Source organism: Exiguobacterium oxidotolerans JCM 12280 (genome assembly GCF_000702625.1).
In the GTDB taxonomy this organism is placed as follows: Bacteria; Bacillota; Bacilli; order Exiguobacteriales; family Exiguobacteriaceae; genus Exiguobacterium_A; species Exiguobacterium_A oxidotolerans.
Genome location: NZ_JNIS01000001.1, coordinates 226,639 through 284,309 on the forward strand (window position 1 = coordinate 226,639; position 57,671 = coordinate 284,309).

Annotated in this window: 55 protein-coding genes, 1 tRNA gene and 2 pseudogenes (2 of these 58 only partly in view); 15 read left to right on the forward strand and 43 right to left on the reverse strand. The window is 44.3% G+C overall.

Translation table 11 applies throughout. From position 1 onward, the window contains the following. The 10 genes from adh to gltB all read right to left on the reverse strand — a co-directional run. Positions 1-132 carry the start of an aldehyde dehydrogenase gene (gene adh, locus P403_RS0101275; protein ID WP_029330467.1) on the reverse strand. The gene continues 1,389 nt to the left of window position 1, outside the view, so the window shows 132 of its 1,521 coding nt (coding positions 1-132); its start codon is at positions 130-132; the stop codon falls past the left edge of the window. Between the two features lie 201 nt (positions 133-333). Continuing rightward, the gene (locus P403_RS0101280; RefSeq protein WP_029330472.1) at positions 334-858 is read right to left on the reverse strand and encodes a TraR/DksA C4-type zinc finger protein; all 525 of its coding nucleotides are present in this window, start codon (positions 856-858) and stop codon (positions 334-336) included. A 355-nt stretch (positions 859-1,213) separates the two neighbouring features. Further along, positions 1,214-2,011: a hypothetical protein gene (locus tag P403_RS0101285; protein WP_029330473.1), complete on the reverse strand. Its 798-nt coding sequence runs from the start codon at positions 2,009-2,011 to the stop codon at positions 1,214-1,216. 211 nt (positions 2,012-2,222) lie between these two features. Beyond that, the gene (locus P403_RS0101290) at positions 2,223-3,368 is read right to left on the reverse strand and encodes a mannitol-1-phosphate 5-dehydrogenase (protein ID WP_029330474.1); all 1,146 of its coding nucleotides are present in this window, start codon (positions 3,366-3,368) and stop codon (positions 2,223-2,225) included. 2 nt (positions 3,369-3,370) lie between these two features. After that, positions 3,371-3,808 carry a PTS mannitol transporter subunit IIA gene (locus tag P403_RS0101295; RefSeq protein ID WP_152638909.1) on the reverse strand — a complete coding sequence of 146 codons (438 nt, stop codon included), beginning with the start codon at positions 3,806-3,808 and terminating at the stop codon, positions 3,371-3,373. A gap of 20 nt (positions 3,809-3,828) precedes the next feature. Beyond that, entirely contained in the window at positions 3,829-5,262 is a 1,434-nt protein-coding gene (locus tag P403_RS0101300; RefSeq protein ID WP_029330476.1) for a PTS mannitol transporter subunit IIBC, read from the reverse strand. Positions 5,263-5,473: 211 nt separating this feature from the next. Beyond that, a complete protein-coding gene (locus tag P403_RS0101305) occupies positions 5,474-7,492 on the reverse strand; it encodes a BglG family transcription antiterminator (RefSeq protein ID WP_029330478.1) in 2,019 nt (672 codons plus the stop codon). Then, the gene (locus tag P403_RS0101310; RefSeq protein WP_029330480.1) at positions 7,485-7,778 is read right to left on the reverse strand and encodes a PTS sugar transporter subunit IIB; all 294 of its coding nucleotides are present in this window, start codon (positions 7,776-7,778) and stop codon (positions 7,485-7,487) included. Before P403_RS0101310 ends, P403_RS0101305 begins: the two co-directional genes overlap by 8 nt. Before the next feature lie 180 nt (positions 7,779-7,958). Then, positions 7,959-9,425, reverse strand: coding sequence for a glutamate synthase subunit beta (locus tag P403_RS0101315; protein WP_029330482.1), 1,467 nt, complete (start codon positions 9,423-9,425; stop codon positions 7,959-7,961). Further along, the gene (gene gltB / locus P403_RS0101320; protein WP_029330483.1) at positions 9,425-13,900 is read right to left on the reverse strand and encodes a glutamate synthase large subunit; all 4,476 of its coding nucleotides are present in this window, start codon (positions 13,898-13,900) and stop codon (positions 9,425-9,427) included. The genes P403_RS0101315 and gltB overlap by 1 nt, the downstream gene beginning before the upstream one ends. A gap of 293 nt (positions 13,901-14,193) precedes the next feature. On the opposite strand from gltB, the gene P403_RS0101325 reads away from it, so the two are divergent. Continuing rightward, positions 14,194-15,036, forward strand: a complete 843-nt coding sequence (locus tag P403_RS0101325; protein ID WP_029330485.1) for a transporter substrate-binding domain-containing protein — start codon at positions 14,194-14,196, stop codon at positions 15,034-15,036. Beyond that, complete coding sequence (locus P403_RS0101330; RefSeq protein WP_029330487.1) at positions 15,033-15,710, forward strand: amino acid ABC transporter permease; 678 nt, start codon at positions 15,033-15,035, stop codon at positions 15,708-15,710. Before P403_RS0101325 ends, P403_RS0101330 begins: the two co-directional genes overlap by 4 nt. 60 nt (positions 15,711-15,770) lie before the next feature. Here P403_RS0101330 and P403_RS0101335 read toward each other — a convergent pair whose 3' ends face one another. After that, entirely contained in the window at positions 15,771-17,615 is a 1,845-nt protein-coding gene (locus tag P403_RS0101335) for a putative bifunctional diguanylate cyclase/phosphodiesterase (RefSeq protein WP_029330489.1), read from the reverse strand. A 167-nt stretch (positions 17,616-17,782) separates the two neighbouring features. Between P403_RS0101335 and P403_RS0101340 the strand changes: the two genes are divergently transcribed. Beyond that, positions 17,783-18,412: an FMN-dependent NADH-azoreductase gene (locus P403_RS0101340; RefSeq protein ID WP_029330493.1), complete on the forward strand. Its 630-nt coding sequence runs from the start codon at positions 17,783-17,785 to the stop codon at positions 18,410-18,412. On the opposite strand, the gene P403_RS0101345 is transcribed toward P403_RS0101340, so the two are convergent. The 7 genes and pseudogenes from P403_RS0101345 to P403_RS0101375 all read right to left on the reverse strand — a co-directional run bounded on the left by P403_RS0101345 (position 18,409) and on the right by P403_RS0101375 (position 21,814). Then, positions 18,409-19,224: a helix-turn-helix domain-containing protein gene (locus P403_RS0101345; protein ID WP_029330495.1), complete on the reverse strand. Its 816-nt coding sequence runs from the start codon at positions 19,222-19,224 to the stop codon at positions 18,409-18,411. The two genes, P403_RS0101340 and P403_RS0101345, sit on opposite strands and share 4 nt — an antisense overlap. Positions 19,225-19,326: 102 nt before the next feature. Next, positions 19,327-19,784: pseudogene (locus P403_RS16990) on the reverse strand (hypothetical protein). After that, positions 19,781-20,200 carry a helix-turn-helix domain-containing protein gene (locus P403_RS16250; RefSeq protein ID WP_051667278.1) on the reverse strand — a complete coding sequence of 140 codons (420 nt, stop codon included), beginning with the start codon at positions 20,198-20,200 and terminating at the stop codon, positions 19,781-19,783. Before P403_RS16250 ends, P403_RS16990 begins: the two are co-directional and overlap by 4 nt. A gap of 18 nt (positions 20,201-20,218) precedes the next feature. After that, positions 20,219-21,106 (reverse strand): helix-turn-helix domain-containing protein, encoded by an 888-nt coding sequence (locus tag P403_RS0101365; RefSeq protein WP_029330502.1) that lies wholly within the window; start codon positions 21,104-21,106, stop codon positions 20,219-20,221. A 61-nt stretch (positions 21,107-21,167) separates the two neighbouring features. Beyond that, a pseudogene (locus tag P403_RS16495) lies at positions 21,168-21,272 on the reverse strand (helix-turn-helix domain-containing protein); the annotation flags it as partial. A 174-nt stretch (positions 21,273-21,446) separates the two neighbouring features. After that, positions 21,447-21,517: transfer RNA gene (locus tag P403_RS0101370), tRNA-Thr, on the reverse strand. A 99-nt stretch (positions 21,518-21,616) separates the two neighbouring features. Further along, positions 21,617-21,814 carry a hypothetical protein gene (locus P403_RS0101375; RefSeq protein WP_029330508.1) on the reverse strand — a complete coding sequence of 66 codons (198 nt, stop codon included), beginning with the start codon at positions 21,812-21,814 and terminating at the stop codon, positions 21,617-21,619. Between the two features lie 147 nt (positions 21,815-21,961). On the opposite strand from P403_RS0101375, the gene P403_RS0101380 reads away from it, so the two are divergent. Further along, positions 21,962-23,131, forward strand: a complete 1,170-nt coding sequence (locus P403_RS0101380) for a MalY/PatB family protein (RefSeq protein ID WP_029330510.1) — start codon at positions 21,962-21,964, stop codon at positions 23,129-23,131. A gap of 333 nt (positions 23,132-23,464) precedes the next feature. Continuing rightward, on the forward strand, positions 23,465-24,937 hold the full coding sequence (putP, locus tag P403_RS0101385; RefSeq protein ID WP_029330511.1) for a sodium/proline symporter PutP: 1,473 nt from the start codon (positions 23,465-23,467) through the stop codon (positions 24,935-24,937). A gap of 68 nt (positions 24,938-25,005) precedes the next feature. Here putP and P403_RS0101390 read toward each other — a convergent pair whose 3' ends face one another. Both P403_RS0101390 and P403_RS0101395 read right to left on the reverse strand, forming a co-directional pair. Further along, a complete protein-coding gene (locus P403_RS0101390; RefSeq protein WP_029330513.1) occupies positions 25,006-25,803 on the reverse strand; it encodes a class I SAM-dependent methyltransferase in 798 nt (265 codons plus the stop codon). Positions 25,804-25,844: 41 nt separating this feature from the next. After that, complete coding sequence (locus P403_RS0101395; protein ID WP_029330516.1) at positions 25,845-26,159, reverse strand: hypothetical protein; 315 nt, start codon at positions 26,157-26,159, stop codon at positions 25,845-25,847. A 213-nt stretch (positions 26,160-26,372) separates the two neighbouring features. On the opposite strand from P403_RS0101395, the gene P403_RS0101400 reads away from it, so the two are divergent. From P403_RS0101400 to P403_RS0101410, 3 genes are all read left to right on the forward strand, one after another. Further along, positions 26,373-26,855, forward strand: a complete 483-nt coding sequence (locus P403_RS0101400) for a GNAT family N-acetyltransferase (RefSeq protein ID WP_029330518.1) — start codon at positions 26,373-26,375, stop codon at positions 26,853-26,855. 92 nt (positions 26,856-26,947) lie between these two features. Next, positions 26,948-27,646 carry a queuosine precursor transporter gene (locus P403_RS0101405; protein WP_029330520.1) on the forward strand — a complete coding sequence of 233 codons (699 nt, stop codon included), beginning with the start codon at positions 26,948-26,950 and terminating at the stop codon, positions 27,644-27,646. An 89-nt stretch (positions 27,647-27,735) separates the two neighbouring features. Further along, entirely contained in the window at positions 27,736-28,092 is a 357-nt protein-coding gene (locus P403_RS0101410; RefSeq protein ID WP_029330522.1) for a PilZ domain-containing protein, read from the forward strand. A gap of 45 nt (positions 28,093-28,137) precedes the next feature. Here P403_RS0101410 and P403_RS0101415 read toward each other — a convergent pair whose 3' ends face one another. Then, the gene (locus P403_RS0101415) at positions 28,138-29,805 is read right to left on the reverse strand and encodes a glycoside hydrolase family 13 protein (RefSeq protein ID WP_029330524.1); all 1,668 of its coding nucleotides are present in this window, start codon (positions 29,803-29,805) and stop codon (positions 28,138-28,140) included. A gap of 217 nt (positions 29,806-30,022) precedes the next feature. Between P403_RS0101415 and P403_RS0101420 the strand changes: the two genes are divergently transcribed. Genes P403_RS0101420 through P403_RS0101430 form a run of 3 tightly spaced genes read left to right on the forward strand, consistent with a single transcriptional unit; the run spans position 30,023 to position 31,955 of the window. After that, positions 30,023-30,637, forward strand: coding sequence for a hypothetical protein (locus P403_RS0101420; protein WP_029330526.1), 615 nt, complete (start codon positions 30,023-30,025; stop codon positions 30,635-30,637). Positions 30,638-30,684: 47 nt separating this feature from the next. After that, complete coding sequence (locus tag P403_RS0101425) at positions 30,685-31,479, forward strand: thymidylate synthase (RefSeq protein WP_029330528.1); 795 nt, start codon at positions 30,685-30,687, stop codon at positions 31,477-31,479. Continuing rightward, complete coding sequence (locus P403_RS0101430; RefSeq protein ID WP_029330530.1) at positions 31,476-31,955, forward strand: dihydrofolate reductase; 480 nt, start codon at positions 31,476-31,478, stop codon at positions 31,953-31,955. The genes P403_RS0101425 and P403_RS0101430 overlap by 4 nt, the downstream gene beginning before the upstream one ends. Positions 31,956-32,062: 107 nt before the next feature. Here the strand turns inward: P403_RS0101430 and P403_RS16255 are convergent, their stop codons facing one another. Both P403_RS16255 and fumC read right to left on the reverse strand, forming a co-directional pair. Continuing rightward, complete coding sequence (locus tag P403_RS16255; RefSeq protein ID WP_051667280.1) at positions 32,063-33,583, reverse strand: diguanylate cyclase; 1,521 nt, start codon at positions 33,581-33,583, stop codon at positions 32,063-32,065. An 83-nt stretch (positions 33,584-33,666) separates the two neighbouring features. After that, a complete protein-coding gene (fumC, locus tag P403_RS0101440) occupies positions 33,667-35,061 on the reverse strand; it encodes a class II fumarate hydratase (RefSeq protein WP_029330534.1) in 1,395 nt (464 codons plus the stop codon). Between the two features lie 119 nt (positions 35,062-35,180). Here fumC and P403_RS0101445 point away from each other — a divergent pair, with 119 nt between their 5' ends. Then, positions 35,181-36,473 (forward strand): hemolysin family protein, encoded by a 1,293-nt coding sequence (locus P403_RS0101445; protein WP_029330536.1) that lies wholly within the window; start codon positions 35,181-35,183, stop codon positions 36,471-36,473. A 57-nt stretch (positions 36,474-36,530) separates the two neighbouring features. On the opposite strand, the gene P403_RS0101450 is transcribed toward P403_RS0101445, so the two are convergent. From P403_RS0101450 to P403_RS0101460, 3 genes are read right to left on the reverse strand one after another with little or no spacing between them, the layout of a single operon-like run. Continuing rightward, the gene (locus tag P403_RS0101450; RefSeq protein ID WP_029330538.1) at positions 36,531-36,926 is read right to left on the reverse strand and encodes a ribonuclease HI family protein; all 396 of its coding nucleotides are present in this window, start codon (positions 36,924-36,926) and stop codon (positions 36,531-36,533) included. Then, complete coding sequence (locus P403_RS0101455; protein WP_029330540.1) at positions 36,919-37,878, reverse strand: CobW family GTP-binding protein; 960 nt, start codon at positions 37,876-37,878, stop codon at positions 36,919-36,921. The genes P403_RS0101450 and P403_RS0101455 overlap by 8 nt, the downstream gene beginning before the upstream one ends. Before the next feature lie 12 nt (positions 37,879-37,890). Then, entirely contained in the window at positions 37,891-39,081 is a 1,191-nt protein-coding gene (locus P403_RS0101460) for an HD domain-containing protein (RefSeq protein ID WP_051667283.1), read from the reverse strand. A 144-nt stretch (positions 39,082-39,225) separates the two neighbouring features. On the opposite strand from P403_RS0101460, the gene P403_RS0101465 reads away from it, so the two are divergent. Next, complete coding sequence (locus P403_RS0101465; protein WP_029330550.1) at positions 39,226-39,711, forward strand: hypothetical protein; 486 nt, start codon at positions 39,226-39,228, stop codon at positions 39,709-39,711. Positions 39,712-39,960: 249 nt separating this feature from the next. Here P403_RS0101465 and P403_RS0101470 read toward each other — a convergent pair whose 3' ends face one another. From P403_RS0101470 to yvfG, 11 genes are all read right to left on the reverse strand, one after another. Continuing rightward, positions 39,961-40,536, reverse strand: a complete 576-nt coding sequence (locus tag P403_RS0101470) for a deoxycytidylate deaminase (protein ID WP_029330551.1) — start codon at positions 40,534-40,536, stop codon at positions 39,961-39,963. Positions 40,537-40,582: 46 nt separating this feature from the next. Next, a complete protein-coding gene (locus P403_RS0101475; protein WP_051667285.1) occupies positions 40,583-41,809 on the reverse strand; it encodes a toxic anion resistance protein in 1,227 nt (408 codons plus the stop codon). Then, positions 41,796-42,542: a 5-bromo-4-chloroindolyl phosphate hydrolysis family protein gene (locus tag P403_RS0101480; protein ID WP_029330555.1), complete on the reverse strand. Its 747-nt coding sequence runs from the start codon at positions 42,540-42,542 to the stop codon at positions 41,796-41,798. Before P403_RS0101480 ends, P403_RS0101475 begins: the two co-directional genes overlap by 14 nt. 338 nt (positions 42,543-42,880) lie before the next feature. Continuing rightward, the gene (locus P403_RS0101485) at positions 42,881-44,227 is read right to left on the reverse strand and encodes a sodium-dependent transporter (RefSeq protein WP_029330557.1); all 1,347 of its coding nucleotides are present in this window, start codon (positions 44,225-44,227) and stop codon (positions 42,881-42,883) included. Between the two features lie 204 nt (positions 44,228-44,431). Continuing rightward, positions 44,432-45,322, reverse strand: coding sequence for a diacylglycerol/lipid kinase family protein (locus P403_RS0101490; protein ID WP_029330559.1), 891 nt, complete (start codon positions 45,320-45,322; stop codon positions 44,432-44,434). Continuing rightward, positions 45,319-46,836 (reverse strand): ABC transporter permease/substrate-binding protein, encoded by a 1,518-nt coding sequence (locus P403_RS0101495; RefSeq protein WP_029330560.1) that lies wholly within the window; start codon positions 46,834-46,836, stop codon positions 45,319-45,321. The genes P403_RS0101490 and P403_RS0101495 overlap by 4 nt, the downstream gene beginning before the upstream one ends. Then, complete coding sequence (locus P403_RS0101500) at positions 46,836-47,564, reverse strand: ABC transporter ATP-binding protein (RefSeq protein ID WP_029330561.1); 729 nt, start codon at positions 47,562-47,564, stop codon at positions 46,836-46,838. Before P403_RS0101500 ends, P403_RS0101495 begins: the two co-directional genes overlap by 1 nt. A gap of 142 nt (positions 47,565-47,706) precedes the next feature. Then, positions 47,707-48,435 (reverse strand): 3D domain-containing protein, encoded by a 729-nt coding sequence (locus P403_RS0101505; protein WP_034800778.1) that lies wholly within the window; start codon positions 48,433-48,435, stop codon positions 47,707-47,709. Positions 48,436-49,025: 590 nt separating this feature from the next. Further along, a complete protein-coding gene (locus P403_RS0101510) occupies positions 49,026-49,235 on the reverse strand; it encodes a hypothetical protein (protein WP_029330566.1) in 210 nt (69 codons plus the stop codon). A 60-nt stretch (positions 49,236-49,295) separates the two neighbouring features. Then, entirely contained in the window at positions 49,296-49,907 is a 612-nt protein-coding gene (locus P403_RS0101515) for an NUDIX hydrolase (protein WP_029330573.1), read from the reverse strand. Next, entirely contained in the window at positions 49,904-50,125 is a 222-nt protein-coding gene (gene yvfG / locus P403_RS0101520; protein ID WP_029330575.1) for a protein YvfG, read from the reverse strand. The genes P403_RS0101515 and yvfG overlap by 4 nt, the downstream gene beginning before the upstream one ends. Before the next feature lie 90 nt (positions 50,126-50,215). On the opposite strand from yvfG, the gene P403_RS0101525 reads away from it, so the two are divergent. Together P403_RS0101525 and P403_RS0101530 are read left to right on the forward strand one after the other, a co-directional pair. Further along, positions 50,216-51,790, forward strand: coding sequence for an FAD-dependent monooxygenase (locus tag P403_RS0101525; protein ID WP_029330577.1), 1,575 nt, complete (start codon positions 50,216-50,218; stop codon positions 51,788-51,790). A gap of 32 nt (positions 51,791-51,822) precedes the next feature. After that, positions 51,823-52,143 carry a hypothetical protein gene (locus P403_RS0101530; protein WP_029330579.1) on the forward strand — a complete coding sequence of 107 codons (321 nt, stop codon included), beginning with the start codon at positions 51,823-51,825 and terminating at the stop codon, positions 52,141-52,143. A 35-nt stretch (positions 52,144-52,178) separates the two neighbouring features. On the opposite strand, the gene P403_RS0101535 is transcribed toward P403_RS0101530, so the two are convergent. From P403_RS0101535 to P403_RS0101560, 6 genes are all read right to left on the reverse strand, one after another. Beyond that, positions 52,179-52,736 carry a nuclease-related domain-containing protein gene (locus tag P403_RS0101535; protein ID WP_029330581.1) on the reverse strand — a complete coding sequence of 186 codons (558 nt, stop codon included), beginning with the start codon at positions 52,734-52,736 and terminating at the stop codon, positions 52,179-52,181. Between the two features lie 135 nt (positions 52,737-52,871). Beyond that, positions 52,872-53,180 (reverse strand): cell division regulator GpsB, encoded by a 309-nt coding sequence (gene gpsB / locus P403_RS0101540; protein WP_029330582.1) that lies wholly within the window; start codon positions 53,178-53,180, stop codon positions 52,872-52,874. A gap of 5 nt (positions 53,181-53,185) precedes the next feature. Beyond that, on the reverse strand, positions 53,186-53,746 hold the full coding sequence (locus P403_RS0101545) for an SLOG family protein (RefSeq protein WP_029330584.1): 561 nt from the start codon (positions 53,744-53,746) through the stop codon (positions 53,186-53,188). Beyond that, complete coding sequence (locus tag P403_RS0101550) at positions 53,743-54,942, reverse strand: ribonuclease H-like domain-containing protein (RefSeq protein ID WP_029330585.1); 1,200 nt, start codon at positions 54,940-54,942, stop codon at positions 53,743-53,745. Before P403_RS0101550 ends, P403_RS0101545 begins: the two co-directional genes overlap by 4 nt. Beyond that, a complete protein-coding gene (locus P403_RS0101555; protein ID WP_029330586.1) occupies positions 54,939-57,203 on the reverse strand; it encodes a DEAD/DEAH box helicase in 2,265 nt (754 codons plus the stop codon). Before P403_RS0101555 ends, P403_RS0101550 begins: the two co-directional genes overlap by 4 nt. Positions 57,204-57,309: 106 nt before the next feature. Then, on the reverse strand, positions 57,310-57,671 hold the final stretch of the coding sequence (locus P403_RS0101560) for a transglycosylase domain-containing protein (protein ID WP_051667287.1). The gene runs 2,317 nt beyond the window's last position; the window shows 362 of its 2,679 coding nt (coding positions 2,318-2,679); its start codon lies beyond the right edge, outside the window; the stop codon is at positions 57,310-57,312.

Sequence of the window (57,671 nt, forward strand, 5' to 3'; positions counted from 1 at the left end):
CCCGGTGACCGGTGTGATGTCATCAAAATATTCTCCATTGACGGGTGCCGTCCATTTCCCGTTGATGAAATTTTCATAACGATCTCTGTACTGTACTTTTGACCCTTGCGTGTTTGGAATCTCGTAAATCATGACTGTTTTCCTCCCTCAAATAAAATGGTCAACCCGAGAAGTTTTTGTATGCGCTTTCATTTTGGTCTCCTGTAAAAAAACCCCTCATGTACATCCTAACAAATAAGTATGAAAAGTCAAAATTTTCCGTTAACTTTTCAAATAAAAAATACAAGACAGGAAACGGTCTCGTACCCTGTCTTGCATCTCTTAATCAACCTCTTATGAACGCGTCGTGTCGATGCCATCTTCGTTATCTGACGGAGAGTCTGAGTTTCCGAAGTCACTGACTTTACTAAAGCCATCCGTATCTCCATCAATATCTTTTCCAGTCGCTGTAACGGATGGATCGAGAACATCCTCTTCGACCGGACGTTGTTGCTCATTCAAGCTATTTTTTTCAGCTTCTTCTTTCGCATCATCAATGCATAAGAGTGTTTCAGGAATGATATCAAGACGCTCTAGCTCGATTTCTTTGCCACATACCTTACAGATTCCGTACGTGCCTTCTTCGATTGCTTTTAGGGCAAGATCGACGTCAGATAACATGTCTGTCTCTAAATCCGTGATCGCTTGATCCCGTTCGCGTAAGAATAATTCGTCACCTGAATCTCCAGGATGATTATCATAACTTGAAAGTGCGCCTTCGTCGTAATCTGTTTCACGGTTCTCGATGTTCGATTCGGTTTTATCTTTTTCCTTAAGTAGACGTTCTTTGAATTCCTCGATTTGTTTCGCTGACAACATGTTCATCATCTCCAATTCTCTATTCTGCTCTAATTATGTTTTAGCCGAATCAGAGGTATCTTAAACGTTCAGTTGCCGTTTATCAAAATCAGGAATAAAATCAATGTCATGTTTTTTGAAAACTGAAGAGATAGGGTTGTGACAGGGAGTTCGTCTGTCACGTAAAATCTTCAACGTTCACCTTGCGGATGACCGAAGTAGCGAAAACCAAGTAAAGTAGGCATCCGCGTAAAAGAAACTGACAAGATTAACTCTCAACCGTCGGGACGACGGGGTTAGCCTGATAACGTTTCGATCGATAGGTTGGATAACTCAGGAATCTTCCACCTCTTAGCATAGCGTAGGTAGAGGTAGTTCAAGAACATTTGTACGAACGAATCGACCCACGATAATCACAGATGACGGTCATGCATTCCTGCCCATCATGAAAACAAATTTGATGGCTTCTGCCATTCTTAGAAGTCGTGATATCATCAATCCATAGTCGTGATTCGTCTGCTGAAGATAACATCGCTACTTTTTCCCGAATCGAAAATAAGTCAAACGGCAATAAATTCAATGATTGAATCACGAGACCATATTTCCGAAACAACGGATCGAGTTGGTACTGCGATAAACTGTATAAACTTTTTTCCGAACCACCGATCAACAATTGGATTGAATGCGAAGGTTCATGGCTATCAATCCGTTCCTTTTGAAGAATGATTCTTCCACGAACACCAGACTCGTCGAAGATGCTTTGTACACGGTCTTGTGTAAACCGTAAACTCGACTCTTTAACATGAAGAACGAGATGCGCGAATTCTGCAAAGTCTGGTTTTCCGATTTCAAGGGATGGGATATGTCTGACTTCTTCACGTTCAATGATTTCAATCAAATCACGTTCGATTTGCGGATCAACCGTCTTTTCTGCATAAACACGGACATCGACGACATATTGATCAATCACGGTATTGACTTCAAGTGTATACATCAATCCTGTATTTTTATCTTGTTCAATCATCAATCGATTTAAAATCAATTGATGCAATAAGTCGACAGGTGTGTAGGAAAGAAACTGACTCGTATAAATCAAGTTTTTGAAACTACCCGATTTCCCATTCTTTGGTCGAGAACCATTGATCATATAGACATTCACTTTATAATTCAGCATGTTTCCACCTTCTTATAGTAAAAATCGAAACAGACAGGTTCCGTTTCTATAGCGTACAATCTATTTGATAGAAATAATATTCGTTTTCGAATATTCCAAATATCGTATACAAATTCTAGTGCATTTGTGTTAAGAATAGACATCGTTAAAAAGAAATCGGGCGTGCATCACTGAGGATGCACGCCCGATTTTTCTCCCCCTACCTAGCCACTTAAGCAAGCGAATTGATTGAATCATTGATTTGATTATATTGGCTGATGATTAATTGACCGAGACGCTCATTCGGCTGAAGGCCAAGATACGTCACTAAAGCCTCTTCAATCCCCTTTGTTTCGATAAATGTTTTTAATTCAACAGATTCCGAATCATTCGGGTCAAAATACGTTAAGGCCGCTGCGATTCCGAGTGCTAATCCGTTCGCTTCAATACCACGCTCCATCAATTCTCGCGCTGGTTTGACAAGGCGATCATTCGGACTGATTTTACGGATTGGCGAACGGGCAACACGAACGATTTCGTCATGAATCCGCGGATTTTCGAACCGTTGGATATTCTTTTGGATATAAGCACTATGCTCTTTCGCGTCAAATTCGTATTTTTCTAGTAACAACCATCCTGTTTCGTAAAGAGCCGTCTGGACCCCACGTCGCACACGATGATCTTGCAGGCTTTGGGCAATCGTTTCATGTTCGAATAATGCACCTAGATACGATGTGAGCGCATGACCTGTGTTGACAGTGAACAGTTTTCGTTCGATGAATGGCGTAATTTCCTCGACATATGTTACGCCTTCTAAAACTGGATAATCTGCCGGCAATTGTTTCGTTTCAATCACCCATTCAAAAAATGGTTCAACTTCAACGTACAACGGATCTTCATGACGTTGAAGCGGTACGATACGATCGACCGCTGCATTCGGAAAATAGCTTACAGCTTCAGTTAACGTTGTATGACGCGCCACTTCTGTTTGTAAGTGTGTCGATCCACCAATCATGTTTTCACAAGCGACGACATAAACGGGTTGATCTTTTGTCCGTTTTTCTAACCCTTTAGCAATCAGGGGTGCAATTTTCGAAAGCAGTGCTGGTCCGACGGCCGTCGTGACAATCTCTGCGTCCGCAATCGCTGCGATGACGTCGTTTGCTTCCGTCATACTATTGAGTGCCGTAACACCAGTCACGGTCTCATTTGCCATTCCTTCAGCTGCATAGCCGACTTCATATGTGCCTCGAGACTTTAGCTCGTCTACCACGGTCGTGTTGACGTCAACAAAACAAACTTCGTAATTTGATTTCACAAGTTGTAATCCGATGAAGCCACGTCCAATATTACCTGCTCCAAAATGAACGGCTTTCATTTTTACACCTCCATCGATAACAGTTCGATGATTTCTTGCTTCGTTTTCGCTTGAATCAACTGCTCGACATTGTCTTCATCTGAGCAGATCACTGCGATATTTGACAAAATCTCCAAATGCTCATCACCGACGCCAGCAATCCCAATGATTAATTTTGCTGGTTCAGTACCGAACGTTACACCGCCCGGGACTTGAAGAATCGATAATCCTGATTTTTCGACTTCACTTTTTGCTTCTTCCGTACCGTGTGGAATCGCCACATGATTTCCGATATATACACTCGACATTTCGTTTCGTGCTAACATCGAGTCCACATAGGCCGGGCGGACAAAACCGTGATCGACGAGGAGTTTCCCCGCCGCACGAATTGCCGCTTCTTCTGAATCGAATTGCTGATCGAGTAAAACCATATCTTCTGTTAGTTTCATTGCTGTTGCCATTGTAAATCCCCCTCTAATTTTTAAGAAATTTTATTACGTGCCTTTTCAATTTCTTGAACGAGCTGATCGTAATAGGCAGCATTCAAGAAGTTTTCGACCGAGCGATGTTCTGCATCCGGAACTTGTTCGACTGCACGTTCCGTCAAATCTTGGTGCGTAATGACGAACTCTGCGTCTGCTGGCAGGTTACTGATTGACGTGTTCGTCACCTTAATCGGCAAGCCAGCCTTGTTGATTTTGTTCCGGAGAACGGAGGCTCCCATCGCGCTCGAACCCATACCAGCATCACATGCAAAGATGATGTGTTCGACTTCAGCGAGTGATTTTATAGAATCTGCTGCGACAAGTGATGACGTGATCGAACTCTTACCTTTCATTGCACCGACATTCGCCGTTGCTTCTTCAAGTGACGTTTCCTTCGCTTTGCTCGTTTTGAGTAGGACAGCAGAAATTACGAACGTCACCGTTGCAGAGATGAGAACACCCGCAATCAAGCCGACATATGATCCACGTGCTGCCATCGCAAGAACAGCGATGATACTACCTGGTGAAGCCGGAGCGACAAGACCGACATCAAATATGACGAATGTCAAGATTCCACTCATTCCACCCGCGATCATACCGAGAAGAAGAACTGGCTTCATTAGTACGTATGGGAAGTAAATTTCATGAATCCCACCGATGAACTGGATGAATGCAGCACCTGGCGCAGTTTTTTTCGCTGCTCCTGAACCAAAGACTGAGTATGCGAGTAACAGTCCAAGCCCTGGACCCGGGTTCGCTTCAAGTAAGAACAAAACGGATTTCCCTGCTTCGCTGACTTGATCAAGACCAAGCGGACTTAAAATCCCATGGTTGATGGCGTTATTTAAGAATAAGATTTTTGCGGGTTCGATGAAGAGACTCGCAAGTGGTAATAATTGTGCACTGACGATTGCACCAACTGCTGCCGCCATAACATCATCCAACCCAGTCATGATCGGACCGAAAATTTCAAATCCTCCAATCATCAACAAACCACCGATGATGCCGACAGAGAAGTTGTTAACGAGCATTTCTAAACCTGGTTTCACTTTTCCTTCGATGAAATGATCAAATTTCTTGATGACGAATCCACCGAGAGGCCCCATGATCATTGCGCCAAGGAACATCGGAATTTCCGTCCCGACGATGACACCCATCGTCGCGAGCGCCCCGACGACACCCCCTCGTGCGTCGTGCATTAATTTACCACCAGTAAAACCAATTAAGAGCGGTAAGAGATACGTGATTGTCGGACCCACCAACTCCGCTAAACTTGCGTTTGGAGCCCAACCGGTTGGAATGAATAGTGCTGTAATGATTCCCCAAGCGATGAATGCACCGATGTTCGGCATGACCATCCCACTTAAAAAACTCCCGAATCGTTGTACTTGTACCCGTAATCCACGGATTCCTTTAGTTGCAGTTGCCATCTCTATAGCCTCCATTTCAATAAATTCAATTAGCCGTTCTTTGCTACATGTTTATTGTATATTGATTGCAAACGCTTACTCAATCTTACCTAGTTCGCGTTTTGGCAAGGTAGTTGGACAAGTAAAAAAGATAGCACGGCAGACAATGAAAAATGGAATTCGTCTCATGACGAATTCCATTTTTCATTGTCTATTCGATTCATTCATCACATCAAACTTCCGAAACGTTCAACTCCCGTTCAATCACTTTGCGGAACGTTTCATTGAGGACACCATCCAATTGTTGTTCATCGCCATATTCAAACTCAGTCGTCCGTTCTTCACTTTCAATGATTGCACCACTGATTGAACTCAGCAATTGAAGAAGTTCATCCGGTGCTTGTTCGGGCGCGACAAGTACTAAAATCCGCTCAACCGGATGGATGACTTGATCCATTCCGAGCAAATCGATAGCTTGATTCAGCTCAAACATTAAAAAGGCACCCTGTTTGATTGAACTGTCACGTCCATGGAATAACGCGAGCCGTGTCCCTGGAATTCCAAGACCTGACATTTCATGCCGCCGCAACAATTGTGTCGACAGCTGGACCGCTGAATGCGCGATATCTTTCGTAACCATCACATTACTTACTTCAAGAAGCAGCTCTTCTAGCCCTTCTGACTGTGAAGCAATCGACTCAATTGAAAAAAGTTCCGTCAATTCACGTGCCGTTTTCACGAGTTGTTCTAATCGTTTTAAATCTAACCACCCCTGTACCGCTTTCCGGGCAGGTGGTTTAAATGATTTCGGAAGCGAGACAAGCAGTTTTCTGACGCGATCGACTTCATCTTGTGGAAGTAAGGGGTTGACGAGCAAATGTGGTTGACTGATATCCGGCAACGGAACCGTCGATAATACAAAGTCGTAATCAGTCAAATTCAAACGATCAATCCCGAACAAGGAAGAGTTTTCGATTTGATCAAGTTCTAAAAATTCTTGACGCAACCGGTTCATCAATAATTTGGAAGAACCAAGTCCTGCTGAACATACGACCAGAACGCGATACGGAACTTTTATGACAGGTCTACTCAAAACCGCTCCAAAATGCATCACCCAAAATGCTAAATCATAATCGGCAAACGCTTGATCCGAAAAGACGGTTTGCGCCACTTGTTTAACCGAATCGAACAGCCGTGGATACTCCCTTTCAATCTGCTTGATGACATAAGATGGGTTGACGACGTTTTCTCGCGTATAGGACATGATATGGGAAACAAGTCCCCGCTCAAGAGCATTGTCTTCTGTAAACTGCTCTCCATATAAAAGAGAGACTTCCTCAATCAATCGCTTGACGCGTAATCGAATGACCAATTCTTCCGAACTGTCTAGTTGATCTTGTTGAAAATTGCGTAGTTCTTCTGAAATCCATTGACGCTCCGCAACTGTCAATACATAGGGTAGTCGTCGTCCGATGACATCGACCCGTTGAAGTACTTCGACCGGATACGATTTCAATTCATAGCGCATCGGAAACATTTCCATCCGCATCGCTTGGAGCGCTAAACTAAGTGTGGCTCGCATAATTAACCGGTCGCTCAGTTCTTGTTGCTTTATTACGGGAGCAATCACTGCATAGGATTGATTGATTGCTTCGACCCACTGATTACGCGCTGGATGCAAAAGATCGGGTAATTGATTAAGATCCCCTTGGAGCAACCGGTAAAAAGACAACACATCCCATTGCGTGAAAATAAGCGAAAGCAATAAACGACGCTTATTGATTTCTTCGCCGATGACTTCGGCTCCAATCCCCTTCTTCCGTTGCAGCTCTAAATCATACTGTTGAAACCATTCATCAATCCGCTCTAAATCTTGACTGATCGTACTCGGGGCGATATACATCGCATGTGCGAGTGCCTGTAATTTAATCATGCCAGGTTCTTGTAAAAGACGATAAGTGAGCTCAACTTGCCGGTCATCTGTCGAAGGTAATGCTTTATGTGATAGTAACAATGCCTCTCGGAGCTTCCGTTTATCACTTTCATCCCCAACGAGCACTAATCCTCTTCCTCGAATATAATCCAGTTCTAACTGAAAAGAAGCAATTGTTTGAGCAATCGGTTCTCGTTCGCGCTGAATGGTCCGTTCAGATGTTCCAAGCGTTTCTGCGATTTCTTGGACTTGAACAGGCTCTGTTTTCGTCAACAAATAAAATAAGACTTCACGTTCTCGTGTGGAAAACTCAACCACCCTCAATCAACTCTTTTCTTAATACAGTGATCACTTCATCGTAAGCCGCTTCAGACAACAGATGATTGACGATACATACGCGACAATCCGTTACCCCGGTCACTTGGCGGACAATCTTCTCAGGTCCGACGATCAGACGTATTTCAGTAGGTACATCCTTCAGACGATAACTCCGGACATCGACTTGCAACTGCTCCTGTCGCAGACGCTTTCGTAGCACGTTCGCTCCTAGAACGCTTCCTACTAGCCCAGAATCACAGACGAATCCGATTTCAAGACGTTTCACGTCATTATCCACCCCTTTTCTTTTATCCTAGCCGATGTCCTCTTGTGTGTGTTAACTTCGCAAGACTTTTTCGACAGTTCTTTTTTGATAATTGTCCCAAGTGATGGACAGAAAAAAAATTATCAACAAAAAAAGTCAAACAGGGAAACTTGAATGTTTCCCTGTTTGACTTTTAGTCATTTATCCCGTTCGAGTCATCAGTGACAGATGTTGTTCGACTGCTTCTGCCACTTCTCGCCCTTCGCGAATCGCCCAGACAATCAAGGACTGTCCGCGCCGTGCGTCCCCTGCAGCGAAGACACCCTTCCGATTTGTTGCATATCCCTTCGTCTTGATTTTCCCTCGCTCTGATTCAACGATGAGTTGATTCAAGACCGTCTGCTCGACTCCGCTGAAGCCGATTGCAATCAGCATCAAGTCGACCGGATAGTATTTTTCTGTTCCTTCAATTGCTCGGAATTCAACTGTCCCGTCTGCTTGCTTTACTTTTTCATTATGAATCGTCCAAACCCCTGTCAAGCGACCGGAATCACTTGTCGTGTAACGTGTGATCGCGATCAAATATTCGCGAGGATCACGTCCGAATTGATCGAATGCTTCTGCATAGCCGTAGTCAAGTGTAAAGAGGTTCGGTGTATCCGGCCACATGTTGTCGTTCGCCCGGACCTCACCTGGCATTTCATGCTTCCCGAACTGGACGACAGAACGGCAACCCTGTCTGAGTGCCGTCGCGACACAGTCCGCTCCCGTGTCTCCGCCACCGATGACGAGCACATCTTTACCTCGCGTATCGTGTTGCTCAAGCAGGGATTGATTCGACAACAGATGGCGCGTCACGCTTGTTAAATAGTCCATCGCGTAACCGACACCGCTCGTCGGGAGATTTGGTAGCGTTCTTGGTTCCGTTGCACCGACACAAAGAATGACGGCATCAAACGCTTGTTCAAGCTCGTCCAGCGTCACATCAAGACCGATCGTTACGCCGGTCTTAAAGAGAATGCCTTCTGCTTTGAGCAGATCGACACGACGCTCGACGATATCTTTTGATAACTTCATCGCCGGAATCCCGTACGTCAACAGACCTCCGATACGATCTTCCCGTTCAAAAACGGTGACTTGATGCCCTGCTTGGTTCAATTGATCGGCCGCGGCTAGCCCTGCCGGACCAGAACCGACGACTGCCACATGATGGGACGTCCGGTTCAATGGCATCCGCGGAACGACCCATCCTTTTTCAAAGCCGATATCGATGATTGTACGCTCGATCTGTTTGATCGCGACGGCCGGTTCATTAATCGATAACGTACATGAACCTTCGCACGGTGCGGGACAAACACGTCCCGTGAACTCCGGGAAGTTGTTCGTTTGATGCAGGCGCTCGAGCGCTCCTTTAAAGTCTCCCTCTTCGACGAGGAGATTCCACTCGGGTATCAAATTGTAGACCGGACAACCGATTTTGACATGTCCATAGGTCTCGCCGACATGACAAAACGGGGTTCCGCAATCCATACAGCGGCTGGCTTGTTCCGACGCCTCACTTTCAGAAAATGCTTCTTTATATTCATTAAAGTCTTGAATCCGTTCTGTACTGGCGCGCTCTCGTCCGGACTGGCGAGGAACACTCATGAATTTATCGCGTCTTTTCATTATTGACCTCCCGTTCCGCGTCCGAGGTGTGTCTCAAACGCTAACAACATCGCTTCTTCCGTGTTGTGTCCTTTTTTCGCATAATCGGCCATCAATGTCGTGACGACTTGATAGGTCGTCGGAATGACACGAATAAACGAACTCAAAACATGATCCCAGTTTGAAAGAATCGCATGTCCTTGTTCACTGTTCGTCCGTGCGACATGACGTTCGATAAATGTTTTTAAGCGTGCCGCTTCTTCCGTGTCTGTTACTGCGCCCATCGTGACGAGCTCGAGATTGACGCGCGAGCGGAACAACGCGATGTCTTTCGGTAAGACGTAGGCGACACCACCTGACATACCGGCAGCAAAGTTCTTTCCGACGTCACCGAGAATGACGACACTCCCGCCCGTCATATACTCCAAGCCATGATTCCCGATTCCTTCGACGACTGCCGTCGCACCACTGTTTCGGACGGCGAACCGTTCGCCTGCCTGTCCATTGACGTACAGTTCCCCACTCGTCGCACCATAAAGCGCGACGTTACCGATGATGACTTGCTCTGACGAAACAAAACTCGTCTTCATATCAGGACGAACCGAAAGAATTCCTCCAGATAATCCCTTTCCAACGTAATCATTAGCATCCCCGACGACGTTCAACGTCATTCCGCGAGGTACGTATGCCCCTAAGCTTTGTCCGGCTGATCCCGTCAGGTTCAATGTTAGGCGATCGGAAGGTAAGCCCATCTCTCCGAACATCCGTGTCAGACGTGATCCCGTATTCGTACCGATTGCCCGGTCTGTATTCGTAATCGCAAGCGCAAATGTTTGTTTTTCCGTAAACGCATCCTGATCAAGCAACGGAGCGATTTCACGGTGGTCAAATGACTTCGCGACAGCGTGATCTTGTGCTTGTGTCGATGTCGAATCATAGGTTGGTTGAACAAGTAGTCGAGAAAAGTCGAGACTGGCTGCTTTCCAGTGATTCGTCAAACGATCCGATGTCACTAAAAGATCCGTCCGTCCGACGAGTTCCGCTAGACTACGGACGCCGAGTTGAGCTAAATATTCACGAACTTCTTCCGCAACGAACGTCATGAAATGGACGACGTGATCGGCAGATCCGGTGAATTTTTCACGCAACTTCGGATCCTGTGTCGCGACACCGACCGGGCACGTATCTAAATGACAGGCACGCATCATGATGCACCCGACGGCAATCAATGGTGCTGTCGCAAATCCATATTCGTTCGCCCCGAGCATCGCTGCGATGACGACATCGCGTCCTGTTAGTAACTTACCGTCCGTTTCTAAGCTGACCCGTTCTCGCAGACCATTCAAGGCTAGCGTTTGATGCGTCTCAGCGAGCCCCAGTTCCCACGGTAAGCCCGTATGTTGGATACTCGTCTTCGGTGAGGCCCCCGTTCCTCCGTCATGCCCACTGATGACGATGACATCGGCAAGTCCTTTGGCGACACCGGCAGCAATCGTTCCGACGCCTCCTTTGGCGACAAGCTTGACACTGATCCGCGCCTCGTCATTCGCTCGCTTTAGATCGTGAATCAATTGAGCTAAGTCTTCGATTGAATAAATGTCATGATGTGGTGGTGGTGAAATCAGACCGACACCCGGTGTCGAAGCACGGACCCGTGCGATCCATGGATACACTTTTTCGCCTGGGAGTTGTCCCCCTTCGCCTGGCTTCGCGCCTTGTGCGACTTTAATCTGGAGTTCGTCCGCATGGGTCAAGTAATGACTCGTCACGCCGAACCGACCTGATGCAATCTGTTTAATCCGACTCATCCGTGAGTCGCCATTTTCGTCGAGTTGATACCGTTCCTCTTCTTCGCCACCTTCACCACTGTTGCTCTTACCACCTAGACGGTTCATCGCAATCGCTAGTGTTTCATGAGCTTCCTTCGATAATGAACCGTACGACATCGCACCGGTCTTAAAGAATTTGACGATTTCACTCGCGGGCTCGACTTCCTCGAGCGGAATCGGTGTCGTTTCCTTGAACGTCAACAAATGACGCAGGAAGGTGGCGGGTTCTTCTGCAATTTGATTTGAGTACCGTTTAAATAACTGATAGTCCCCAGTACGGCAAGCATGTTGTAACAAATGGATCGTCGCCGGATTGAACGCATGGTGCTCTCCGCCATTACGGTAGCGAAAGACACTACCTGATTCCAAGTAGGTTCGTTTCGTCCCTTCCTCATGTTGACGGTTCGCTTCTTTTTCAATCAAAGCGAGCGACAGACCACTAAGCTGAGAGACTGTTCCCGTAAAGTAGCGATTGATGACGTCCGTCGAAATCCCGACGGCTTCGAAAATCTGGGCCCCCCGATAACTGAAGACGGTCGAAATCCCCATCTTCGACATGACTTTGACGACCCCCTCCGTCACGGCGTCACGATAACGAACGGCGTTGTCCGCGTGTTTTTCACCAATCGCTTCATCGAGTGTCGCATATACGAGGTACGGGTAGATTGCGTCAGCCCCATAGCCGAGCAGTGCCGCGAAGTGATGCACCTCCCGCACTTCTCCCCCTTCGATGATTAAACTGACGTTCGTCCGAAGCCCCTTACGGATTAAATGGTGATGGACGGCACTCGTCACGAGCAGGATTGGCATCGGTATGGCCCCAGGTCGAATGTTCCGGTCAGAAAGAATCAACAACTCACAACCCGATTCAACGGCATGAACCGCTTCTTCGAGGAGCGTTTCAAGTGTATCTTCCATTTGATTCGTAAATAATGTTGATAACGTTTTTTGTTTCAATTTTGTTTGACTGAGCGCATGCGCCTCAGCCGGAACTAGCACCGGTGAATCCAAGCGGACCCGACGACAGTTTTTCCGGTTGGGCGTCAACAGTTCACCTTGACGCCCGAGCCAGGTCATCGTTGACGTGACGATTTGTTCACGTAACGCATCGATCGGCGGATTGGTGACTTGGGCAAACAATTGTTTGAAGTAACGGAACAACGATTGTGGTCGCTCACTTAATACAGCGAGCGGGATGTCCGTTCCCATCGCACCAAGTGGATCTTTTTTCTCCTCGACGAGCGGAATCAAGTATTGCTCGATATCTTCTCGCGTGTATCCAAACAGGCGTTGCGTCGTACCTAATTCCTCAATCGTTTCTGAGTGCATTAACGTCGGCAATTGAATCTGTTCTTCTGATAACCATTCCGCATAAGGATGACGCATCGCAAGATCCCGTTTCACTTCTTCGTCAGAAATCAGCTGACCGGAAGCAAAATCAAGCAAGAGGAGCTCACCAGGAATCAAACGTTTCTTATACAAAATCTCTTTTTCAGGAATCGGCAGGACACCTGATTCTGAAGACAACATAAAGTGACCATCGCGCATCATGATATAGCGGGCAGGTCTGAGTCCATTTCGGTCAAGTGTCGCGCCGATTTGTTTCCCGTTCGTAAATACGATGGCAGACGGACCATCCCATGGCTCCATCATACTGCTGTGATACTCGTAATACGCACGTTTCGCCGGTCGTACTTCCGCATGCTCGAATGGCTCTGGAACTAACATTAAAGCCGTTTCCGCTAACGTCAAACCAGACAAGTATAAAAATTCAAACGCATTATCGAGCATCGACGAGTCACTTCCTGATTCATCGAGGATTGGGAGTACATCATCCGCCCGACGACCATACGTCGTTTTCGCTAGACTTTTTTCGCGTCCACGCATTGCTTGAATATTGCCTTGTAACGTATTGATTTCTCCGTTATGAATCAAATAGCGGTTCGGGTGAGCTCGTTTCCAACTCGGGAAGGTGTTCGTGCTAAAACGCGAGTGAACAATCGCAAACCCCGATTGGTACCGTTCGTCACGTAAATCATCAAAATACTGGCCGAGTTGTTCGGTCGTGACAAGTCCTTTATAGACGATTGTCTCACTCGAACTACTGAGCACGTACTGTTCAATTCCGAGACGTTTTGCTTCTCGTTCAAACGAACGACGAATCATGAATAACGTTCGTTCGAAGGCCAACCCTTCAATGTCCTTCGCTTCAATGAAGCATTGGCGAATGACCGGCTCCGTTTGACGTGCCTTTTCACCAATCACCGTATTCGAGACCGGTACCGTTCTCCATTCAATCAACCGTTGTCCTTCTGATAAAATAATTGATTCTACAGCGCGTTCGAGTCGCTGTCTCGACCGTTCCTCCCGAGGCAGGAACATCATCATGACACCATAATCTCCTTTTTTCGGTAAGGTCACATTCCGAAATGTCTCCCGAAAGAGACGGTCGGGAATTTGAGTCAAGACACCGGCACCATCCCCTGTTTTCGCATCGCTCCCCTGTCCGCCTCGATGCTCCATCTGACACAGCATCGCGAGTGCATTTTCGACGATTTCATGGCTCGGTCTCCCGGTTCGGTGCGCATAGACTCCGATTCCACACGCATCATGTTCTTGCTTCGGATCATATAAACCTTGCCGTTCAGGCAGTTGATGAAATGACATAATTTCACTCTCCTTAACACGTTCTAAATTTTCTGTATATTCAGTTAAAACATACTTTACACTCTTTTATGATTATTCGCCACTATGTATAAACGAAACTATTATATTCAAATTACTTACGATTCCCTAAGATTAAACGATGATAGCGCTTACATTAAGATGAATAATCATTCTAATTATTTTTTCAGAAGAATTATTTCCGTTTAAATTTTATTTTTTGCAACGAGTGTTTCAAGCGTGGTATTTTTAATAAAGAGAAATCTATTATTTTGATTAGAGAGAGGAAGTACGTAATGAAAAATTCAGTAAAGTGGACAGGGCTCTTGATTGCAGGAACTACCCTGTTCCTTAGCGCTTGTGGTCAGGAAGAAGAGAAGACGACAGCATACGAAAAAATCGTCAAGGAGGGCACGTTGACAGTAGCTACTGCTGGAACACTTTACCCAACGTCGTTTCATGATGAAGAGAGCAACAAGTTGACTGGCTTTGACGTCGAAGTCGTTAAAGAAGTCGCAAAACGTCTCGATCTAAAAGTCAACTTCAAAGAGATGTCATTTGATGGTATGTTGACGAGCGTCAATACTGGACAAGTCGATCTCGCCGCAAACGATATTACGATCACAGAAGAACGGAAAGCAAAATTCGCATTTTCAAAACCTTACAAGTATACGTACGGAACGGCCATCGTTCGTAAAAGTGATTTATCTGACATACAATCTCTTGAAGATTTAAAAGGTAAAAAAGCAGCCGGTGAGGCAACGACGACTTACATGCAAATCGCTAAAAAATATGGTGCAAAAGAAGTCACATATGATAATGCAACGAACGATCAATACCTCCGCGACGTCTCGAATGGTCGAACGGATGTCATCTTGAACGACTATTATCTTCAAAGCCTTGCCGTCGATTTCTTCAAAGACTTCGACATCACGATCCACCCGGACATCGCCTATAACCCGAGTCAAGTCGGTCTTATCATGGATCTTGATAATAAAGAGCTCCAATCAAACATTAACGCTCAAATCGAGGCGATGAAAAAAGACGGTACGCTCGCAAAATTATCAAAACAATATTACGCCAACAAAGACGTTTCAAAAATGCCTGACGTCAAGACGACAATCGTGGATGTGAATTGAGCAATATCGACTGGCGTTCCGTGTTTAATCCTGAGCTAGCGGTTGATGCGTTCCCCTATATCTTAGGAGGACTTGGACATACGTTATGGATTGCATTCGCAAGCATGGGATTAGGTCTGATATTCGGCTTGTTGCTTGCACTTGCTCGTTTATCAACGTCTCGTTTTTTACGCCTGACTGCGACGCTCTATATCTCATTCATGCGCGGTGTACCGATCCTCGTGATTCTTTTCATGCTTTACTTCGGGTTACCTGTGATCAATGTCGAACTCGATGCGCTAACAGCAGCGATAACGGGCTTCAGTCTCAACAGTGCTGCGTACATGGCAGAAATCATTCGCTCCGCCATTTTATCTGTCGACAAAGGACAAAGAGAGGCTGCCCAGTCCCTCGGCCTCTCTCCTTATCGTGTCCTAGTCGGAATCATTCTTCCGCAAGCGATTCGTTTGGCGATCCCGCCTTTATCGAACGTGTTACTCGATTTAGTCAAAGCGTCTTCTTTAGCTGCGATGATTACCGTCCCAGAAATCTTTCAGCGTGCAAAAATCGTCGGTGGCCGCGAATTCGATTACATGACGGTCTATTTCGTAATCGCCTTCATCTACTGGGGAATTTGCGCCTTGATTGCAGCTGTACAAGAAGTCTTAGAGCGTCATTTTGCTCGTTATCTCTAACCGACAAAAAAAACACCGTTTGCTTAATGAGGAAAGCTGTCTCGTTAAGCAAACGGTGTTTTAGCCCTGTCTATAATTTTTAGCTAAAAAGGGTTCGATTTGTATAGCTTGGAGAGGTTTATGGAACAAATAACCTTGCAACGTATGACACCCTAACTGATTTAATAACCTCGCTTCTTCGACTAACTCGACCCCTTCAGCAACAATCGTCATGTTTAACCGTCTCCCTAACTGAATAATCATCTCGACGATCGCACGCTTCTCATCCGAACGGATTGCTTCCTGAACGATTTCTTTAGGAATCTTCAACTGGTCGAACGGTAATTCTACGAGTGTTTGCATTGAAGAAAAACCTGTTCCGAAATCATCGAGTGCAATCCGAATCCCATGAAGGTGAAGTTCGTTCAAGGTTTCGATGATTTGATTGGTTCCTTCGATAAAGATATGTTCTGTCATTTCAATTTCAAGCAAGTATGCCGGAAAATGTGTTTCTTCAAGAATCGTCAGTACTTTTTCGGTAAAGTCAGATTGCCTTAATTGCCACGGAGAAACATTAACTGCAATCGTAATCGCTCCATGTCCTTGATCCAACCACGTTTTTCCTTGCGCGCAGGCGCGCCGCATCACCCATCCTCCTAGCGTTTCAATAAAACGCGTCCGCTCCGCGATCGGAATGAACTCTAACGGAGAAATCATTCCATACTGGGGATGATTCCAACGCACAAGCGCTTCCGCTCCAGTAATTTTATGACTGTCTGCTTCTACTTGTGGTTGAAACAGTACAAAAAAATCTCGATCGAGTTCTGCATCGTACAAATCGCGTGTCAGCTGAAGCGCTCGCTTGCGCTGGTTTTGAGTCTCTATATCCGTAATCGCATACGTGTTCTTTCGATTCGATTTAGCTGTGAACAATGCAATTTCTGCATCATTGATGACATGATCAATGGATTCGTCATAAATAAAAGAAACACCGATGCTCGCTGTGACATTAATTTGCTTGAAGTCAATTTGTACGCGTTCAGCGACACATGTTAAAACCTCCTCGCATAGCAGTTCAATACCAGCACCACCTTTCGCATGGAGTAAAAAAGCACTCCCGCTTGCTTTGGCAACTAAACAATCAGGAAAACGATTCATGAGTCTACTCCCAACCATATGCAACGTGCGATCCCCCGTCCGGTAACCGAAGGCATCGTTGACCGTTTTGAAGTCATCTAAATCAATTAAACAAATCGCATCTCCTTCGCTTGAAATTTTTTCGACTTCAAGAACGAAATAGGATCGATTGGCGAGTTTTGTTACCGGATCAAGAAAGGCTTGTTCTTGTAAGCGTGAAAGATACTCGATATTACGTTCTAATCGTGTTACGTATTGACGATGAATCAATAAACTAATGAGTGCAGCAATGATGACTAAGCCGATTCGTGCGATATAATCTGCTGTATTAGTAGCGGACGTGACGTTCGGTGCATTAAACCAAATGTATAAGAGCGAAATAATCGTCGTCCCCGTCGCATATCCGAGCATCGTTCGATTAATGACGACAAGAGAACTCAATAAAAATAGAATCGCAGCTGCCCAAACGGTCTGAGCACCACTTTCGAGGAAGGGATAATAGATGAATGGAATTAGTAAAAAGACACTCGACATCACGTGGGGTTTAAGACGATCCGACATATTACTTTTCCCAAGCAGAAATTGACAAATGCCTACGAGAAAAATAAGGCCAGCACGTAAAAGGTCATACCTATTCAAGCCGGATGTACTGAGTAAACTAGCAAGCACATACAAAATCGCACCCGAGCTTGTCAGAACTAAAATGATGGAGCCAAACAACTGATAGTTCGCTTTTGCTTCTCGATTATACTGAAGACTGGCGGAAGAAGGTCGCTGCTGATTTTTCATAGGAATCCCTCTTTTCTGTTCTACCCAATTGTCTTTTTCCTTTAGATCCTACTTATAAAACCTAATTTTTTCTAAAATAATGATTTAGTTGGAAAAGTCTAAATGAAAAGAGAAACGGGTATTCATTAAAAGAAGCAAGAATTATATGCTAAGAAAGGAGCTTAACGATGAGCCATCTGCTGTTTATCGAAGCCAACGATAGTACACATCAATCGAAAAGTCTTAGTTCACAGATGAATAACGCATTCCTTGCTTCCTATCGCAAGGAACATCCAGAAGATGAGATTACCATCCTAAACTTATTTGAAGAACGCCTTCCTTTTTTTGATTTACGTCTCGCTAAATCTGCCGCGAAGCTATTTCGAGGGGAAACGCTCGATCAAGAGGAAGCCGAACAGGCGGAACGGTTACAAGAGTATTTAAATCGTTTCTTAGAATCAGAAAAAATCGTTTTTTCTTTTCCAATGTGGAATTTAAGTGTTCCTGCCCCCTTGCATAACTATATGGATTATCTCGCGCAATCTGGGCAAACGTTTCATTATACTGCGGAAGGATCCGTCGGACTCGTGACTGGTAAACGTGTACTACTCTTACATTCTCGTGGAGGTGACTATTCAACGCCTGATAAAATCGAATCCGACCATGCCGTACGGTATATGCAGGACATTCTGCAATTTTTCGGAATCACGGATGTCGAATCCATCATTCTCGAAGGGCACCAACAGTATCCGAGTCAAGCAGCAGAACTAATCGAAAAAGCCCTCTCATCATGTGAGAAGGCTGGGATGGATTTTTAGATACGATAGAGCAAGTATTCGACATGGCTATCAATGACTAGCTGTTCATAGTTAGGCATGTTGAATGCTTTAAATATCGTATAAGAAAGTGTAAAGTCTTTCTTTATTTCGTCAATATTACCACCCATTTTTTTATTAAAATAACCACGTTGGTAATAAAAATGACCTAAAAATGATCCATCATCCAATGCGAGACTTTCCTTTATTCCCACGTTCGCTGTTTCAAATCCCTTCTTATAATTCCCTTGAAATGATAACTGTTGCGCATGATTATAAATGATTTTGAGGCGAGTTTTTTTCAATTCTATCGTATCATAATTTAAATCTAAAATTTCTTCGTATACATTTTCAGAGTGAATGAATTGATCATTTTCAAAATAAAAATTTGCAATGGCCATTTTGATTCGAAGAAACATTTTGGGAGACTCAAACCAGATGTCTTCTTTATCCGCTAAATGTGCGAGTTGCGAAATACTCGAGCGATAGTCTACCTTTTTTGACCGTTCAGCACTTACTATTTCAAAGTACCTTGCTAAGAGCACAATCTCATTATTAAAAACTGATTGTTTGATTTTTTCTATCTCGATTAACAGTCCGTCAAAATTTTGCTCACGAAATAATTCAGTTAGACGACGATCAACTTCTCGGAACTGTTCGCTTTGATGTTGATCTTGAAACAATAACGATATCGGTACACGAAGACGCTTCGCAATTTGTTGTAATAAATCGATTGTTGGAGAATTTCGTCCATTCTCAATTTTACTGATTTCTGCTTGACTACAAATTCCGTCACATAAAGCTGCTTGTGTCATTTTTTTTCTTTTCTTATTCGTTTGATTTCGTTTCCGATTGATTTTGGTAATGTAGTATCCATCTACCTACTCCCCTAGCTAACAAAATCTATTTCTATTAAGTTAAAAGGTAAATAATAAAAAATGTTTTCTTCCATCTTTCACAATTTTCACGTAGTTCGATAGTTCTACTGCAGAAAAAAGTGTATAAGACATTGTATAATCATATTCAATTTGCGCTACATCATTCTCTAGCTTTTCATCGAAATTTGCTTTCTGATAATAGAAATGACCTAAAAATGAAGTATCAAATAATTGCACACTTTCATTGATTCCTCTTTCTGTCACTAATTTACCTTCTTTATAATCACCTTGAAAAAAAGTTGTTGCGCGTGATTATAAAGAATTTTTATTCGTAATTTCTTTAATTCAGTCGTATTAAAATCCATTTCCAATAGTTGAACGTATACCTTCTTTGAATGAACAAATTGTTGATTTAAGTAATAATAGTTTGCGATCGCCATTTTAATTCTCAAATACATGAAAGGTGACTCATACCAAATCGCTTCTTGTTCGGTCAAATACGATAATTCTGAAATACAAGTACGATAATCAATGTTTTTTTCCCCTCTAAGGCAACTAAATCAAAGTACTTAGCTAATAACACAATGTCCTTATTTTCATTTGATTCAATGAGTTTTTTCGAGCGTGAAATTAATTCATCAAATTGATGAGTACGAAAAACGTGCGTTAGTTCCCGATCATGTTTCTGAAAAGAAATAGACTCAGCATCACGATCAAACAATCTAGAAATCGGAACATTTAAACGCTTTGCTAATTCTTGCAACAATTCGATCGTAGTTGAAATTTTCCCATGTTCAATCTTACTGATTACAGCCTGACTGCAAATTCCATCGCATAGTTCCTGTTGTGTCATATTTTTCTCAAATCGCAATAACTTAAGTTGCCTTCCTACTAATTTTGAAAAAGAAGCCATATGATCATCGTCCTCTTTTTATTTTGGTTTATGGTGAAACTGTTTTAAAAATTGTTTTTTTGTATCTTCAACAATTTTTACATAACGCTTCATTTCTAATGCTTTAAACAATTCGTAAGCCATCGTGTAATCATTTCGAGTACGATTATCGAAACCATACATTTCTTCATAACATTCTGCACGTTGATAATAGAAATGGGCGATATAAGATAAGTGATTCAACTGCGCACTTTGTTCAATTCCCGTGGTACAAATCAAAACGCCTTTTTTAAATCCCTTGATTTTATATACTAATTTGGCGTGATTATACAGAACTTTTAGTTGTTGTACTTTCATTGTTACAGATAAGAAATCGGTAGTTTCTAATTCTTTATATATTTTTTCAGCTTGTGTAAATTGTTTGTTTTCCGCATAAAAAATCGAAATCGCCATTTTTATTCTTATATACATCATTGGTGCGTCATATACCAAATCTTTAGAGTTAGCCAACTGCAATAAAATCACTGATGCTGTTCGAAAATCAATTCGTTGCAATCTATATTCGGCTATTACTTGATGATATCTAAGTAATAGCTTGATTTCATCATCACTCTCCAGGGAAAAGCGATTTTCTATCAATAATAACAGTTCTAAGTATTGTTCTTCTCTCATTAAACTAAGAAGCTGGCGATCAATATTTTGAAAACGATCAGTCATTTCATAATCTTCAAGTAAAGTAGTAATTGAAGTACCTAGTCGTTTCGCGATTAAGCCTAGCAACTGAACCGTTGGTGAATTTAGACCGTTTTCTATCTTACTTAACTCCGCTTGACTACAAATCGTATCACTTAACTCACTTTGCGTTAATTTTTTTTCAATCCGTTTTTGTTTTATTCTTTTTCCAACTGAATGATGTGATGTCTTCATAACTTTCTCACTCAGACCCCTTCCAGATATTCTTGAACTGGCTCCATCTACACTTCGCTTAGAAATGGTTGAAGACGAAACGCGAACAACCAATGGTCTTCGCGATCACGATTTCCTACTCTTTTGTCGAATATATTCTGAATTTGTAGGCCTTGTGTGACAACATGATGTTCACCTTCTTGCAAAGCATATACCCGAAAGAGAGGTTGGCGATTCGTCTCCCACTTTCACTAGGGCTTCACCCGTATCGTTTAGAAGTGGGCGTATTCTCGCCTAATTTGATAAAAAAAAGTCCCCCGTCCAAGTTAATTTTACTTGTTACGGAAGACTTATTATTCGATGCTTCCGGCGAGAATCGAACTCGCACTGCAGCATTACCATTGCTGAGGTCTGCCATTAACCTACGGAAGCGTACATATTTCTGATATCAGTATAGCTTAGATGAATTATTTCTTCAATAAAAAAACTGACAGACGTTGCCAAGTCTGCCAATTTAGAAGAGTTATTTACTTATAATACGGTTTTTGTTAGCGAATTATCGAACACGATAAGAACTGAGTAATGTTCGTCTGCTTTTGATGCAACGAATGTAGAAAACTTAAGTGTAATGATTGAATTTGAACCGACTCCGTTTTCTTCGAAGAAATGATTCATTCGTTCTTCTAACTCCTCAGGCGTACGTCCTACCAATACTTTTGAATGCAACATCTTATTCACCCCGTCTATTTTTTGTGTACGATTATGGTTTTTCCCAAAAGCGTACACTCTAAAACCTACAATTTTTCAGCTTGCTGAATTTCAATCCGTTCGCTAAGGTGAAGACATGCATACTATTTTACGAAGGAGTCGAGGCAAATGAAAGATCACATGTTTGATGAAATCATTGATAAAAAATTGACAGGTTCGGTCAAATGGGACGGCTTAAAAGATTTATATGGAGCAGAAGAATTACTTCCGATGTGGGTCGCCGATATGGATATCCGACCAGCAGATTCGATCGTCGGGGCATTAACAAAACGGATTGCACATGGTCATTTTGGTTATTCCCTATTCGAAGATCGAGCCAAACAAGCCATTCAAAACTGGTTTTTGAAACGTTATGATCAACAGATTGAACAATCATCGCTCCTTTATTCAAGTGGCGTCGTCCCTGCTCTAGCACACAGCCTATTGGCACTGACCGATGAGGGTGACGAGGTCATCATTCAAACTCCCGTTTATCCTCCATTTCACCAAATCATTCAATCGAATAATCGAACGCTCATTGAAAATCCACTTCGTTTGATTGCGGGACGTTATGAAATTGATTTCTTGAGTCTTGAAGCACAGATGAAAACTGCGAAAATGATGATTTTATGCAGTCCGCATAATCCAACCGGTCGGGTGTTTAATCGGAGTGAACTAGAAACGATTGTTGATTTGGCCAAGAAATATGACGTTTATCTTCTATCCGATGAAATCCATGCTGATTTGATTTTTTCCGGTAACAAACACCATCCGATTTCAGCATTTTCATATGAGAAGGCAATTCTCGTCAGTGCACCTTCAAAAACATTTAATATCCCAGGACTTTATGCTTCTTACCTCGTTGTTCCGAACGAAAGCATTCGTTTAAAAATCGAACGTGTCCAGCAAGCAAACTTTGTTCATCCGAACGCGCTTGCCTCGACGGCAATCATCGCTGCCTATGAGGATGAAGCGAGCGAACAATGGCTCGACCAGCTTCTCGTATATTTAGAGCAAAATCGTGATCATGCCCTCAAACGAATCGAAACGGAGATGCCGTTACTATCTGTCGTCAAACCCGATGCAACCTTTTTACTTTGGATTGATTTTGAGCGCCTCGGATTGACAGAAGATGACCGTGCGTCTTGGCTCGTCGAACAAGCATCCCTCGCCTTAACCCATGGAAAACCATTCGGAACGAATGGCGTGACATTCGAACGTTTGAACTTTGGATGCCCACGGCGCCAACTAGACGAAGCACTCGACCGGCTACATGCCGCGTATCTCACCTTGAACTAAATATTTTATACATCAAACAGACTAGCACATGCTAGTCTGTTTTTATTTCCAGACATTATACACCAGTTAATTATTTTTAAAAACACAAAAATTAAATATAAATATTACAATCCAATGTCAAAATTCAGAAAATTAGAACTTTAACAGGGACGAAAAGTGTCCCAATCCCTTGATAGACTAAGCTTGAAGCCATTTTCCACCTGTTTGCAAGGACTTGCAATGTGGTTTTAGCCCCTGTAAGGTTGGGAACAAATAAGTCATCGGCGTTCACTTTTTAACTTTTTTATCTTGAACAGATGATGACAACTAAATGCTTTGGGAGGATTTATTTTTATGTCGCAAGAATGGATTTCAATTGGCTTGTATCTCGTTATGATGCTTGCCATCGGTTACATCGCGTATAAACGAACAACAAACACGGAAGACTACATGTTAGGTGGTCGTAACTTAGGACCGGGCGTCACGGCCTTGTCTGCTGGTGCTTCTGATATGAGTGGTTGGATGCTGATGGGACTTCCTGGTGCCATGTATGCTACAGGCGTTTCAGCACTTTGGCTCGCATTAGGATTACTGATTGGTTGTTACATCAACTATATCGTTCTTGCTCCACGTTTTCGTCTTTACACGGAAATGGCAAACGATTCAATCACGATTCCAGACTTCTTAGAGAATCGCTTTAAAGATACGTCACGTATCTTACGGACGGTCTCTGCGATCGTCATCATCGTCTTCTTTACGTTCTATACTTCAGCCGGTATCGTATCGGGTGGTAAATTGTTCGAAAGTTCATTTGGCTTTGATTATCATTATGGTATGCTCTTGACGATTGCGGTCGTTGTCGCCTATACACTCTTTGGCGGTTTTCTCGCAGTCAGTTGGACCGACTTCGTCCAGGGTTGTATCATGTTCGTCGCCCTCATCCTCGTACCAATCGTCGCTTTGACGGATGTTGGTGGTGTCGACGGCGCATTCAACTATGCGGACAACTTAGATCCTACACTGTTTGATCCGTTTAAAGGAACGACTGTCCTCGGAATCATCGGATTCCTCGCTTGGGGACTTGGTTACTTCGGTCAACCCCACATCATCGTTCGCTTTATGGCAATTCGTTCTGTTAAGGACTTAAAGAAAGCACGCCGCATCGGGATCGGTTGGATGTTCTTCTCAATTTTAGGTGCGATGTTGACAGGTCTCGTCGGGATTGCCTACTTTGAAGGACAGGGTAATGGACTCGGTGACCCAGAAACGGTCTTTATTCGTTTCGCTGATGTCTTGTTCCACCCATATATTACTGGTTTCTTGATGGCAGCTATTTTGGCAGCAATCATGTCGACAATCTCTTCACAGCTACTCGTTACATCAAGTGCGCTGACGGAAGACTTCTATAAGACGTTCCTGCATAAAGAAGCGTCAGACAAACAACTTGTTTTAATCGGTCGTGGTGCAGTTTTAGCCATCGCAGTGATCGGAACATTTCTTGCTTGGAATCCTTCAGCAACGATTCTTTCACTTGTCGGTTACGCATGGGCTGGTTTCGGTTCTGCATTCGGACCAATCATCTTGCTTTCACTTTACTGGAAACGGATGACGAAACAAGGTGCGCTCGCCGGTATTATCTCGGGTGCCGTCACCGTCATCCTATGGGTCCAACTCAACTTTAGCGATACGCTTTATGAGATGGTTCCTGGGTTCTTCACAAGTTTACTCTTTGCTGTCATCGTCAGTCTTCTTACGAAGCAACCGGTGGATGCTGTAAAAGAAGAATTCAACGATATGGAAGAAGAATTAAAAGAAATCACACAATAAACACTAAAAAATCTCCACCCTGTTCAGTCCCTGACTGATATGGGTGGAGATTTTTTGGTGTACTCGGGTTACGACAATTCAATTACACCATAATGAAGTTTCGATGATTTCCGTTTAATACGCTCAAAAGCAAATTGATTAAACAACTCACTCTCAAAATGGGCTTTTAAAACGATTCGTTTCTTTGCGACTCGTTTTGCTTCCTCGATTGCCTCAATCGATAATACTTCATAGTCAGCAAGAGTGCGCAGGCCATTCAAATGCGTCGACTCCGTCACTGTCTTTTCAAACATTGGATCAAAATAGATGACATCAAACGAATCCGAGGGCAAGGTCTTTAAATAACGGATGTGTTGTTCGTTCAGCACCTCGATCCGGCGCATCGCGTCATTGATTGGCTCATAGCCTTCTTGCCAAGCAATCAGTCCTTCACGAACGATGAGTGCCGTTTCTGCTTTACTCTCTAACGCTACGACTTGACCACTTGAGCCAACAGCATGACTCATGACGATTGCATCTGATCCTAGACCTAATGTACAGTCAAGGACCGTCATGCCCTCTTCTAAGCACGCAATCGCAATCAGTGGGTCATAACCTGTCGTGTCAAACTGCTTGATCCGAAAGACGGCACTGGACGGGTGAAAGAAAAATGACGTTTTTTCCTCTAACGCATAATACTCAAGTCGTTGTTTGTCGACGACGAGCACCGGTAACTGGTAAGTTTGCTGCAATGTATGGATGCTCATTTTTTTCCGTTCGACAAGATGAAAGTCCAGCGCCCCCTCTTGCATCAACTGATGTAAGCGTGTTTTGACGGTAGCGGTCGGTCTTAAACATGTCGTCAGCAACACGTTTTCTTTCTTCACTTCGTTTCACTCCCACAAAAAATAAGCTAGCCCAGGCCAGCTTATTTTTTTTTCTTCAATAACCCTTCGATATCTTCGATGAGTGCTTTTTTAGAAATCAAATCTTCCTGTTTTTCTTGCTCGACTTTTGCGTCGACTGTCGTCCGTTGCAATAATGCCTGCAACGTCTCATCGATACTTGATTTCAAATGATCCCGATCTTCTTTATTTAACGCAACATCATGTCGGACATCATCACCTTGCTCATCCAACTGACGTAAGCGCTCCGTCAATTGTTTCGCCTCACGATTCAAATCAGCATACAGTCGTTCGATTTGCTCGAGGCGCAATTTAATCCCATCTCGTTCAGTGAACATGTTTCCATCTCCTTCCAATACATATATGTCTACATCATTACTTTACCATATTCGACGTCAAATGATACAACGACATTCCGTTTACAGGTGCTTCCGAACACTTTTTTAGAGAGCTCCCTGCTCCTTTTCCCATCGGCTATCTTTTGCTTTTTCGTTCTTTTACTCGCTATAATGAACATGCACAGGTAATTGCTATCAGAGGAGGATAACGTCATGGATTTAAAACGTCGAACACTACGACATGTAGATCAAGTGGAATTCGAACATTTCGTAAAGTATGGCGAACCGGCTTACGGACTGACGAAACAAGAAATTCGAGGCTACGATCAAGAACTCGGGACAACGCGTGCCTTTGATTCAATCGAACATAGTTACTCAGAGGATTTCTATTTTGACGTTATCGTCGAAGACCAAGTCGTCGGTCGTGTCTTGTTATTAAAAATGGGTCATTACTTCCAGCTCGATTTGATGATTTTTGATTCATACAGCGGGAACGGTTATGGAACAAAGGCTGTTCAGTCTGCCTTGCATACATCGAATGTCCTTGAAGTATACGAAGTACGTGCTCGTGTCTTACCGACGTCACCTCATGAACAGATCGCACGGAAAATTTTCCTTTCCAATGACTTTCAGGAATCAGACGGGTACTTCGTCAAAGGCCGTCGAAAACGTTATTCGCTTCAACGTCCCGATTGACCACCGACGCTCTCGAGCGTCTTTTTTTTGACATATTTTAAAAATACGCGTAAAATTCTGCTCTGTATGACCTAGAAAGGAGCACATTATTTATGAATGAATGGTTATGGTTCCCCTCGATTATCTTAACGATGGGATTGTTATTACTCAGTTATCGTTTTTTCGGTAGAACGGGATTGATGGTCTGGATTGCGATTGCGACAATCATCGCCAATATCCAAGTAACGCAACAAGTCGATATCTACTCGTACATTTTTACATTAGGAAACGTCGTGTATGGAAGTTGTTATCTTGCGACGGACATCTTGAATGAAAAATACGGAAAAAAAGTAGCGCGTCAAGGTGTGTTCTTAGGATTCTTTTCTTTAATTGCTACGACCATCCTCATGCAATACAGTCTCCTTTACTCACCCCTAAATGATGCTTTTGCGAAGGACATGTCTTCATCGATGAACTTATTGTTTGGTTTATTACCTTGGATTGCACTCGGTAGTCTTTCTGCTTATTTGGTCTCACAACTATTCGATGTCTTCATGTATTCGAAGATTCGTCAAAAGACAGGTGAAAAAAAATTATGGCTTCGAACAACCGGTTCAACAGTCATCAGTCAATTGCTCGATACGTTGACGTTTTGCGCGATTGCTTTTCACAGTCTCCCGTTCGATATTTGGTGGCAAATCTTTTTGACGACGTATGTTGCGAAGTTCGTCATCGCATGGCTCGCGACACCGTTTATGTATATCGCGAAACGGATGAACCCTCCTGCTGATTCGACGGATCTCGCAGCCTAACATCAAAAAACCCAATGACTTCATTCATCAAATCGGGGATGGAAGATTTCATTGAATTAACGGATAATGGGGAGTGGGAGGTGGGATGATTGAAAATCAAACGGAATGAACCTTTTCGCTATACCTTTAAAGAGCCAATCACAGGTGAATTTCATCTCGTTAAAGACGGACGCCGCACACCAGCTGGCTTGATGCACATCCATAATATTTCTCCAAGTGGTATCGCCATCACGACCCCACTCAAGTTGCCTTTACAGAAAACGACAACAATCATCGTCGAGTTTTCATTGATTGCCAATACGGAACCTTTAAAAATTGAAGGGCAACTGTTACACGAGAAGTGGATTGGAACGGAACGGTTATACGGACTACACCTACACACAACAAAACAAGACCGTGACACGATTGTTCAAGCCGTCAAACATATCGCTAAAAATGAACGTTAAGTGTGATGAAACAGCCCCTTTCTCCATGAGAAAAGGGCTGCTTTTTTATTCCGTTCGATAGACAACCGCTTCATATGGACGCAAAACGACTTCTTGATCTGTATTCGTTGGGGCAGTGGCATAGTTTCCAATTATGATATCCGTGGTATCGTGTGCGACCTCAACTGTTGTCTCCTCTTCTGCAAACGAACAGTACACGTACCACGTTTCTCCTTCATAAGTCCGCGAATACGCATAGATATCATTAGCCGTTTCGAGCAACGCATACTTCCCATAGACGACCAAATCGTGTTCATGACGTAACTGAATCAGCTTCTTATAGTAATAAAAAATCGAATTCGGATCTTCTAGCGCCCGTTCGACATTAATTTCACGATAATTTGGATTGACTTTCAACCACGGCGTTCCTGTCGTAAAGCCTCCATGTTGCTTTGCATTCCACTGGATTGGTGTCCGTGCGTTATCGCGGCCTTTTTTGTGAACCGCCTGCAGTAAGGCTTCAGGATTTGCTCCTTGGGCCATCCGTTCCTGCCACATGTTCCGAATCTCGATGTCTTCATACTCTTCAATTGTCTCGAAAGCGACATTCGTCATCCCGATTTCTTCTCCTTGATAGATGTACGGTGTTCCTTTTAACAAGTGTAACAACGTCGCGAGCATCTTCGCCGATTCGACCCGGTACATCGTATCATTTCCGAAGCGACTGACGACACGCGGTTGATCATGATTGTTCCAATAGAGTGAGTTCCATCCTTTGTCGTGTAGCGCGACTTGCCATTTCGTGAAGTTATCTTTTAATTTTTGTAAGTCAAACGGTAACACGTCCCACTTTCCACCTGGCCCTGAATCTAAGTCCATGTGTTCAAACGTAAAGACCATGTTGACCTCGTCACGCGCTGGATCCGTATATAAAATCGCATCTTCCGTCGTCGCGCCCGGCATTTCCCCGACGGTCAGGACATCATAGTTCCCGAACGACGCATCGTTCATCTCTTTTAAGTATTCATGAATCCGCGGACCATTGACGTAGTGTTGTCCCCCGTCACCATATAATGCCCCCGGTGCAACATCCGCATCCGGCAGACCAGGGGTTTTCGAAATCAAGTTGATGACGTCCATCCGGAACCCATCAATTCCACGGTCTAACCAGCGCGTGATCATCGCGTAAACCTCGTTGCGCAACTGTTCATTTTCCCAGTTCAGATCCGGTTGTTTCTTCGAGAAGAGGTGCAAGTAATATTCATTCGTCGCTTCATCTAATTCCCAAGCCGGTCCCGAAAAAATCGAACCCCAATTGTTCGGCAACGTCCCATCGTCATTCGCCGCCCGCCAAATATAATAATCCCGATACGGATTGTCTTTACTTTTGCGCGACTCCGCGAACCAAGCGTGCTCATCTGAAGAATGATTGACGACTAAATCCATGACGATTTTAATCCCCCGTGCGTGCGCTTGATCAAGCAATTGATCAAAATCATTCATTGTCCCAAACTCATGCATGATCGCTTCATAATCCCGAATGTCATACCCATTGTCATCATTCGGCGAATCATAGACCGGGCTCAACCAGATGACGTCAATCCCGAGTAATTTTAAGTAATCCAGTTTTTCAATGATTCCGACGAGATCCCCGATTCCATCCCCATTCGAATCATTAAAGCTACGCGGATAAATTTGATAGACAACACTATCATGCCACCATTTTTGTTCCATACTTTGTCATCACTCCTCCATGATTGCTTTAGGCAAACGCTTGCACATTTCGGTTAAGCGCTTCCAAAGACTTCATCGCCATCGTACCATGTCATTTTGACTTAAAACAAGTGAATTCCAATATTTTAAACAGTACCTTTACATCCGTTTCCACAGACTTTTGATGTTTAAAGTATACTGATTGAGGAAAATAATTTGAGAAGGGAGGCGTTTCATCGTGTATCGTCGTTATTTTTTATTTTTAATTTGGATTGTTGCCATCGTCTTTATTTTATCCTTCGGAAACAATCGTGTTTTTCCGGACGGTTTTTTATTTTCTTTTCTTCGGTTTGATCAAAGTCAATTTGATACGTCAGCCCTGAGCCTATTTACACTGTTAGGCATTTATCCGCTTGCATTCTTTATGCTGTTTTTAGACGAAAAACGATTTTTAAAACCATCACCGATGTTAGCCAGTATCGGCGCCTTCGCCCTTGGATCGTTCGTTTTGATGCCTTACCTCGCACTCTCCATTCCGCGACAGACATTTCTTCCGTTTCGTCGGCGCACTTGGATATTGATTGCCGTTCCTCTGTTAGCTGTTCTTTCAGCGTGCATCATCTGGATTGCGTTAGCCCGTTCCGACTGGTCGATTTTCTTGCTTTACTTCATGACGAATCAGTTCGTCCGAACAATGACCGTCGACCTCGTGATGTTTTATATTTTACAAATTTTTATGTTATACCGCATTCGCTCACGCGATGAAAAAAAGTTGATGTGGCGCGATTTCCTCCCACTATTCGGACTGTTCAGCTATCTCTTTCGCCGTCACGTCTCTAGCTCATCTTCCTGATTTCAGATACAATAAGGGAATAGAGAGTTAGAGGGGGAGTTTTGCAAATGAAACAATATCACGACTTATGTCATGAAATTCTGACGAACGGGACAAAAAAAGAAGACCGGACGGGGACCGGGACGATGAGCATCTTCGGTCATCAAATGCGGTTCCCGCTTAAGGACGGATTTCCGATGGTCACGACGAAGAAATTACATATGAAATCAATCATCCATGAATTAATTTGGTTCATTTCTGGAAATACGAACATTGCTTACTTACAAGAAAACGGAGTTCGAATTTGGAATGAGTGGGCAGACGAAGACGGGAATCTTGGTCCGGTTTACGGAGCACAATGGCGTTCCTTTCCTAAGCCAGACGGAACGACAGTTGATCAGCTCGCAAATGTCATCGAGCAAATCAAAACAAATCCAGATTCTCGCCGTCTCATTGTCAGCGCCTGGAATCCAGGACAAGTAGACGAGATGGCGTTACCGCCGTGCCACCTCTTGTTTCAATTCTACGTCGCCGATGGCAAGCTTTCTTGTCAGCTTTACCAGCGTTCGGCAGACGTCTTTTTAGGCGTTCCGTTTAATATCGCGTCATACGCCTTATTGACACATATGATTGCACATGTCTGTAAACTCGAAGTCGGGGATTTTGTCCATACGTTAGGAGATGCACACATCTACTCCAATCATATGGATCAAGTCAGTCTTCAATTGAGTCGGACACCGAAACCACTCCCGCGGCTTCGTTTTGCCCGCGAAGTGACTCGAATTGAGGACTTCCGCTTTGAAGACATCATCATCGAAGGGTACGATCCCGATCCACACATAAAAGGAGTCGTCGCCGTATGATTTCACATATCGTCGCCTATACGAAAAATCGTGTCATCGGTCGTGACAATGATATGCCTTGGCACCTTCCAGCTGACCTCGCTCATTTTAAACGCGTGACACTCGGCAAACCGATCATCATGGGGCGAAAGACTTTTGAATCGATCGGACGTCCGTTACCCGGGCGACAAAACATCGTCGTTACGCGGGATGAACAGTTTCAAGCAGACGGTGTCACGATTTGGTACAATCTTGATTCACTCCCTGCTATGATTAATTCAGAAGAAGAAGTCTTTTTGATCGGGGGCGGCGAACTGTTCCGTCAAACCTTGCCAGTTGCGAAACGTCTCTACGTGACCGAAATTGAAGCCGAGATTGACGGGGATGTTTTTTATCCTTCCATCCCCTCGCATTTCACTTTACTAGAAGAAACATTTTATCCGGCTAACAAAGAAAATACATTTGCATTCTCGATAAAATGTTATGAACAGGAATGACAACAGGATTCTTTTAATCGTCGGTCTGTAAATAACGTCACTTAGGTCTGTAAACTCCAACGTCCTCCTCCTTAAATTAAGGAAGAGGACGTTTTTTACATTATTCATCATGATAAACGAAGCACCCATTGCCGAATCTGTTCTTCGATTTGATTCGATTCAAGGGGAAGTAGACAGTAATCGACGACACCCCGTTGTAATGCTTCTCCAAGCAACGTACTTTCCTCCGTGACAGTAACAATCGTTTCAATCGTATGTTCGCGTTCGTGTTTCCATTGATCGAGCAAACGAAAATCTGCTTCCGCAATCATCGATAACGGAACAAAGTTAAGTTGCATTACAGCCCCTGCCGAATCCTCGTAAGGCAAGACACGGAAATGATATTTTGGATGCTCCGGTACTTCAAGCTGACTCAAGTTCTGCAAAGGCATTCCGTCAATTTTTATCAAGCCCTCAATCTTTTCTTTTTCCGTTGCGACCGAGTATGCCACGACACGGTTCCGTCCTTTTCGTTTAGCTTGATAAAGTGCTTCATCTGCTTCGGACGTCATCTCTTCAAGGTCGAACGATGGTTGAGAGACAAGCGTTACACCGATTGAAACGGTGACCTTTAGACCGTTAGGAAATGTATGCCGTTCGATTCGTTCCCGAACTTTCCCCATCGTTACACACGCAGCTTCCACATGCTCTGTACTAAAGAGCAACATAAATTCTTCTCCACCAAATCGAATCATTTCATCCTCTTGGCGAATTGCTTGTTTCGTTAAAGAGGCAAGCTCAGATAGCACGAGATCCCCTGTCGGATGTCCATGTAAATCGTTAATCCGCTTGAAATGATCGAGATCAAAGATTGCCAGTGCAAATAATTGACCGTCACGCGCAAGGCGTGACACACGCCGTTGAAAAGCATTCTGTAAGTATTTACGATTGAACGCCCCGGTCAGTTCATCAACAAGAATCGTAGATGAGACAATTCGCAGCTTATGTAGTAGCCGTTTCAATCGGATTTGTCGTTCGATGAGCGTCACCGTTTCATCCCAGTAATCATCTGCTCCGAGTTGGTAACAATATTGACGCGTCTGTTGATCTTCCTCTCCGATGATAATCAAAGGGGTGAACGTCGCCTCTAATTTTTTGATTAACTTATCTAGCTGCACCTTTTTTGACGCCCGGACAAGTTCATAGTCAATCAACAATGCATCCGTCGGTAAATCGTAACCGACCTCAAGCATATCTTCGACTGATCCAAAAAAACGGGTCATGTAACGTTCGTTTTCCAACGCCTTTTTCCACTGGACATTATCTAGAAAACGTTTCGTGATTGAGACGATTAATTCTTTTCGTACCATTTTTTTACGACCATATGCAGATAAATAGTCGATGACAGGTCGTAATTGAAGTTTTACCACCTCATGACCAATCGTCTTTTCTCCTGAAGGTAGTTCTTGTTCAAGCCGCGTCGCCTGTCGCGCAAAGAACTCCATGCTTTCCTGTTGACCGAGCCGCTCAAGCCAACTGGCGAACACTAGTAATTCCGCTGTCGGGACGGATTTCATCCGCAATAAACGTTCTACCATCAGAATCGTCTGATTGATTTGTTTCTCCAACTGTATTTGTTTATTTTTCAAAACATCCTCCCCCTCTTTCTTTACAACCGAAGCAGTGTTGCTTCGAGTGAAGAGAAAGCGAGGGAGGCACCCTCACTTTCAGATTAAGCCTTTAAATTCGGACTAATCATATCGGCTGGAACAATCCAGGAGTCATATTGTTCTTCTGTCAATAATCCTGTCGCCAATGCCGCTTCTTTTAACGTCGTTCCATTCTTATGTGCAGCTTTTGCAATCTTCGCTGCATTTTCATACCCGATGTGTGGATTCAAGGCCGTGACGAGCATGAGCGAGCGCTCAACATTTTCATCGATGACTGCTCGTTCCGGCTCGATACCTACTGCGCAGTGGTCGTTGAATGAATGGAGCGCGTCCGTCAACAGACGAACGGACTGAATGAAATTATACATAATGACCGGTTTGAAGACATTCAGCTCAAAATTTCCTTGGCTTGCAGCAAATCCAATCGTCGCATCATTTCCAAGCACTTGTGCCGCGACCATCGTCAACGCTTCACTCTGTGTCGGATTGACTTTCCCTGGCATGATTGAACTACCCGGCTCATTTTCAGGAATCGTGATTTCACCAATTCCTGCCCGTGGACCTGACGCGAGCCAGCGGACATCATTAGCGATTTTCATCGCGTCCATCGCCAGTGCCTTAATCGCTCCGTGCGTAAACACGAGCTGATCGTGGCTCGTCAAAGCATGGAATTTGTTTTCCGCGCTGACGAACGATTTACCTGTTTCTTCACTCATTTTTTGAGCGGCACGGTCTCCGAATTCCGGGTGGGCATTGATCCCTGTCCCGACAGCCGTTCCTCCAATCGCGAGCTCCGTCAATGGATCAAGCGTCAACGTAATCATTTTTTTTGATAAATCGAGCATTCGGACCCAACCGCTGATTTCCTGACCAAGTGTAATCGGTGTCGCGTCTTGTAAATGTGTCCGTCCAATCTTGACGATGTCAGAAAATGCCTTCGCTTTTTCGTCAAGCGTCGCATGAATGGCTTCAATCGCCGGGAACAAGTCATCGATGACGACCGTTTTGGCTGCGATATGCATGGCCGTCGGATATGTATCATTTGAACTTTGTGATTTATTGACGTCATCATTCGGATGAATCGTCAAGTCGCTACCACGTTCTTGTAACTTACGTGTCCCAACGCGTGCAATCACTTCGTTGACGTTCATGTTCGATTGTGTGCCGGACCCCGTCTGCCACACGACCAGTGGAAACTCCTCATCGTATTGCCCCGCGATGATTTCGTCACAAACTTCTGCAATCACGTCTGCCTTTTCCCGGTCGAGTACACCCAGGTCTCGATTGGCTAATGCTGCACCTTTTTTTAAGACGGCAAAGGCACGAATAATTTCGATTGGCATCTTTTCTGTACCGATTTTAAAGTTCTCCAAACTCCGTTGTGTTTGTGCGCCCCATTCCTTTGAATCGAGGACACGAATTTCCCCCATCGTGTCTCGCTCTAGACGATATTCCATTGTTGTTTCCCCCTTTTTTTCATCTTACACCTTATCAGTTTAACGGAAAAAACGTTGAATGGGAATGATAGAGCGTTGTTTGGGGAATAGTTTGTTAATCGAAAAGGAGTGAATGCAGTATGTGGTTTATCAATCTGACGATTGTCTTACTATTAATCGTCGCAAACGGGATTTTTGCAATGACCGAACTTGCGCTGTTGTCTTCAAAACGCCAGAAATTGCAACAGTATGCGGATGAAGGAAAAAAATCAGCTCAAATCGCGCTTGATTTTTTAGATCGTCCGACGGATTTACTATCGACGGTCCAAGTCGGCATCACTTTGATTGGAATCGTCAACGGCGCGTTCGGCGGCGCTGCTTTATCGCAACCCGTCATCAGCTGGCTCGGTCAATTTTCTTGGCTCGAAGCCTATGCCAGTACGCTCGGATATATTTTCGTCGTCACAATCATCACGTATATTTCACTTGTCATCGGTGAATTAGTCCCGAAACGGATTGCTCTCGTCAGTCCGGAACGTGTCACGATGTGGCTTGCCCAACCGATGCGTTTTTTTTCAACACTCCTGCGTCCATTCATCTACATTTTGAGTAAGTCGACGAGTGGCATTTTCCGATTGATTGGTCTCGATCGTCTCGAAAGCGAAGATGAGACAGAAGATGAGGTGAAACAGTTGTTGATTCGTGGTGCTCAGGAAGGAATCTTTGCAGATTCGGAAGCCGAACAAGTCTCTCGTGTCTTTGCGTTCCACGATCAATACGCCTATGAATTAATGGAACCCCGGACCGTCACGGAGTGGATTGATTTAAATGATTCACCGGAACAAATCTTAAACGATTTACGTCGGGCGAAGCACCGAAACTTACCCGTCGGACACGATGATTTGGATCATTTCGTCGGCTATATCGATGCGAAAGAAGTCTTAGCATCCGATACTCCCGCCTTGACGATTGAACGCTACATCCAGACACCGCTTATTGTTCCTCGACAGCTCAAAGCAACAGACTTACTCGAGCGGATGCGGAAAGAAACCGTCTCGATTGCCTTTGTCCTCGATGAATATGGTGGGTTTTTAGGAATGATAACATTATTTGATATATTGGAAGCCTTCGTAGGAGAAATTTCAACGATCGAAGAAGAACCAGAGCTGATCATGCGAAGTGATGGCTCCTATTTAGCAGACGGGTTGTTGCATATCGATGATTTGAAACGAACGCTTGGTTTGACGACGCCACTTCCGGGTGAAGTCCAGAATGCGTATCATACGGTAGCTGGACTGATTTTATATACACTCGGCGAATTTCCACAGCGTGGCAGTCACGTCATGATTGCCGATTATCGTTTTGAAGTCGTCGATTTGGATGGGCGTCGCATCGATCAAGTCTTAATCGAAAAAGTCGCTCCTGATTTGTAATATCAGAAAAACGACCTACTTATACCGAGTAACTCGGATAAGAAGGTCGTTTTTAAATTAAAATTCATTTAATGCTTCACGTGCCACACGGTCCGCTTTATTTTCAGACCGCGGAATCCACTTGACGAATGCCAGTGGTAATTGTGAATACCGTTCGAACGCCGGATCAAAATACACTTGAATGCGCTTGTTCTTGGCGAACTCGCGTTCAACCGCTAACGAAACTGCTTCCGAGTCCGTCCGGAACGAAAAGACACTTTCTCCTGCGTTCAATAATTCTTCCGCTAACTCGACCGCTCGGGCAAACGCCTGGAATTCCGCTTCATGATTGTTAACCGCGGTAATCCGAAACGTCCGTTCGATGACTTCTCCTGCTGAATTCTTACAGAAGATTCCTACCGTCGCGTCATCATTCGATGGCCGAACAGCCCCATCAAAATACATTTCAACCATGTTCAATCGCCGCCTTTACACCTTTTCGTATCGCTTGTTCATCTAAATTTTTTCCGATGAAAACTAGTGTCGTTTGTTTCTCTTGCTCGAACATTCCACGTACCGCTGTTCCGTAAATCATTCCGGTGCCTTGAAGAATCGTCTTTTGATCCGTATCCGCAAAATGAATGATTCCTTTATAGCGGTATAAATCTTCCGCATAGGCTTCGAGTACTTCACGCAAAACGGCACCGAAACGATTCCGATTCAACGGCTGCACTTCCGTAATCGTCAATGCCGTGAACGAATCCGCCGCTCGTTCGAAGCGATCATCTTGTTGTAATAAACGTTCTTCTTCCGCTTTTGGAAAATGGAATGTTTCAAATAAATTTGCTACCTCGACACGTGACTCGACTGTCGGAATGATATGGGCCGTCGGATTCAAGACTTGGAGCCGGGCAATGATGTCGGTTCGTACAGCATCCGATACCAAATCCACTTTATTCAGTAACAAAACATCGGCAAAGCCAATTTGTCTGACATTCTCTTCAAACGTCAATTCACGTTCGAGATGGTACGCATCGACGACCGTAATGACGCTCGAGAGTTGATATTGTTGTTCAATTGCCGGTTCAAAGTAGAAGGTTTGGAGGATCGGGCCCGGATCAGCAATTCCTGTCGTTTCAATCAATAAACGATCGAACACCATCTCACCTGCGCGTCGTTTTTTAGCAATCCGTAATAACGCCTCTCGTAAATCGCCACGAATTGAACAGCAGATGCATCCATTCGTCAATTCAATCATCTCTTCGTCACTTCGTTCAATCAAAGCTTCATCGATATGGACTGATCCTACCTCATTGACGAGCAGCGCCACCTTTTCGGTCGGATGGGAGACAATATGATTCAACAGTGTCGTTTTTCCCGCTCCTAAAAAACCCGTAATCAATGTCGTTTTAATTCGTTCTTGCATAACTTTCACTCCTTACAGCAGTTGTGCCGTTCGCCATTTCTCTTTTCGTGCGTCCAATAAATCGATCGCATGCAAATACCATGCTTCCGTTGTTTGTGGTGTGACACTTGAACCCCATTCTTTTTTTCCATGATGCGATAAGATGAGATGCATCATCCGATGATGCATGTCTAACGGAATCCGGATTGCCTCGTCACGCAACGCACGTTCGAACACGAAACAGCCGTATGGCATATGTCCGACTAGACTTCCGAGCGGATCAACCGCAATACCGGATAACGTTTCCTCTACCGCATCAACTTGCAGTAAGTCCGTGAAGCGACTTGGTGTTGCGCCGAGATGATTATACTCCCAAATCTTTCCGATGTCATGCAACAGGACACCTAACAAGAGTTCATCCTGATTCGGTGCTTGATCGAGAAGCGTAATCGATCGTGCCGCTTGATAAAGGGAATCGAAGCTGTCGTCCCAGGCAAACTGACGTGTCGCCCGCTCAGGAGCTTGAAATAAATCGTTTTTATGATCAGCTTCTGCTTCTTGAATACATTGGAGTAACGTCAAATAAGGTCGCTCCGATTGACAGATTCCTGCCGCGATCGTCATCATACAAGCTGTGTGCTTCATCAACCCACCAATATAGGCATGATGATGGAACAATGCCGCTGGCCTCGTCGAAAAATCGTCCCAATACGTGTTTAGACAACGCAGGGCAATCTGGCGGTAAGGTTGTTGCATTTGCTCGACTAGACCAATCAATTGATCCCGGTAATCGCTCGCAGACTCTTCTATCGGCATCTGAGGTAGCAATGTCGTTCCAGCGACATCATGGACGGCCTTGACGCGTTGAACAGTCAACGACTTATTCCCCGAGTCGACGGGGTATTCCTCGACTTTGGCAGTAACGCGGACGATCCGCGTCTCTAGATAAGGACGCATCGCCTCTTCCGCCGTTCCTTGATTCAACCATTGTTTTCCTTTACAAGAACCACTCGATGAATTGAATGTAAACTGTAACCATTCACGTCCTGTCTGACTCGTTCTGATTTCCGCAGAAGCGACTAAAAGTGTTTCTTCGATTTGTTCTCCCGGAACGTGACGTTCAATCAAAAAGCCGCCTGACGCATTCGATACGTCAACCACAAATTCATCCCCAAGGTAAGGCGGCATCTGTTGCTCTGGAATTGCTTTAAATAAGCGAATCATTTCCGAATCACTCCTCTCATCTCTATTGTCCATCATATCAAAGTCGCTCACCACCTGTACAAAACAAAAGAATGATTGTAAGCGTTTACTTAATCGGCTATGATGAGTGCATATGTACAATACTTCCAATTAAGGAGGACTTTCATGATGCTTCGCTCACTCTCTTCAAGTTATGATGTCGTGATGCACACAGTGCGAGATACAGTCGATCCAGCAACACGTGCTCAACTGAGGCTGGCCGTCGTCGCCTATGGCAAAACGGCTAAAGATGAATCACCTTTACAGGCGTTAATCGAGCAGGAGCTCCACTTATGTTGCGTTCAAGTACAGCATGCCGGACTCGACGTTCAATCCGACCTCGTCAAGTTACTCGTCTTGTCCGCTTTCAGTAGTGATGCGGGATTTAGCACCGCAGAACTGAACAGCATGACACCAAATGCAATCAAAAGACAATCGTCTTCATACGATGCCATCTTCGCGCGTCTCATCCAAAAACTTTTTCTCCATCAGACACAAGTCGATATCATTTGTCAACGCCTACAAAGTGTTCTCTGTGGTGCAGCAGCACAGAAGTGTTCGATTCGGGCACGTCGCCTGCAAGAGTCAACCTGCGTCACCCACTCTCATTAAAAAAGTCCTGACTCGAGTGAGTCAGGACTTTTTTCAACGACCTGGCATTCCAGCTCCTTGAAAGGTGTATGTTATGAAAATGCGGCGTTCCGCTTCGTCATATTCTATCATCATCATCACAGATATTGGAGGTTCTGTCAATTGATTTTCAAAAAAAGTGGGTTGATCTCGTTAGAAATCAACCCGAATGGAAGAGTGAATAATTACCATGGCAATGCTTGATTTCATCATACAATGCAATGGAAGCGTTTACAACCCTTTATCTAAAATTTTCTCAAGAAAATATTGTTCCGTTAATGGCAAATGTACGACTTCAATCCCACTTTGGCGCATCAAGTTTAATCCATCGCCGTATTCATAACCCGTCGTATAAACGACGCGATCAATTTTCGAAGCGATTAAAGCTAAACTACACGCGTGACACGGACTATGCGTGACATAAGCCGTCGCATGACGCGCACTCGTCGAATCCGCAGCAAGTTTTCCTAACGCATTAATCTCCGCATGAATTTCGTGTTGCTTTGACCACTCATGATGTTCTTGTTGGTTATTACAACGATAAAAAACTTCGCCATTATGTATAGTAGTATCAGATTCCAACACATTTTCATTGATTGATTTATAGAAAACTTCGTGTTGCTTTAAAAAAATTTCGTTGCAGTTCACATGCTGACTCGGTGTTCCATTGATTCCAATCGAAATTGGCTTTTCATCCTTGACGATGACGCATGCGACAGACTTCGAGGCACATTTCGAATGACGTTCTGCCATCATCTGGGCAAACAGTAACCAGGTCGTATCCCATTTCTCTTGTTTCGGATCCATAACGTTCACTCCTTAAACAATACGAAGGAACACGTAAACGTGTCCCTTAGTATCGTTGATTTGGTAATTCGCGACTTTTCGAAGCGACTTCAATAACTTTTTGTTTTAATTCATTTTCCATCCGCTCTAACTCATGCTCTGCATCGCGACGTTTCTGCTTCCCATCTTGTTGAATCCGCAGTGTCTCATCAAGCGTCTCGATTAAATTTTGATGTGCGACTTTTAACGATTCGACCGATACGATTCCTTTTTCATTCTCTTCTGCGATTTCAATCGATGAATCTTTTAAGAGACGTGAATTTTGTTCGAGCAATTGATTCGTCGTATTTGTAACGTCCTTTTGCATCTGCAAGGCACTCTTTTGCCTAGACAGACTGAGTGAGAGGACGACTTGGTTTTTCCAAAGTGGAATCGTATTGACGACTGCTGATTCAATTTTTTCAGCAAGAATCTGGTTATTCTGCTGAATGACACGAATTTGCGGCGCCATTTGAAGACTGATCGTACGTGATAATTTTAAGTCGTGGATTTTTTTCTCGAACCGGTCCGTCAATTGAATCAAATCATTTAATTCTTGTAGTTTCGTCTGGTCACGTGAAACCTCGACTTCTGTCCGAAGCGGTTCGATCTCATTTTCTCTGACGTGTGCAATCTTCGTCTCACCCGCTGCGATGTAAAGATTTAGTTCCTCGAAGTAACGTCGATTTTTTTGATACATTTGATCAAGTAACGTGATGTCTTTCATTAAGCCGAACTTCGAACGATCTAAATTATGAACGACCTCTTCTAAATAAGCACTCATCTTTTCATATTGTAAGAAGTAGGTCTCCGCTTTTTTCTTCGCCCGTCCGATGACGGGAACGTTTGACCAAAAGCTTTTCTTTTCTTGTAACGAATCCGGGTCCATTTGACGGACACGTTGCATTAAATCCGACAACAGTTTTCCGGCATCGCCACCATCTTTCATTTTGACTTCGCTTAACACTTGATCTGAAAATTGCGAGAGTTCTCGTTGAACCGGTGCTCCGAATTGCATGACGGCATCGGATTTATTCAAATCAATCACTTGAAGTAAACGTTCGATTTTTTGACGCTGTTCGGCTGGAACGTCACTTGGAATCATTTCTTCAACAGGACGAACTGGCGTCCGGTGTTTTGGTGTCTCCGCAAGATTCAGGTCAACTGATGGATCAGAAATCGTTGGTTGTGCCTGTTCCTCTGTTTTGGATTCGTCCGGCCACTCTTGCCATGAATTGTTATCAGAATGGGTCATGTTTATAACTCTCCTCCTGTTTTCTTTGTTCCGATTCTTGTGCCAATACTTTTTCAATCGTTAAAAGTTCACGCTCTAAGTCGACCGTATCCCCTTCTAACAACAAGGATTGGTGTTGTTTTAATTTTTGAGCAATCATCTTCAAGTTCGCTTGCAGTTGTTCGCGTGTATCAAATTGCACTTGAGCCCCACGTCGTTCTAAATCTGCGAATTTTTCTGAAATCGATAATAAGGAATCGAGATAAAACGTGAAGAAGTCGCGTACTTTTTTTACTTCACGTGGTGCATTAAATAATTCTTCAAATAAAACATGTGCTTCGCGCGAGACGATTCGCATATCTGAACGTACTTCGCTGTCTCGGATCGATGGGATAATGCCATCGAATGCCTGTAACTTCACGAAACCTTCTTCGACGGTCCGTCGCAAGACCTGCAACTCCAAATCATCCGTTTCATCAAATCTGCGCGTCGCTTGTTCAGGCTTTAAGATGACGCTTCCGACAAATTGATCATCATCATCGAGTAACAATTTCTTTTTGACATTTTGTCGTTTTATCTCTGTTGATTTTCGTTCTGTCCGGTACCGCTTCCCGGGTTTCGCCCGGTAACCGCTCCAAATGAACCATAAACCGAGCGCTACGAAGATTCCGGAAAAATTTAACGTATCTGCTATCTGGAGAAATACGAACATCAAACCAATCGATCCGAAAATCCACCATGTAGAAGATTTCATGTCATCCCCTCTTTCTATTGACTCCATCTATTTGTGTCATGAATGAATCTACTGTTTCTTATATCTTACCATTACGGATGTCTTAACAAAAAGTTTCCCGTTTTCGATAAATGTTAGTCCTCTCTACTCTTTATTTCACCATAATCTTTCATTAGACGCATCCGTCTCTAGATGTACGATGCTGAAGGGATGGCATTTACTTTTTCCTTTTTCGCGCGTAACGCATACACATAAGATTCTTTACTCATTGAAAAATTACTTTCACCCCAAAAAAACTAGCTTCCGTCAATCAAAACGAAAGCTAGTGTTCGTGATCATATTGTGATTCCATCAAACGCTCAAGAGAAGACGAGTGGCCAAATCAGAATGATTAAGATGGCGAGCGGACTCAAGTAGCATACACTAAAGCGCCAAAATGGAATCATTCGTTTTAACATGGGACCTGTCGCTAGCTCCCGTTCGACAATCGCCCGATCAAGTTTAAATCCAGCAAATATTGAGATCAAGAGTGCACCGATCGGCATCAATATATTCGATACGAGGAAATCCATCCAATCAAAAATCGTCTTATCGAACCACATGATGTCGCTCGCGACGCCAAAGGAGAGTGCTGATGGAACACCTACTATTGCGACAAGGATTGTCGTAATGATGGTATTACGTTTCTTATTTTGGACGGTCGCATCTTCTTTTCGATCAGTAATCGATGAGACCACAACTTCTAGCATCGCGATCGAAGACGTGATCGACGCGAAAGCAAAGAGTAAGAAGAATAACGTTAAGAAGACTGTTCCAAATTGGACTTGGCTGAATACTGTTGGTAACACGATGAATAAGAGTGAAGGACCTTCAGCAGGATCAAGACCTGAAGCGAAGACCGCTGGGAAGATCGCGAATCCGGCTAATAGTGACACAACGATGTTTAAAGAGACGATCCATCCTGCTGACCGATTGATTTGACCACGCTCTTTCATATACGAGGCATACGTCAACATTGCGGAGACGCCGAGCGATAATGAAAAGAAGGCTTGTCCGAGCGCACTCAGGACCGATGTCCGGTTCAGTGCTGAGAAATCCGGTTCGATGAAGAAACGAACCCCTTCACTTGCACCTTCAAGGGTCAATGACCGACTCACTAATATAATGAAACAAAGGAATAATAATGGCATCAAGATTTTACTCATTTTTTCAATCCCCGACTGAACACCTCGTAAGACGATTAATCCCGTAATAACGAGGAATACGACTTGACCTAAAATTGCATAGAGTGGAGAGGCGGATATCGTTCCGAAGAGTTCTCCTAACTGATCCCCACTCATGGAAGTCAGATTTCCGGAAAAACCAAGAACCGTATAAATTAATACCCATCCCCCGATGACGCTGTAAAAGGATAAGAGTAAGAAACAGGTGATGACACCTAACACACCAATGAAGGTGAATTTCTTATGACCCAACTCTTCGAAAGCGCGCAACGCCGTTTTTCCACTCGTTCGACCGATTAAAAATTCTGCAATCAATACCGGGAGACCGAGGAGTAAGGTGAACACTAAAAATAGTAGTAAAAAAGCGCCTCCACCATTCGTTCCTGTCGTATATGGAAACTTCCATATCGCACCGAGTCCAATCGCTGATCCTGCTGCTGCTAAGATAAACCCGACTTTTGAAGCCCATGCATTGCTTTTCATGGTACTCCACCTCCTTTTCAAAAATACTTCCTTATTGTACAAAAGTTAAATCAAGAAGTCATCCTTTATCAAACATTTTCTTTAAAGCGTCAAAGCATAACCGCATATTCGCATGTTTGTATTAAAATGAAAATCATATGTACTAAAAAAGGAGAGACATTGATTCTTCTTCGAATCTTTTGTGTCTCTCCTGATACTATCTTTTTAAGTTCGATTCAGTTTACGATTTTGTCCAGCGTACATTTTCAAGAATTCCGGTAAGACCTTCACCTCGACAGGCGAGTTCAGCGCCTTCTCACCATCCGTATCGATGACTTTTGGAGAATCCGTTTTTAAGGTAAAACCACTCGTTAAGATGTGCGTGAAAGAGGGGTCGTTTGCCAGTCCGATTTTTTGAAGGATCACATCACGAATCGTCGCTAAGTTGACTTCATCGACAATCACTAAATCCAGTTTCCCATCATTGTATGCACCGTTCGAAAGATTTGTTTCAATCCCCCCAAGCGACTCACCATTCGCTGCTAAAATCAAAACAGCTTCTCCTGTCATCTTTTGCCCTTCATCTAACTCAAGTTCATAGGCAAACGGTTTTGCATCCAAGCTTGAACGGATGGTTGACAGATAATACCCCATTTTCCCAAGTCGGACTTTTTCTTCCGTATCAATGCCAATCGATGCTTCAGCAATTAATCCGAGGCCCAAAAAATTAAGGAAGTACGTATCGTTGACTTGTCCAAGATCGACTTCGACGATTTGTTGGGTTGCAATCATCTCTGCAGCAAGACGCGGCACCATTGGTAAACCGAGTGTCCGTGCAAAATCGTTACACGTTCCCCCTGGCACGATGCCGAGAATCGGACGCGTCTCCAGCTTGGCTAATCCATTGATGACTTCAAATACGGTTCCATCCCCACCGAGGACGACAAGGGCATCGAAGTCTTCCGCTTCTTCTGCAAACTGCTGTGCATCTCCTGCCCGACTCGTTTGCTTAATGACGATTTCATTGAATTGTTCCGCAAGTGGACTAATGACATCTTCTAAAAGTCCACTCCGGTTCGTCCCGGCGGAAGGGTTACTAATCATCAATAGTTTCATTGAATGATTCCTTCTTTCTTCAAATAATTATTTGCCACTTCGTTGGCAGTCTTGCCACCATAGGCGACTTCTTCATTCATTTTAGACATTTCTTCATCTGTGATTTTTCCATCTAATTTTTTTAAAGCTTGCCCGACTTCCGGGTACTCATCAAGCGTCTCTTGTCGCAATAAAGGAGCACCTTCATATGGTGGGAACAATTGTTGATCATCTTTCAAGACGACCATGTCATATTTCGCGATTTCCGGATCAGTCGAATAGGCATCGATGACTTCGATGTCTCCTGATTCGATTGCCTTGTATCGTAATTTCGGTTCCATCGTTACGACTTCTTTAAAATTGACGCCATATTTTTCTTGAATCCCTTTGTAACCATCTTGACGATCTTTAAACTCTAACGTGAAGCCTGCCGTTAATTGACTCGCAACCCGCTTGATGTCGGAAATCGTTTTTAAGTCATACCGTTCCGCGATTTTTTTCGGAACTGCGATGGCGTAGGTGTTATTGTAGTCCATCGGCGGTAACAGCGCGAGGTCCTGTTTGACCAATCCATCTCGTGCTTGCTCGTAAACCGCTTGTGCATCATTTGAGACCGGTTTTTCATTCGTTAAGCTAGCAAGGACCGTCCCCGTGAATTCCGGGTACAGATCAATATCACCCGATTGCAGCGCTTTATAGACGAACGTCGTCTTTCCAAAGTTCGGTTTGACTTGGACGTTTAAGTCCGTTTCATCCTCGATGACGATTTTATACATGTTCATCAAGATTTCTGGTTCGACGCCTAGTTTTCCAGCGACGACCAAGTCAGGTTGTTCCGTCCGTCCGAGCGCGAACGGCGTGATGATTAGTGTCGCAATCAAGGCCAGGGCAACGACCATTCGGCTCGTTTGCCGTTTTTTTGTCGCGACTTCCGTCTGACGTAATAAAAAGTCGAACAATAACGCGAGTAAGGCTGCCGGGATAGCTCCTAACAATAAGAGATTGTTATCGTTTCGGTCGATTCCGAGCAAGATGATCGATCCGAGTCCCCCTGCCCCAATCAAGGCAGCAATCGTTGCCGTCCCGATGATGAGAACCATCGCTGTCCGGACACCAGCCATCATGACCGGTAAAGCGAGCGGTAACTCAACCTTCAGCAAACTTTGCGTCGGTGTCATTCCGCAGGCACGGGCCGCTTCTTTAATTGAAGGATCGACTTCAGCTAATCCCGTAAATGTGTTCCGGACGATTGGTAAAAGAGCATATAAGACGAGTGCAATGACAGACGGGAGTGTCCCGATCCCAACAAGCGGAATCATCAGTCCGAGTAGTGCGAGCGAAGGAATCGTTTGGATGACGGATGTCACACCAATCGACCATTCACTAATTTTTTTATTTCGTGATAAGTAAACGCCTAAAGGAATCGCAATCAAACATGCGATCAATAACGAAATGACCGAAAGTTGAATATGTTCGATTAATGCCTGCAGTAGTTCTTCTTTTCGATTTTGAAACGTTTCGACTAAACCGTTCATCACATCGTCCCCCTGACTTGTCCCATGAACTCTTTGATGAAGGGATCGTCACTCGCTAAGACTTCCTCTTTTGTTCCGATAAATACGATTTCGCCCTCGTTCATCAAGCAGATGCGACTGCCGAGCTTCAGCGCTTCGTTCATGTCATGGGTGACGAACAAAATCGTTTTACCGAGTTCACCGTTCAATCGAATCAAGTCATTTTGAAGTTGGTCTCGAGAAATCGGATCAAGGGCTGAAAATGGTTCATCCATCAGAATGACATCTTGCTCTGCAGCGAGCGCACGCATGACCCCGACGCGTTGTTGTTGTCCACCCGATAGTTCACTTGGATATTTCTTTTTTAAATTTTCATTAAGACCCGTCAACTCGAATAATGTATCGACGCGCTTCGCAACTTTTTTCTTGTCCCACTTTAACAACTGCGGAACGACAGCGACATTTTCTTCAATCGTCATATGGGGGAAAAGTGCAATTTGTTGCAGAACATAGCCGATTTTCCGGCGAAGTTCATGTTCATCAATCGACATGATCGGCTCTCCGTTAATCCAAATCTGACCTGCTGTATGATCAATCAATCGGTTGACCATCTTCATCGTCGTCGTCTTTCCACAACCAGATGGACCAATCAAACAAAAGATTTCGCCTTCTTCTACTGTAAAATTCAAATTTTGGACCGCTTTTGTTCCGTCGGCATAAGTTTTTCCGACTTCTTTAAATTCAATCACAGACGATCCCTCCGTTTCCTATTGTTTTATTATCTTTGTAAAGTTCCCCTTAATCAGTGTTTCCAAAACCTGATTTTTCAGCAGTTTCATTAAAAAAGAGCCATCTCGACCGAAACGTTCGGTCAAGATGGCTCTTTTAGTCTTATTCGTAAATCGTAACTTGGACCGAACGTCGGCCCCAGTTGATTGCTTCCTGTTCCGTTTCCATCATTAAATCCATGATTTTCCCATGGATGACGCCTCCCGTATCAAGAGCAATCGCATCCCCAAATCCTTCAACATGTACTTTCGTGCCGAGGGGGATGACGCTTGGATCAACCGCAACAATCCGTCGGCCTTCAAAATGAATCGTATGTGTGACATCATAGCCTGAAGCCGTTAAGACTTTTCCATCATATGAACCATTCAGTGCTGCATCATTCGTATAAGCCGTCGTTTCAAATGTCTCTTGGCGTCCACCAGTTTCATTTTTGGCAGTTACTTTTTTGGGTTCGACAGTTGCTGCCGTTTCTTTTTGATTTGCTTGTTGTTTACGTTTTGCTTCGTCTTGTGCTTGTTGTTTTTTCAGTGCTTCTGCTTTTTCTATTGCTTCCTTTTTTTGCTTCGCTTCCTGCTCGGCTTTCGCCTGGCGTTCACGTTCTTGTTGCGCTGCCTGTTCTGCAGCACGTTGTTTCGCCTGTTCTTCAGCTCGTTTAGCTGCTTGTTTCTCTTTTTCCAATCGAATAGCCTCTCGTTTCATCTGGAGCGGATTTTGGACGATTTTCTTTTCCGTCCCGATTCCAATTTGTGCGGCTTCCGTATGCATATGTGGTAAAAGAATAAGTCCTGTAAAAGTAAAAATGATTGTAAGTACGATCTGTTTTAGTTTCATCTTTCAAAACAACCTTTCCGGCCTTTAACGGCTCGAACACCTTACCACGATGAATTTGCGGATGAAAACCCTAAAAGGTCATTTGAAATATATCTGTCAAAAAGTAACGAAATGGTTACACGCTTTCAAAATATGCTCTTATCGTTGATATCAAGCCATTTCTATGATTGTTACCGTTCTGTCATCTTTTTATTTTTGTAACGTCTTTGTAATGATTACGATTGTTCATGAAATTCTGTTAATTTATTCTTAAAATTGAGGTCATCCAATCGATTCAGCGATCAAATGACTGATTTGCTTATTATTTAAATGAACTTTTCACCCACGCTTTGAATATTTATTCAAAATCAGACGATTCATCTCCCGCTTCTAAACGTTCAGGGTGAACTCCTCGTGTAAATGGGAGATGAATCGTCTTCGGGCAAGATTAACGTTCAACCGTCGGGACGACGGGGTTAGCCTGATTAATTTTCGACCGATAGATTGAATAGCTCAGGAAGCCTCCACCTCTAAGCGAAGCGGAGGTGGAGGTGGAGGTGGAGGTGGTTCAATCAAACAAAAAACCCGACAATATGTTGTCGGGTCCCGTGTTATTTTGTTTTACGTTCTAACAATTCAATCTCTGACTTGAGGAGAACTTGTTTTTCAAATTCGAATCCAAGTGATTCAAAGTTTTTTGTATGCGAGAGATCACCGACAACCGTATTTGTTAATACAGCCGTAACTTCCGCGACCCATCCTTCTTTCGTTTTGACCATATCGCCCACGATATAATCAAATAACTCTTCTGTTTCTTCCATCTCAATCATCTCCTGACACGTTCAGATAGTACTAATCATATAAAAGAACTCACAAAAAAGCTAGTATCGTGAAATCATACTCAACACTTGACGAAGAATCTTTGCCGTCAATCCCCAAATCAAGTAGTCCTCATGTTCATAAAAATGTTCGACGACTTTGTACGTCCGATCAAGATAAGCTTCCCGATTCGCCATCCGACTTGTCGGAACCGCTTTTCCCGGGCGAATTCGCCATTCCATCTCTCCTTCAATCGGACGCGCGTTCAACAGTGCGTTTAACGGGACATAAAAAATATGATCGACTTCATCCGGAGAGGGATTGATTTGATTCGCTTGTATGATTCCGACGTATGGATAGATGATGGAGCGGTTCGGTGTCACGAGCGGTTCTAACGTCCCGATGACTTCAATTTCTTCCACTGTCACATTGAGTTCTTCTCGTGTTTCCCGGATTGCCGCTTCTTTCGGTTGTTCTCCGGCATCGATTCGTCCACCCGGAAAAGAAATCTCTCCGGGTTGCGAACGTAACGTCTTCGCCCGCACTTGAAAGAGAAGACAGATTTCCCCATCGCGTTCGACTAGCGGCACAAGAACTGCTGCTGCTTGCCGTGGAAGACGGTCCCTTGTCGATTTGAATACATCTTTGATTTGATCGAATACGGGATTATTCATCGTCCTTCCTGCGAAACTCTCTGATACGCTTCTTCTAAGTGACGCATCCGAACAATCAAATCGGCGTTCTTCGCGATCCGGTCTGCAAGAATCGAGCCCGAAACGACTTTATAATACGCATTCAATGCTTGTGTCTTTGTCATGTATGCCTCATTTTGTCGAATATACTCTTTGAAATTCGCTACTAAACGGTCTGCTGTAAATAACTGTTCGTTCAACCGACTCATCCTCTCTTGCGGTTAGCCGCTAGGTGTATAGTTTAATGGTAGCTACTTTTGGCTAAGAAGTAAAATAAGGGGGGCTTATTCGTGAAGAAAAACATAGATGTATTGATTATCGGGGCCGGACCGACCGGATTGACACTTGCACTCGCGCTCTCACGGTACGGCTTAACATTCCGGATCATCGAGCGAGCGAGCGGACCATCTGTCGTCTCAAAGGCAATCGGTATTCAAGCACGTTCACTTGAATTGTTTGCCCGTCTCGGTGTTGCCGAGGAACTGATGGCAGAAGCGATTAAGATTAATCAAGGAAATCTCTATGTGAATGGAGCTTGGCAAGCAAAACTTGATTTTACAGATTTGAATACACCTTTCCCATTTGTAACACTCTTACCTCAAAGTGAAACGGAACGGATTCTTGAACAACGCCTACTCGATTATGGACATCATGTCGAACGGGATACCGAATTGACCGGATTCGCTCAATTTCCAACATTCGTCACGGCATCGATTCGAAAAAACAATGTCGTCGAGACAGTCGATGCCTCGTTCGTAGTCGGAGCAGACGGTGCGAACAGCTTCGTCCGGCGTGAACTAGGACTTCCCTTCAGTGGCAAGTCGTTTAAGGAGTCTTGGGCGCTTGCGGATATTGAAGTCGACTGGCCGCTTTCGTCAGAAGAAGTCCATATTTTCTTTTCCGATCATGGAGTAATCGAGTCATTCCCATTACAATCAAACTTATTTCGAATTACGGGCAACTTAACGAACGGTGTCGTGCCAACGGATCATGCGGCGATTGAAGACTTTCTTAAAAATCGAGCGAAAGTACCGTTTAAACTCAAAAAAGTTCATTGGTACTCCATGTTCCGTGTTCACAATCGAATCATCGAAAAGTTCGGTCACCACCGGATTTATTTAGTGGGTGATGCAGCGCATATCAACTCGCCTGTCGGCGGACAAGGGATGAATACAGGAATCGCAGACGCGATGAACTTAGCCTGGAAGCTTTGGTGTGTGCATGAGTTCAAGGCAAGTTTCCCGCTACTCGACTCTTATAGCACCGAACGACGGGAAGCGGCACGTGGAATTTTACGTTCGACGAACCTTGCGACGGAATTGTTGCAAATCAATGTGCCATTTTTACTCCCTCTGCAAGAAAAAGTCATTCGGAACAGTTTAAAAATCACACCGCTTCATCATTACGTGACGAACCGGATTGCTCAATTGAATAGTAACTATCATCCATCCGATACGTTTGTCACGCAAGGGAGATTTGGCTTACTTGCACCGAAACCGGGTGAACCGATGCCGTACAGTGAAGTTGTAAATCCGCGAACGAAAAAAAATGAGTTACTGCTACGTCGCGCCGATCGAAATTTCTTATTGCTGCTCTTTTTACCGCGTCAGTCCGATGAATCAGAACTGACCCCTTATAAGGAACTCGCCTACTCCTATCCGGACCTGTTTGAGACCGTCTCGATTCATCAAGAGCTAAAAGAAGACGGGGTCGTCGACCAGGGGGGAGAACTCGCACGGAAGTTCGGGATTAAGCAATGTGGTCTATATTTGATTCGTCCAGACGGCTACATCGCTTATCGTCAGCAAGGCTTGAAGATTAAACCTTTCTCTCGCTACCTTGAACGTTTACTTTATGCCCGGTAAGCACGTATGATAGGTATGAGGTGATAAGATCCATGGAGTTTATGAATATACGATACTTTTTGATCATCGTTCTAATTGTTCTGTTCATCATCATCGTCGCGCGTCGCACAAAAGAGTCTTTGCGCTGGGTCCTCGTCGGTGAAGAATTTGGAGAAAAAGGCGAACAGCTTCATCGAGATTACGAGCTACTAGCGGATGCCGGTTTTGAAGTCCGGCTCGAACGAGGTGTTAAAACCTCTATCTTTTTCCGACGGTTTAGTAAAGATTTAGCCGATCGTGTTGCAATTTATGCACTTAAAGAAGATATCGACCGTATCGAACGTTTTCTCACTCAACCTAAAAAAAGACGTTAAAAAAATAAGCAGCCTCTCCGTAGTTGAGAGGTTGCTTATTTTTGATGGTTTGCCAGTATAAAAGCAACCTGTTTACGATCTTTCTCCGTGACAGGAGTTCCTTGTCGTCTTGCAATCCATGGCTTGATGGCAGCAAAGGACTGGCCGATCGGAAACTTAACCCGCGTCATACGCAAATTCGGTGCTTGTTTGAATACAATCATCGTGTGAACGGGAATCGACACGCCTTCCGCCTTTAAGAGTGATCTGATATGTTTCGTGAGGCGTTGTGCCTCTATTACCGGATGCCGTTGTTCAACCCGTTGAACACGTTGCTCGTCTTCGACGTGATAGGTTTGATCACTTAGCAATACCGCAGCCTCTTGATTGACAAGGACTAAAAACAATCCTTTTGGTCCGATTAAGGCAAATTCAATCTTCATGGAGCGATCGAGCTCGACGTTTTCAAATAACATCCAATCGTACCGACAAATATGTCGCACTTGATCACAGACGAGTTCTAAGTCGTTCACCTTACTTGGAACTGAACGTTTAAAGGAAAAGAAACGCCGCTCTTCTAGAGGTGTCATTTTTGTTGCCATCACCTGTAACATATTGTCCCCCCTTACGTCTATGTATTATTAGCTAGTTTACCATCCTTTTGCACAAGCGGTATGCGCTTTCAAAATCAGGGGAATTTCGTAACAAAAAAAAGACATCCACTTCTGTTTAAGTAGATGTCTTGACGCTTATTGATTTTCTTGGTGTGGACGTCCGAAAACAGCTTTTTCAAGATTTGAAATCCGGCGTAGCATGTCATAATTCGATGGATTAGACACTGGGGCTTCCGTCTCAACGATTCGCTCTTCGGGTTTTCGTGCCGTCGCTTTTGCTGCTTCTAGTTCTTTTTTCAGACGCTCGATTTCGCGCTCGAATCCTTCGTAATCTTTGATGACTTGATCCAAGTATCCATCTACTTCTTCAATCACGTAACCGCGTAGACCCGTCTTAAATTCTTTTTTGTAAATATCATCTGCTGTCAATAAGGGTTTATACATCGTCTTCACTCCCACTGATCATTATAGTTCAGTTCCTGTTCCATCATCGATAAATCATCTTGTGTGATCAAGAACAGTTGATAATCGGTCCGTTCCATCTCTATTCTAGCACGCTCAACGAGATACTTCGCTGAGCCACCGTGTTCTTCATCAAAAACGGATAACAGGCCTTGGCTCTTTTCAATCATGAATTCCGTTTTGTTACGAAGCTGACTCGGATTCTCATAAGGCTTTTGGCTAATTGCATCGACGAAGTCTGCCTGGTTCAGTACCGCTAAATACTGAGCTTGTACAGGTTCCTTCCACTTAGCCTCTTGCTCTAAAAAGGGCAACAAAATCCCGAGACGAATGTCCGGATAGTCTACTTTTAATTCTAAGATGACTTCACAGGCCCACAGTTCACAGCCTGGGGTCGCGCTTGTTACGAACCATGTCGTCCCCATGTCTTCAATGAGTCGAATCAAGCGTTCGCGGTACGCCGCTTTGATGACCGGGATACCAGGATGTTTTTGATCAAAAATTCCTAGTTCAGTTGGCTTATAACCCGTGATGGCAACGACTTTCATTCTTGACACTTCCTTTGTAACCGATTGCTCCGATGTGTAAGTTCAGCGGTCAAACGTTCCCGCCGTGTTGTTAGTAACACCTGTCCTTCTAACAGTTGTTTTGCTTGCTCAGTATAATCATAAGCAAGCCGTGGCTCTTTTGCAATGTGCTCCGCCCATTTCGCTAACTCGATGTATCCACGAAACGTCTTACTCTTCTCAAAGCACGGGACTGCTTGTTGATAGTCTTGCATTTTTTTAAATAAGAGACCTTGCCGCAACCAGCCTTCCGCCGACAAATCGTTTACCTGATGAAAGTGCTCGACTGATTGTTCGTTGATTCCTAAATCGGCTAACCAAACGGCAATGTTTTCCCCAATCCGAGGTGATACTTCTTTTCGGTGGGTCACGAGATGATTGCATTCATCGTAGAGACTGACAAGTGTCAGACAGTCATGCAGGTGATGCTCAAGGACGCCATCCATGATGGACGGATTTTGATGTTCGACATATTGAAAGTAATGCATCGGGGCTAAAAATCCTGGTAAATCATCCGCTCGCTCAAATCCGATTTGTTCTTCCATCGCCGTCAGCCGGTACGAATCGGACAATCCTTTAAAAATCCGCCGACAGACATGGAGTAAATCCAGGTGACCGACTTTCGGCAGGCGCGGGACACGTTCGCGGACGAAGACATGTCGTGTCTTGATTTGCGGCCAATCAAAGCTTTTTCCATTATAGGTGACGAAGCGGACATCTTCTCCGATATCCGTCAAAAAGTGATGATAAAAAGCTGCTTCATAATGCGGATGCGGTAAAAAATATTGCCGCATCAATAGCTCGCCTTGTTCAAAACGGGCAAAGCCCATCAAAAAAATCGTTGTCCCGGTTCCACGTAAGCCGGTCGTCTCCGTATCGAAAAAGATGATTTGTTCAAGCGGGACATCAAGCGCAAGTGGCGGATGCGGTAGTTGAAGTGATTCATACCCGGCACCGAACGTCCGGTGCCCATGGCTGTCCGCTAAGTTGTAACGCTGATCGATTCGAACAATCCATTCGTCTTCGAACGTCAGGATGTCCGCCCCTTTTTCAATCCAGGCCGCTTGTTCGTTCGCCGTCTTCGTATCGACAGTTTGTTCCGAAGTCTTTTCTATCGCTTGTGATTGCTCGCTCTCTTGATTCGTCGGTTTTAACATCCGTCTTAATTTATTTTTCATGATAACTCCTTCTCCATCTCAGTTAGCATGCTGACCGTCCGTTCCTTCTCGTCTGCGAGACCGACCATACCGATGCAAGCCGGACAACCATCCTGGCAGGGACATGTCTCAATCGAGTCGCGTGCTGCCCGTAACATGATGCTCCGTTGTTTATAAATCGAGGAAGCTAAGCCGACCCCTCCAGGATACCGGTCATATAAATAGATGGTCGGCTTTTGCGTATGGGTCGCCTTGACTTGCGGCACGACGAAAACGTCGCTCGCGTCACACATTAAATAGAGCGGTGCTACACGCCGCAAGCTGTTCGCGACACCTTCCAGTACTTGTTCGAGCTCCGTACTCGAAGCAGATGTAGCAGGTAACGTAAACCAGACGCCTGTCGTATGGATTTCCCGTTCAGGTAAATGAATCGGACCAGATCCGATGTTTTCGTGGGTACCGAACTTAATTTTTTTGAACATCGTCGCCATCCCACGGACACTGACATCCCCACGGGCGACACTAAACGCATCGTTCGAATAACTTTCATCTTCTTCAAGGACAGACAAATCGACTGAAAAATTAGCATCGGTATAATAATCGACATCCACGGCACGGACGAACGCTTTTTTCTCCTCAAAATCAAGGGTTTCGACTTGATACTGATCCGCTCCATGCAAGTAAATCGCTTCATCATGCAATAAGGTCATCGCACTGAACGTATCCATCTCACCGATGACCCGATTCGGGACTTCCGTCTGATCGACGATGACGACGTTTTCTTGATCACTTGAGCGTAACGAGATCTCATGTGCCGGAAACGCATCATTCATCCAATAGAAACGTTCTCCCCGCTGATGCAGGACACGTTCTTCGACTAAATACTCGAGAATATCTTCCGTCTCGAGTGTGCCGAATCTTTCACCTTGCCGAAACGGGAGTTCGAACGCGGCACATTTTATATGGTCGACGGCGATGATTAAATTATCCGGATCGAGTCGTGCCGCCTCTGGTGATTGATTTAAAAATAACTCCGGTCGCTCTGCGACGTATTGATCGAGCATCCCGGACGAAGCGACGAGGATGATTAAGGCATCGTCCTGCCGTCTTCCGGCTCGCCCTGCCTGTTGCCAAAGCGAAGCAATCGTCCCGGGATAACCATTCATGATACAGACTTGCAATTGGCCAATATCGACGCCCAGTTCTAATGCATTCGTCGAGACGATGCCGGTGATTTCACCTTTACGCAAACGTCGCTCGATATCACGCCGCTCGGTCGGTAAATAACCGCCGCGGTATCCTTCAATCGATTTCGGACCGAGTTCATGGCGAATTAAACTGCGTAGATACGTCAGCAACACCTCGACGCGGACACGTGAGCGGGCAAAGACGATTGTCTGAAACTTCTTTTTGATGAATCGGGATGCCAGTTGTTTCGTTTCGAGTGTCGCCGAACGTCGAATTCCGAGTTGGGCATTGACGATTGGTGGCTGATAAACGATAAAATGTTTTCGTCCGGTCGGGGCACCATTGTCATCGATCAGACTGACCTGCTTCTCAATCAGCCGTTCTGCGAGTTCTTGTGGATTGGCAATCGTTGCGCTCGTCATGATGAAGACGGGATCACTCCCATAATAGTGACAAATCCGGCGTAACCGTCGAATGACATTCGCGACGTGACTCCCGAAGACGCCACGGTACGTATGCAATTCATCGATGACGATATATTTTAAGTTTTCGAACAGTTCAATCCACTTCGTATGGTGTGGCAATATCCCGGAGTGGAGCATATCGGGATTCGTAATGACGATGTTCCCCGCTTTGCGGACTTTCGTCCGAATCGTCGGTGATGTATCTCCGTCATACGTAAAACAACGAATCGGTGCTTCGAGCTCATCAATCAACTCGAGCAGTTCACTGTTTTGATCTTGTGCGAGAGCTTTCGTCGGATAAAGATACAGTGCCCGGTCGTTCGGATGCTCCAGTAGATGCGAGAGAATCGGTAAATTAAAGCAATATGTTTTCCCAGAAGCCGTCGGCGTGACGATGACCGTCGATTTCCCTGCCATGACTTGATCAAATGCTAATGCTTGATGCCGGTACAAGGCATCGATGCCACGTGCTTTGATGGCTTGTTGTAATCGTTTTGGCATCTGTGCCGGAAATGGTGAGTACCGTCCTGCTGTAGCTTCCATCGTCTTCATATATGTGACGCGCTCCATAAAGGCGCGATCAGCTTTTAACTCCTCTAAATAGGTAACGAGTGATTGTCTCGGTTCCATCGACTCACTTCCTTCCTTCTTCACTCATTATACAAAAAAAAAGAGGTAAGACTGTAGCGACAGGTTCGCCACTTCAGTCTTGACCTTCAATTCAATCCTCTGGTTCTTATTCCGTGCTTTGGGAATCCTCTTTTTTATCTTTTTTGTCCGTCTTTTCTTTATCGGATTGTTTTTTCTTATCATTTTCTTTTGCTGCTTCATCCGTTGATTGTGTAGAGACCGACTCATCCGTTGCCGGTTCATCCGTCGTTGGCTCGTCCGTCGTCGGTTCGTCTGTTGCCGGTTCATCCGTCGTCGGTTCATCCGTTGCCGGTTCGTCCGTCGTCGGTTCATCCGTCGTCGGTTCGTCCGTTGCCGGTTCGTCCGTTGCCGGTTCGTCCGTTGCCGGTTCATCCGTCGCCGGTTCATCCGTCGTCGGTTCATCCGTCGTCGGTTCATCCGTCGTCGGTTCATCCGTCACTGGTTCTT

Coding starts and splice junctions, on each gene's coding strand:
- P403_RS0101280 (WP_029330472.1), bottom strand. CDS start 858: ATGTTGTCAGCGAAACAAATCGAGGAATTCAAAGAACGTCTACTTAAG.
- P403_RS0101285 (WP_029330473.1), bottom strand. CDS start 2,011: ATGCTGAATTATAAAGTGAATGTCTATATGATCAATGGTTCTCGACCA.
- P403_RS0101290 (WP_029330474.1), bottom strand. CDS start 3,368: ATGAAAGCCGTTCATTTTGGAGCAGGTAATATTGGACGTGGCTTCATC.
- P403_RS0101295 (WP_152638909.1), bottom strand. CDS start 3,808: ATGGCAACAGCAATGAAACTAACAGAAGATATGGTTTTACTCGATCAG.
- P403_RS0101300 (WP_029330476.1), bottom strand. CDS start 5,262: ATGGCAACTGCAACTAAAGGAATCCGTGGATTACGGGTACAAGTACAA.
- P403_RS0101315 (WP_029330482.1), bottom strand. CDS start 9,425: ATGAAAAGACGCGATAAATTCATGAGTGTTCCTCGCCAGTCCGGACGA.
- gltB (WP_029330483.1), bottom strand. CDS start 13,900: ATGTCATTTCATCAACTGCCTGAACGGCAAGGTTTATATGATCCGAAG.
- P403_RS0101325 (WP_029330485.1), top strand. CDS start 14,194: ATGAAAAATTCAGTAAAGTGGACAGGGCTCTTGATTGCAGGAACTACC.
- P403_RS0101335 (WP_029330489.1), bottom strand. CDS start 17,615: ATGAAAAATCAGCAGCGACCTTCTTCCGCCAGTCTTCAGTATAATCGA.
- P403_RS0101340 (WP_029330493.1), top strand. CDS start 17,783: ATGAGCCATCTGCTGTTTATCGAAGCCAACGATAGTACACATCAATCG.
- P403_RS0101345 (WP_029330495.1), bottom strand. CDS start 19,224: ATGACACAAGCAGCTTTATGTGACGGAATTTGTAGTCAAGCAGAAATC.
- P403_RS16250 (WP_051667278.1), bottom strand. CDS start 20,200: ATGGCTTCTTTTTCAAAATTAGTAGGAAGGCAACTTAAGTTATTGCGA.
- P403_RS0101365 (WP_029330502.1), bottom strand. CDS start 21,106: ATGAAGACATCACATCATTCAGTTGGAAAAAGAATAAAACAAAAACGG.
- P403_RS0101375 (WP_029330508.1), bottom strand. CDS start 21,814: ATGTTGCATTCAAAAGTATTGGTAGGACGTACGCCTGAGGAGTTAGAA.
- P403_RS0101380 (WP_029330510.1), top strand. CDS start 21,962: ATGAAAGATCACATGTTTGATGAAATCATTGATAAAAAATTGACAGGT.
- putP (WP_029330511.1), top strand. CDS start 23,465: ATGTCGCAAGAATGGATTTCAATTGGCTTGTATCTCGTTATGATGCTT.
- P403_RS0101395 (WP_029330516.1), bottom strand. CDS start 26,159: ATGTTCACTGAACGAGATGGGATTAAATTGCGCCTCGAGCAAATCGAA.
- P403_RS0101400 (WP_029330518.1), top strand. CDS start 26,373: ATGGATTTAAAACGTCGAACACTACGACATGTAGATCAAGTGGAATTC.
- P403_RS0101405 (WP_029330520.1), top strand. CDS start 26,948: ATGAATGAATGGTTATGGTTCCCCTCGATTATCTTAACGATGGGATTG.
- P403_RS0101415 (WP_029330524.1), bottom strand. CDS start 29,805: ATGGAACAAAAATGGTGGCATGATAGTGTTGTCTATCAAATTTATCCG.
- P403_RS0101425 (WP_029330528.1), top strand. CDS start 30,685: ATGAAACAATATCACGACTTATGTCATGAAATTCTGACGAACGGGACA.
- P403_RS0101430 (WP_029330530.1), top strand. CDS start 31,476: ATGATTTCACATATCGTCGCCTATACGAAAAATCGTGTCATCGGTCGT.
- fumC (WP_029330534.1), bottom strand. CDS start 35,061: ATGGAATATCGTCTAGAGCGAGACACGATGGGGGAAATTCGTGTCCTC.
- P403_RS0101445 (WP_029330536.1), top strand. CDS start 35,181: ATGTGGTTTATCAATCTGACGATTGTCTTACTATTAATCGTCGCAAAC.
- P403_RS0101450 (WP_029330538.1), bottom strand. CDS start 36,926: ATGGTTGAAATGTATTTTGATGGGGCTGTTCGGCCATCGAATGATGAC.
- P403_RS0101455 (WP_029330540.1), bottom strand. CDS start 37,878: ATGCAAGAACGAATTAAAACGACATTGATTACGGGTTTTTTAGGAGCG.
- P403_RS0101460 (WP_051667283.1), bottom strand. CDS start 39,081: ATGATTCGCTTATTTAAAGCAATTCCAGAGCAACAGATGCCGCCTTAC.
- P403_RS0101465 (WP_029330550.1), top strand. CDS start 39,226: ATGATGCTTCGCTCACTCTCTTCAAGTTATGATGTCGTGATGCACACA.
- P403_RS0101470 (WP_029330551.1), bottom strand. CDS start 40,536: ATGGATCCGAAACAAGAGAAATGGGATACGACCTGGTTACTGTTTGCC.
- P403_RS0101475 (WP_051667285.1), bottom strand. CDS start 41,809: ATGACCCATTCTGATAACAATTCATGGCAAGAGTGGCCGGACGAATCC.
- P403_RS0101480 (WP_029330555.1), bottom strand. CDS start 42,542: ATGAAATCTTCTACATGGTGGATTTTCGGATCGATTGGTTTGATGTTC.
- P403_RS0101485 (WP_029330557.1), bottom strand. CDS start 44,227: ATGAAAAGCAATGCATGGGCTTCAAAAGTCGGGTTTATCTTAGCAGCA.
- P403_RS0101490 (WP_029330559.1), bottom strand. CDS start 45,322: ATGAAACTATTGATGATTAGTAACCCTTCCGCCGGGACGAACCGGAGT.
- P403_RS0101495 (WP_029330560.1), bottom strand. CDS start 46,836: ATGAACGGTTTAGTCGAAACGTTTCAAAATCGAAAAGAAGAACTACTG.
- P403_RS0101505 (WP_034800778.1), bottom strand. CDS start 48,435: ATGAAACTAAAACAGATCGTACTTACAATCATTTTTACTTTTACAGGA.
- P403_RS0101510 (WP_029330566.1), bottom strand. CDS start 49,235: ATGGAAGAAACAGAAGAGTTATTTGATTATATCGTGGGCGATATGGTC.
- P403_RS0101515 (WP_029330573.1), bottom strand. CDS start 49,907: ATGAATAATCCCGTATTCGATCAAATCAAAGATGTATTCAAATCGACA.
- P403_RS0101530 (WP_029330579.1), top strand. CDS start 51,823: ATGGAGTTTATGAATATACGATACTTTTTGATCATCGTTCTAATTGTT.
- P403_RS0101535 (WP_029330581.1), bottom strand. CDS start 52,736: ATGTTACAGGTGATGGCAACAAAAATGACACCTCTAGAAGAGCGGCGT.
- gpsB (WP_029330582.1), bottom strand. CDS start 53,180: ATGTATAAACCCTTATTGACAGCAGATGATATTTACAAAAAAGAATTT.
- P403_RS0101545 (WP_029330584.1), bottom strand. CDS start 53,746: ATGAAAGTCGTTGCCATCACGGGTTATAAGCCAACTGAACTAGGAATT.
- P403_RS0101550 (WP_029330585.1), bottom strand. CDS start 54,942: ATGAAAAATAAATTAAGACGGATGTTAAAACCGACGAATCAAGAGAGC.
- P403_RS0101555 (WP_029330586.1), bottom strand. CDS start 57,203: ATGGAACCGAGACAATCACTCGTTACCTATTTAGAGGAGTTAAAAGCT.